The organism is Streptomyces sp. NPDC046203 (assembly GCF_040646255.1).
In the GTDB taxonomy this organism is placed as follows: domain Bacteria; phylum Actinomycetota; class Actinomycetes; order Streptomycetales; family Streptomycetaceae; genus Streptomyces.
In genome coordinates this window covers 1-55,914 of the sequence record NZ_JBEYZX010000041.1, presented here as the reverse complement: position 1 = coordinate 55,914, position 55,914 = coordinate 1, and the positions used below count along the sequence as shown (strand labels likewise).

Below are 55,914 nucleotides of genomic sequence, written 5' to 3'. Positions count from 1 at the left end.
CGCTGATGGCGGTGGCGTGGATGCCGGCGGGCAGGTTCACCGGGCCCGGGACGCTGCGGTTGGTGGTGGTGCCGTCGCCCAGCTGTCCCGAACTGTTGTCGCCCGAGGTGTAGATGACGCCGGTGGACGCCAGCCACATGCTGTGGTGGGCGCCCGCGGCGACGGCGGTGACCCGGGTGCCCGCGGGCAGGTCCGGCTCGATCGGCGTGGCGCGGCTGGCGGTGGTGGTGCCGTCGCCGAGCTGTCCGGACGAGTCGGCGCCCCAGCCCAGGGCGTGGCCGTCGGAGGTGACCGCCAGACTGTGGTTGCCGCTGGTCGCCGCGTCGATGGCGGTGACCCGGGTGCCCGCGGGCAGAAGCGTCTCGACCGGGGTGGGGGTGGGGAAGAAGTTGTACATGCCGTCCCCCAGCTGGCCGTTGTAGTCGGCGCCCCAGGCCAGGACGCGGCCGTCCGAGGTCAGCGCCAGGCTGTGGCTGTCACCGGCGGCGACGGCGGTGGCCTCGGTCCCGGCGGGCAGGTCCGTCTCGACCGGGGTGGGGTTGGGATCGACGCCGGTGGTGCCGTTGCCGAGCTGCCCCCAGTAGTTGTAGCCCCAGGCGAAGACACGGCCGTCGGAGGTCACCGCCAGGCTGTGGTACCGGCCCGCGGCGATGGCGGTGGCCTGGACACCGGCCGGAAGGAGCGCTTCGGCCGGCGTCGGGTGGGGGTCGTTGTCGGCGGTGCCGATCCCCAGTTGCCCGGAGTCGTTCCACCCCCAGGCGTAGACATGGCCGTCGGAGGTCACCGCCAGGCTGTGGTTGGTGCCGGCGGAGATGGCGGTGGCGCGGGTGCCGGCGGGCAGGTGGACCTCGACCGGGCTGGTGCGGGTGGTGGTGGTGCCGTCGCCCAGTTGCCCGGACGAGTTGAAGCCCCAGGCGTAGACGTGGCCGTCGGAGGACAGCCCGAGGCTGAACTGGTGGCCGCCGGAGACGTCCGTCAGCTTGACGCCCGCCGGGAGGTCCACGTCGACCGGCGTGGGGTTGGGGTCGTTGCCGCTCTCCGTTCCGTTGCCCAGCTCCCCGGTGTAGTTGCTGCCCCAGGCCAGGGCGGTGTCGGTCGGCGGGGACTGCCGGGCGCTCGCGGGCGGGGCGGCGAGTCCGGTCAGACAGAGGGCGGCGAAGACGGATGCGGCCAGGGTGCGCAGAGCGGTACGCGGCAGAGTCCGCGCCCGTTCCCCGGAACCCGTACGGGATCTCGTCGCGGAGGAGGGAAGTGTCACGGCGTCCCTTATGACCCTTAGGGGTGCTCGCGCCCCGCGCCGGGGCGCGATTCCACCCGGTCGGCGGGTTACGGGGGCCCGGCTTCACTCTCGTGGCCGTGTCCGGCCGGCTTCGGGGATGCGGTCGCTTCAGGGGCGGTGTAGAGAGACGCGTGCCCCGCTCCGAGGGGTACGGAGCGGGGCACGCGAGGAAGAGGAAGGGGACGAGGTCCCGAAGGGTTACGCGCTCTTCGTCGCCTTCTTCCCTCGGCCGTAGCCCGAGCCGTAACCCGAACCCGAACCCGAGCCGGGACCGTAACCGTCGTGGCCGTCGTCCCCGCCCGAGCTCACCCCGATCGTGGCACCGGCGGTGTTGCTGGTGACGTGCGCGCCCAGCGGGTCGGTCGCCGTCGCGTGGGCGGTGTTGGTGACGAGGCAGACCGTGCCGCCGCCCCCGCCACCGTTGCCGCCGCCGTATCCCTCATTCCCGTCCCGGCGCCCGCTCCCCTTGCCCCCGCGCGGCCCGCACGCGGCATCGGCCTCGGTCACGGTGTAGCTGCCCCGGCAGGTCGCGCTCTCCCCGCGCCCGAGGGTGGTGTCGTCGCAGGTGACGGAGTGGACCAGGTTGTCGGTGACCGTCACCCCGTGCAGGGCGGTCTCACCCGTGTTGATGACGGTGTACGTGTAGTGCGCCGTGTCCCCGACCTGGAACGGACCGGTCGACTCCGCCCGCTTCGACAGCGAGAGCCCGGGCACCTCCGGCTGGGTCAGCACGACGATCGCGGCGATCGCATGCGGGCTGGAGTACTCGAAGCCGTCCGGGGCCGTGGCCCGGACCTGCGCCAGGTTGACCACCTCGCAGCCGCCCGCCACCGGCGCGTGGCACGGCCTGATGCTCGCCTCGGTCACGGTGTAGCTGCCCCGGCAGGTCGTGCTCTCGCCGGGCTGGAGCGTGGTGGCGTCACAGGTGACGGTCGGGATCAGGGAGTCCGTGACGGTCACGTCGTGCAGCGTGGTGTTGCCGGAATCCGTGACCGTGTACGTGTAGTGGACGGTGTCCCCTACATGGAACGGCCCGGTGGACGCCACCTGCTTGGTCAGCCTGATCGACGGGGCCGGTGCCTCCTCGATCGTCACCGTGACCGGCTCGGAGACCGAGGGCGGACAGGTGCCGTCGCCCAGGTAGTGGGCGGTGATCGAGTGCGTGCCCACGGCCAGATCGAAGACCCAGGTGTACGCGTAGCCGCTGGCGTTGACGGCGACGGTGTCGATCGGGGTGCTGCCGTCGTAGAAGACGACGTCCCCGGTCGGCGTCCCGGCGTTGCAGGTCACCTGCGAACTGAGGACGACCCGGCGCCCCGGGGTCGACGTGGTCGGGTTGGCGGTGAGGGTGGTCTGGCTCTCGGCCGCCACCTCCTCGGCCAGGGCCAGGGTGAACTCGCCGCCGGCCGCGATGGCCGTGGCCCGGCGGAGGGCGGGCAGGTGCGTCCGGACCGGGGTGAGGGTGAAGGTGGGGGTGGTGCCGATGCCCAGCTGGCCCGCCGTGTTGAACCCCGTGGAGTAGACGCTCCCGTCGGACGTCAGCACCACGCTGTGGTAGCGGGAGGCGGTGATGGCGGTGGCCCGGGTGCCGGGCGGAAGGTGCATCGGGACCGGGGTGAGGCGGTTGGTCGACGTACCGACGCCCAGGTTGCCGAAGCTGCCGTTGCCCCAGACGAGAACGCCGCCGTCGGCGGTCAGCGCCATGCTGTGCTCGCCGCCGGCGGCGATGGCGGCGATGTCGGTGCCGGCCGGCAGGTCCACGTAGCCCGGGGTCGGGTCGCTGTCGGTGGTGCCGTTGCCGAGCTGCCCGTACTCGTTGCTGCCCCAGGCGAGCAGCCGGTTGTCATCGGTCAGCGCCAGGCCGTGGATGCCGCCGTAGGAGATGGCGGTGGCGCGTGTGCCCGCGGGGAGGTGGACCTCCTCCGGGAGAGTGTGACGGATGAAGTCGACCGTACCGATGCCCAGTTGACCGTAGTTGTTGCTGCCCCAGGTGAAGACACGGCCGTCGGAGGCCAGCGCCATGCTCTCCGAACCGTTCTCGGAGGCGGCGATGGCGGTGACCTCGACGCCGTCGGGCAGGTGCACCTCGACCGGCGAGTTGCGCTGGGTGGTGGTGCCGTCCCCGAGCTCTCCCTGGGAGTTGAACCCCCAGGCGAAGAGCCGGCCGTCGTCGAGCAGGGCCAGACTGTGCGCGAATCCGGCGGCGATGGCGGTCACCCGGCTGCCGGCGGGCAGATGCGCCTCGACCGGGGTGCCGCTGTTGGTGATGGTGCCGACGCCGAGCTGTCCGCGGACGTTCCAACCCCAGGTGAGGAGACGGCCGTTGGAGGTCACTCCCATGCCGTGGAAGTAGCCGGCGGTGATGTCGGTGAGCCGGGTACCGGCGGGCAGGTCCACGGGGCCCGGCAGATAGCTCCGTTCGGTGGTGCCGTTGCCGAGCTGCCCGTAGTTGTTGTCCCCCCAGGACAGGGCGATGTCGGTCGGCGGGACCGGTGAGGGGACCGCCGCGCTCGCGGGCGGTGCGGCGAACCCGGCCAGACAGAGTGCGGTGGCCAGGGTGGCGATCAGGGTACGCAGCAGGGCGGCGAGCAGGGTACGTGGCAGGGTCCGCGCCCGGCCCTCGCCGCCCGCACCACCCTCGCCGCGGGTACGGGGTCGCATCACGTATACGGGAAGTGTCACGGCGTCCCTCATTTCCCGCCCCGCCCCGCACGCCCCGCGCCGGGGCGGGATTCCACCCGGTCGGCGGGTTAGGTGGGCCGCGCTTCACTCCGTCGGCCGTGTCCGGCGCGGCGGTCGTCCCGGGGGAGGTGTAGAGAGACGGGTGCCCCGCCCCGGGGTGCCGGGAGCGGGGCACGGGAGGGGTTACGCGGTCTTCGCGCCCTCCTTCCGGCCTCGGCCGTGGTCGTAGCCGGAGCCGTAGCCACCGGAGCCGTAACCGTCGTGGCCGCCGTCCCCGCCGGAGGTCACCCGGATGGTGGCGGTGGCGGTGTTGCTGGTGACCGTGTCGCCCTGCGGGTCGGTCGCGGTGGCGTGCGCGGTGTTGGTGACGGGGCAGGTGGTGCCGTGGCCGCCGTAACCACCGTCGCCGCCACCACGCGTGCAAGTGGCGTCGTCCTCGGTGACGGTGTACGTCCCGTGGCAGGTGGTGCTCGCCCCGGGCGCGAGGGTGGTGGCCTCGCAGTCGACGTCCGTCACCAGGTTGTCGGTGACGGTCACCGAACTGAGCGCCGAATCACCGGTGTTGGTGACGGTGTACGCGTACTCCACCGTGTCCCCGACCTCGAACGGCCCGCTGAACGTGGCCTGCTTCGTCAGGTGCAGCGCACCGGCCTGCGCCTCCTCGACGGTCACCGTGACCGGCTCGGAGACCGAGGCGGGGCAGGTGCCGTCGCCTTCGTAGTGCGCGGTGATCGTACGGGTGCCGAGCGGCAGCGTCGAGGTCGTGACGGTGGCGTTGCCGCTCGCGTCCAGCGTTCCCGTACCGATCGGGGTGGTGCCGTCGTAGAAGACGACGTTCCCGGTCGGGGGCGCCGTGTCGCAGGTGACGTGCGCGGTCAGGGTGACCGGCGCCCCGAGGGTGGCGGTGGTCGGGTGGGCGGTGAGGGTGGTGTGGCTCGTCGCCCGCACGACCGGCGCCAGGCTGTGCGCGGCGCCGGCGGCGATGGCGGTGGCCCGGTCACCGGCCGGGAGGTGCGTGTAGACCGGGGTGGTGCGGTTGGTGGTGGTGCCGTCCCCCAACTCGCCGTAATAGTTGCCGCCCCAGGCGAGGATGCGGCCGTCGGAGGTCAGCGCCAGCCCTTGCGGGCCGCCCGCGGCGAGGGCGGTGATCTGGATGTCGGCGGGCAGGAGTGTCTGGACCGGGGTGGTGCGGTCGGTGGTGGTGCCGTCCCCCAGCTGTCCTGCGGAGTTCTGCCCCCAGGCGAGGACGTGGTCGTCGGACGTCAGCGCCAGGCTCTGGTAGTCGCCTGCGGCGAGGGCGGTGATCTGGGTGTCGGCGGGCAGGAGCGTGTACACCGGGGTGTTGCGCTGGGTGGTGGTGCCGTCCCCCAGCTGACCGAGGTAGTTGGAGCCCCAGGCGAGGACACGGCCGTCGGAGGTCAGCGCCAGACTGTGCGAGCCGCCCGCGGCGATGGCGGTGGCCTGGGTGCCGGCGGGAAGGTGCGCCTCGATCGGTGTGGGGTTGGGGTCGATGCCGGTGGAGGTACCGTTCCCCAGCTGCCCGAGGATGTTGATGCCCCAGGCCAGGACGCGGCCGTCGGACGTCAGCGCCAGACTGAAATAGCCGGTGTGACTGGCGGAGACGGCGGTGATCTCGGCGCCGGCGGGCAGGTCCACCTCGACCGGCGTGGTGCGGTTGGTGGTGGTGCCGTCCCCCAACTGACCGTAATCGTTCCAGCCCCAGGCGAGGACACGGCCGTCGGACGTCAGGCCCAGGCTGTGCCCGTATCCGGCGGCGATGGCGGTGATCTGGGTGCCGGCGGGGAGGGACACCTCGACCGGCGTGGTGCTGTCGGTGGTGGTGCCGTTCCCCAACTGCCCGAAGACGTTGTACCCCCAGGCCAGGACATGGCCGTCGGAGGTCAGGCCCAGGCTGTGCCCGTATCCCGCGGCGACGGCGGTGAGCCGGGTGCCGGCGGGCAGGTCCACCCCGACCGGCGTGGTGCGATTCGTGGTGGTGCCATCCCCCAGCTGGCCGAACTCGTTGAGTCCCCAGGACAGGGCGATGCCGGTCGGCGGGGGCTGCTGCGCGTGCGCGGGTGGCGCGGCGAGCCCGGTCAGACACAGGACCGCGACGGCGAAGGTGGCCACCACTGCCGTCAGAGCGGCGCGCGCACGACTGCCCGCGCGTGCCGCCGGTGAAAACGGAGATGATCTCATGGCATGTGTCTACGGACACCCGGCGAGACCGTCCGGGCAACACCCCGGCCCGCTGCCCGAAACCCCCCGGTCGGCGTCGGCCGTGTGACGCTCGCGAGGAGCGGATTGGCACCCGGGGCAAGGTCCGGCCCGGCGGTTCGGGGAAGCCGACCCCTCCGCGTGGCAACGTGCTCAGGGTGAGTGGGCAATTCGGCCGACCGCCGACCGCCGACCGCCGGCCTGCCTGGCACGGTTACGGGGGTGGGGGCAGCCCCCGCCCGTTCACGCCCTCACGCGGAGGAGGGCGACCCGGCGGCCCCGGCGGACCCGGCGGACCCGCCGGACCGGCGTCCCGTCGCGGAGGCGAAGCCGAGCCAGGTGTGCCGGTTGCCCGCCCAACACCAGCCGACCTTGGGGGCGTTGCGGCGCTCGCGGCCGTCGCGGCCGGTGCCGTTGCTGATCCAGAGGGCCGGGGTACGGGCGTCCAGGGCGCCGTTGGGTTTGCGGAGCCGGGAACCGATGGTCATGAAGCAGTGGTTGCGGTCCAGGGCGGCGGGCTGGTGCAGGAGCCAGTGGATGCCCTCGGTGAGCAGCAGCGGGGTGCGGTCTTCCCTGGTGAGGGCGGGCAGCGCTTCGTCCGGGCTCCAGTTGGCCAGGTGGTCGCCCCGGTCGAGACCGGTGAGGAGGTAGAGCGGGGTGTCGGGCAGGGCGATGGTGTCGAGCGGGGAGAAGAGGTCGACGTCGGTCATGTCGGTGACGACGAACCCGGGCTTGTCGTCCCGGCGCAGCAGCGGCGCCAGGGCGGAGGCGGGGGCGAGGTCCGGGTGGACGGCGAGCAGGGCGTCGGCGCGGCCGGTGGTGGTGGCGGCTGCGGCGAAGGCGCGGAGTGCGGCGGCGGACAGCCCCGCGGACGCGTGCACCCCCAGCTCGATCAGGCGCTCGGCCTGCGCGCCGAGGGTGGGCAGGGCCGGAAGGGCGGGCAGGGCGGCGGAGGCAGGGGCGGAGTGGGTGGCGTGGGTGGCGGGGGTTGCTTCGGACACGTTGCTCCCGGAGGTTGCGGCGTGGACGGGCCCCCGGCCAACGAAGCGGGCCGCCGGGTGGTTCCCCTGTCACGGGGAAGGCGGCGCGTGCAGCGCACGGCGGCCAAGAGCGGAGGCCGTTTCCGAAGTCTGCCCGTGATTGGCCAGAACACGATGACTAAAGAGTCTCGTTCCCGTCTGTATGCATCCCTGCACTGAGCGTAGTTTTTTATTCGTCTTCACATTCTCTCCACCTCACCTCCCCTCGGGGTGCCCATGCGGAGTGCGCGTGCGGGATGAAGGTTCAACATTTGACATGTTCGCGCCAGGAAATTTTCTGGCCGGACAGCGCCGGAAGGGCAAGATCTACCGCCCTTCCACGCATGTCATGAAGCCAGCCGAGGAAGAAGGTCGATAGTCGCAATGTTCCTGAGAAAGAATCCCAAGCCGCGTGAGGTGGCTCCCGTCTCGAAGATGCGACGCCTGGGTGCCGCCGCCATGGGCCTCGCCGTCGCGGCCCTGGGGCTGGTCGTCTCGCCCCTGGCCACCGGCCCGGCGTCCGCAGCACTTGCCTGCAACACGGACGGGAATTACTGCGGAGCCCTGGAGGTCGTCAGGGGTGACGGCAGGGATTGGGCCGATGTCGCGGCGACCGGCGGAGTCGGCAGCGCCGTGCAGCTGTCGTACGATCTCGGCCGCGCGAACCACTGGATGTTCGTTCCCGCCCCCAGTGGAAACGGCACTTTCACCATTCGCCAGGCCTCCAGCGGGCTGTGCCTCGACGTCTCCGGTTCCAGTGATGCCATGCTCATGGCGACCTGTGCGGGTCAGAGTTCTCAGAACTGGTACGCCCAGCCGCTGCAGTCGATGTGGCAGGACTACGCCCAGTTCCGTATCCGGCACGTCGATGGCGACAAGTGCATGAACGCGTGGGGCGGAAGCACGTCGCCGGGCACCACGGTGGGGCTCTACCCCTGCCAGGGTTCGAGCGGCTGGAACGACCACATCACGGTCTTCAAGTACTCGGACGCCTGGAACAGCCGGGAGGTCGCGCCTCAGCTGGTCGACCAGCTGAAGTCCTGGGCCACGATGTACGCGTTGACCCAGTTCAACAACAAGTCCAGCGTCATCCCGACCGCCACCTTCGATGTGGGCACCCCGGCCCCGGCCCGGTCCGGCCCGGCCGAGGTGGTGGGCCCGCCGTCCTTCGCGGGTGCCACCGGATCGACCTACCAGTACGGCTGGTCGCAGAGCACGGGCTACACCTTCAGCAACGGCGGTTCGGTCACGGTCACCGGAACGGTCGGAACCAGCTCCACGAATCTCTCGCCCGTGGCGGCCTCGCTCTCGGTGGCCATCCAGGGGTACTGGGGAAGCCAGTGGAACACCACCACGACCCAGTCGGGTCAGGTCACGTTCAACATCCCGCCCGGCCAGGTGGGTTGGGTGGCCCGAGCTCAGCTGCTCAAGTCGATGACCGGCACCTGGAAGATCACCAACGACAAGGGTGACACCTGGCAGGGCACGGGTACCGCGACCATTCCGGCGGTCGACGGCACCGACTCCCCGAACAACTCCAGTGTGCGCTACCAGTGCACGACCAACCCGGACAATCTGACGTGGGCCGAGGCCTGCTACAAGACGGTCCCCAACGGCTACTACTACCCGCCGACTCGCCCGGCGTGATGTAGCCAAACGGGCGCGGCTTCCGCCGAGTTCTTCAGCTGTCCACGCTGAAGGCTCGTCGCGGGAGCCGCGCCTTACCTTTATGGCCGGGCTCGCTGCTCGATCAGTTCTTCTTCACGAGCTGGTCAGCGCCGTCGTATACCTGGCCGTTGATGGCATCGACCCGCCACAGGTCCGTCGTTCCGCTCGACTGGGCGTCGATGACTGGGAGTTGATCGCCTTGAGAGACGTTGACGAGCCATGTGGGACGCCACTCGCCCTCCTGCTGCACAGCCTTGAGCGTGAATGCCTTGATCGTCAGTCCGCCCGGGGTGGTGCGCCCGCGATCAGCGAACTGTTTGGCGATCCCTTCCCGAACCAGTGACTCTGCTTTCCGTGCGTCCAACTGAGGCTTGTCGAGATCCAACCGCTCTGGCCCGAGGGTCACATCCACCTGCGAGACGGTACCGACGCGGCTCACCTGAACATCCAGCATCTTGGGCATGAGAACACCGGCATCCACCCACCGCCAGCTGGTGATCCACCCAAGCAGTGCCTTCTCGCCCACCGGATACGTCTTGTGAACGGTGGCGCCCGCGCCCCACGGGTAGTGCTTGCGCATGTACGCCTGAGCAACCTCGTAGGCCGCCTCTTCTGTGGTCGGCGCCTTCGTGCCGGCGACCGGATAGCCCATCACGCTCGGCTGGTCGCTGTCCTGGAGCAGCACGTTGAAACGGTCCTTGGCCGGCCACGAAAGGGAGCCGTTCGCGAACTGCTCCGGATGGTCCTTGTCCCGGCTCAGCAGCGTGAAGGCGACATTCCGACACTGCCCTCCAGCGCAGGGCTGGTCGTATACCTGCCCCAGTCTGTAGTGGTTGCCGAAGGCCTCCTTCACCACCTGTTCCACGGCCTGCCGTTGGCTGCCATCCGCCTGCGACAGTCCCGTGCCGTCGATGTTGGTGAAGGTCATGGCCGGGTAGGCGACGCCGGCTCCGAGAAGCCCGATGCCGAGCGAGGCGAACAGAGATGCCTTGGCCGCGCCCTTCCACTTGACCGTTCCGAGCTTGAGCAGCGCGAGCAGCGCGGCGGCGATTCCGATCAGGCCGCCGAGGATGTTCATCTGCGCATCGGCACTGTCGCACACCCGGCCCAGGCCGTTCACCTCTGCCTGAACCACTTCGATGGCCAAGGGGAGGGCGACTACTCCGACGAGAGCAGGCAGTGGGCGCCTCAAGGCCATGAGCGCGAAGAAGCCAAGCGGAACCGTCATGGCGAGGTTCCACATTCCCTGGGTGGTCCGGAAGGGCTCGATCAGATCGTGATTGATGACGCATTGGCCGCTGGCCGGGCCACTGCCCATGAAGGTGACGCTGAGGACTCCGGTGACGGTGGCCGCGAGCCAGGCAGCCCATGCGCCATGGGGCATGCGGAAGCGGCGGGCGAGCAGCCAGGCAGCCGCTCCGAGGAAGAGGGCGACCAGAGCGCTTACGGCAAGGTAGCCGTAGTGATCTTGGAAGATGGCGGTAAACATGGGTGGTTCCTTGCCGAAGTCAGGTCAAACAGAGCGGCGCGGGGCCCCGCCTGAACAAAGACGGAGCCCCGCGTGCGACCGGTTCAGCAGTGGGCAGCGGGCGTCTGGTAGGTACCGGCGGAGTACGACAGGAAGCCGGTGCTGTTCAGGCACAGGTTGCTGACACCTGTCGTCCATGACTTCGTCACCGTCTGGCCCTTGCTGATGGTGAAGTAGGACGAGTAAGTGGTGGTGCCGCCACCCAGCGCCCAGCCGAGACGGACGCTCACCGCGTCGCCGCCGGACTTGTAGTAGGTGGTGGAGACCCCGGTTCCGAACGTCGGGTACAGGTCCCGCTTGCCGTGGGACAGGACGCCGTTGGACAGCGAGGTGCAGCGCAGGTTGGGGAAGCCCCCCTCGGTGTAACCCGAGGAGCTGCAGTACGAGTTGGCCGAAGCGGCTGGAGCGCTGACCAGGATAGAGCCGGCGGCGAGGGCCGCAGCGATAAGAGCAGCGTTCGTCTTGGAGCGCACACTGGTTCCTTTGCTTGAGACATGCCAAGCACCTCCTGGAGCGCGGTGGAGGTCGGATCGCGGAAGGACCCCACTTGGCGGGCCCCCTGAGGAGGACCTGCGAGAGATCGAACACTTGCCCTGCGGGGGCCATCCAGCGACACTTGCCGTAATGGCCGAAAGTGATCAATTCGCGACTTGGAGTAGTCTAAAAAATCATCAGGACCTGACGAACTAACAGGTGAGCGGCGTGAAGAGGGCGTGACGAAGCGGCCTAGCCTTCACGAGGGTGGCAGTCGTGGCAGGGGTCCGGGTGCGGCGTACGGAAGGTGTGTTTGCCGCCGTCATCGCGTGGGGTCGAAGGTCTCTCCTGTGATCGCGTCCACGTACTCGTCCGTCAAGAGGTTGGGCAGCGTCTGTGTGATGTACCAGGCCGGGACCCACCGGCTGCCGTTCTGGGCCGCCAGCAGCACCACCTCGTACGGGTCTTCCATGGTCCCGGCCCTGACCTCGGCCGAGTCCGAGTTCGAATCCGGGCCGAGCACCTTGGTGACAGCGGCATCCCGGGTGATACGCGGCTTCGCCACCTTCACGTCCGGTACGTCGTTCATCGTCAGCTGGGTGACGCGGCCGTTCCGGTCGATCTGGACGTCGAGCCGCATGGGCATGAGGATGCCGTCGGCGCCGGAACGGCGCCAGGAGGTGACCCAGCCGAGTTCGGCCTTCTCACCCACCGGATACGTCGCGGGCCGCGCGCCGTCCTTCAGACCCCAGGCGGCGTGGCGCTCGGCGTACGCGCGGGCGATGCTTCGGGCCTGTTCGGCGTTCCGGGGGCGGGTCGTCACCCCGGGCATCAGGTAGCCGGAGTCCGGCTTTTCGGTGCCCGCGTCCAGGATGACCTGGAACCCCCGGCGGGAAGGCCAGCGGAGCTCCGCCGAGCCGCCGTCGCCGGCGAGCTGGGCCATGATCGTTCCCGTGTCGTCCTCTCCGTAGCCGAAGCTGACATCCGACACGCCGATGTCACCGTCGAATGCCTGACGGACCGCGTCCCGCATCGCGTCCTCCTGCGCGTCACTGGCCCGGCCGATCCCCAGCGTCCGGTCGACGACATCCGGCTCGATGACGAACCCGAAGGCCAGGGCCATCAGGGCGAGGGCGGCCGACGCCGCGTAGGTGCTCCGCGCTTCCCACCGGTGCAGGAAGCTGCCGCGCGGGCGTTCCAGAAGGGTGATCAGCCAGCCGGCGAGGGCGCCGGCGATGCCGCCGAGCGAGTTCATGATCAGGTCGCTCGTGTCGCATCCCCGCCCGAGGAAGGGGAGGACGGCCTGAAGGGTCTCGATGGTGGCCGTCAGCAGCACACCGAACGCCATGACCCCGAGCACTTTGCGGTGGGCGAGTACGCCGAGGAACCCGACGGGGACGAACAAGCCGGCGTTCAGGAGCCCCTGTTCCGTGGTGAACGGCTCGACAAGGTCGCGGTTGATCGTGCAGGTGAGGGAGAGCTCCACCGGTGAACCGGTCGTCCACAGCGTCAGGCTGAGGACGGCGGTGACAGCGGCGGCGAACAGCCCCCTGAACAGGGGTCGTTCAGTCTCCGGCGGAGATTTCCTGAACACCACGAGACCGACGGCGGAGGACAGCAGGGTCGCGAGGACGATGAAGACACCGTGCCCGTCGAAGACGGCGTGCAGCAAAGGACCACTCTCTGTGCGAGGGCTTGGTGGGGAAGCCTGCCCTCATGGGTACGCGGGCAGGTCTTCCGTGGAGATCGTCCACGCGCCGATGGTGACCGGCTCGCCGTAGAAGAAGTTCTTGCGGGTGGCGTAGCGCGGGCCGTCGGGGGTGGGGTGGATGTCGGAGAAGACGGCACCGGACTCGGTACGCGGGTCGAAGACCGCGTAGGTGGGGATGCCGAGGAGCGGGTAGTCGCGCAGCTTGCCGACCCAGTCGTTGTCGGGGTTGGAGCGCGAGACGACCTCGACGGCGGCCACGAGGGTCCGCGGGTCGAACGCGCCGTCCCCTTCCATGTCCGCCCAGGGGATCACCATGATGTCGGGGTGGCGCATGATCCCCTCGGGCACACTTTCGACGTCGGGTTCGCCCGCGTGGGCGAGCAGATCGTCCGGCATGACGCGTTCCAGCCGCCGCCGGATCAGCGCGACGGTCAGTTCGTGGGGACGGCTCGGCGCCATCATGTCGTGGACGATTCCTTCTTTGGTGATCTCGAACCGGCCGGGAACCGTGTCGTCAAGGAGGGCCAGTGCTTCGTGCATGGTCCGGTAGCGCGGAGATGCGGTGGTCATGGCGCTGGCTCCTCGTCTGTGCCCTGGGGGCCGAGTCATCAGCTTCATGCTAGGCGGCCTGACTCTCAGGAGGGCGGCAGTCGCGGCAGTGGCCCGGTTCCGGGGCGCGGAAGGCGCGTTCGCAGCCGTCGCAGGTCTGGAGGGGGAACACGTCCGGGCGGCGGGGGGCCGCCGGGAGCGGGGGTGGCAGGAGGTTCGTGAGGCGGTGGGCGAGTAGGGCCGCCGGGTGGCGGAGGTCGTGCGGGAGGCTCGCCGAGAGGGTGCGGAGGACGGCGTCGGGGTGGGCGCCGCGGTCGAGCCAGGTGGTGAGGCCGGGCGCGAGGCGCTCGATGTCGCGGACGGAGAGCAGGAGCCGGGGGTCGTGGACGCGGAGCCGGACGAGGAGTTCGGCCGCCTGCTGGCAACGGCGGGGGATCGGCTGCTCGACCGGGGCGGCGAGGGCGGCGGGAGCGGCGACGGGCACCGCAGGCGCCTCGGTCGCGGGCACCTCAGGCGTCGGGGCCGGGGCCTCGCACGCGGCCACCGGGGTCGGCTCCTCCTCCGCTACGGGCTCCAGCTCGGGCTCCGGCTCCGGCTTCGCCTCGAACTCCGGCTCCGGCACGGGCTCTGCCCCGAACTCGGGCTCCAGCTCCAGCTCGCGCCGCGCGGCGGCCTCGGCCGCTTCCTCCGCCTCCGCTTCACCCTTCGGGCGGTTGTACGAGATCGCGCGCGAAATGAACGTGCCGTTCGGCAGGCGCTCGCGGAACCGCTCCAGGTAGCCGTACTTCTCCAGCTCGCGCATCGCCCTGGCGACGCGCAGCTCGCTCTCCGGGAACTTCGCGGCGATGGCCTTGATTCCGACCAACGCGCCGGCGGGCAGCGACTGGAGGTGGACCGCGAGGCCGATGGCCATCAGCGAGAGCCCCTCGTGCTGGGCGAGGCGGTTGCAGATGATGGTGAACCGCTGCCGCAGCCGGATATCGCGGTGAGCGAGCCCGATGGCGTGCGCGGGCACGCTAATCTTCCGGTTAGCCACGGGAAGTTGAAGCCTTCCTCGATGGTCAGGCCCCCGGCCGGGATTCGTGGTCCCGCCGGGGGTCGACGCATGTCTGGGGGTTGTCGCGGCGAGCATATGTCGCACAACAGGACCAAAATCCAGTCGAGTTGCCATAAGTCACCCTGTTGGGCGAATGGGAGTCGACGGGAGGCGGGAGGGGTGGGGAACGGTTCTCGCCCAGGTCCTTTAGCTCTTACGTCGAGGGGAGCCGCGTCGCGGAAATCCGCGACGCGGGCTATCACGTCGACGCCTGTCCCTGCGGCGCCAGATCCACCTCCGCCCACACCGTCTTGCGGGGCGTCGGCCCCTGCCGGACCCCCCACTGCCGCGCGAGCGCGTCGACCAGGAGCAGCCCCCGCCCGGACTCCGCCACCCCGCCGGGCAGGCACATGCGCGGGATCCGGTCCCCCCGGGTGTCCGTGACCTCGATCCGCAGGACGTCCGACAGCGCGAACATCTCCACCTGGAAGTCCCGTCCGGACACCTGGCCGTGCGTGGCCGCGTTGTTCGCCAACTCGGCGACGATCTGCGCCACCGGCTCCACCACGGCGTGCAGCCCCCACGTCCGCAACTGCTCGACCGCCAGCAGCCGCGCCAGCCGCGCCCCGCGCGGCGTAGCGGAAAGCTGAATTCCGAATTGGCGTACGGATGCCAAGAGTTGGCTTACTTCATCGTTCATGGCACCCAGAGTGGCGGCGTGTGCCTACGCTGACCATCGAACAGGCCCTCACGTACGGTAATTGTCTCGCGACTGTCCTGTCGTGTCCCGACTGTCTCGCGTGCTGATCGGGGTAGTGCCTGCCGCACAAGGAGGTGCGTCCATGACTGTGGACAGCGTGAACGACTCGGAAGACACGAACACCGAGGAAGAAGAGGGTTGGCGCGTCGAACCCGGGGACGAATCGGGGGCGGCGGTGGCCCTCACCGTCGGCCGTCAGCTCAAGTTCTGGCGGGAGTCCAAGGGGGTGAGGGCGCAGGACCTCGGCACTCAGCTCGGTTACGGAGCGGATCTGGTCCGCAAGATCGAGCGCGGTGAACGCATCCCGCGCCCGGAGTACCTGGACGGCGCCGACGAGGTGCTGGGGGCGTTCGGGGCCATCAAGGTGCTGAAGAAGGACCTGGAGGAGGTCCGCTACCCCAAGAGGGTGCGCGGACTGGCGAAGCTGGAAGCGCGGGCCGTCGAGTTCTGCATGTACAGCAACTACACGATCCACGGTCTGCTCCAGACCGAGGAGTCCTCGCGGGCGCTACTGCGAACGTCCCGCCCGGTCTACGAGCCGGAGGAACTGGAGCGTTTCGTGAGGGCGCGTGTGGCGCGCCGGGCAGTGCTGGAGAAGACCCCGTCCCCCGAGTTCAGTTTCGTCCTGGAAGAGGTGACGCTGCGGCGGCCCTTCGGGGGCAAAATGGTGCTGCGTCGCCAGCTCGAACACTTGCTGGAGGTGAGCGAGTTGCCCCACGTCGGGATCCAGGTGATGCCGACCGAACGCGCCGACCACCCCGGAACGGGCGGGCGGATCGCGCTGCTGAAGTTCGGTGATGGGACCGGTGCCGGGCGTACGGACGGGGACTTCAGCGGCCAGCCGGTCTCCGACCTGCGGCGGCTCCGGATCTTGGAGCTGCGCTATGGCATCATCCGCTCAACGGCCCTGACTCCGGCGGAGTCGCGGGACTACATCGAGCAACTGCTGGGAGAAACATGATCGGCAAGACCGAGCTGGCCTGGTTCAAGAGCAGCTACAGCGACAACAGCAACGGCAACGACTGCGTCGAGGTCGCCACGGTTCCCGGCACCGTGCACGTCCGCGACTCGAAGGATGTCGAGCGTACGAACCTCGCGTTCGGCGCCGATGCCTGGAACGGCTTTGTGGAGTACACCGCAGGCGCCTAAGGGAGGGCATATGCCCGAGCTGGACTGGTTCAAGAGCAGCTACAGCAGCAACGCCAACGGCAACGACTGTGTCGAGGTCGCCTCAACCCCCGGCACGGTCCACGTCCGTGACTCCAAGGACACCGCCCGCCCGCACCTCGCGTTCGGGGCCGGTGCCTGGACGGGGTTCGTCCCCGAGCTGGACTGGTTCAAGAGCAGCTACAGCGACAGCAGCGACGGCAACGACTGCGTCGAGATCGCCTCGTCGCGCGGCGCCGTCCATGTGCGTGACTCCAAGGACACCTCGCGACCGCACCTCGCGTTCGGTCAGGGTGCGTGGAACGGTTTCGTCGAGTTCGCCGCAGGCGCGTAAATCTCGAAATCCCGAACCCGAACCCGAACCCGCCGGCCGGTCGGCGCAGCGACCGGCCCCGAGGCCCCGAAGAGGGCGGCCCGGCCACGACGGCCGGGACCGCCCTCTCGTGCGTTTCCCGGGCGTTCGCTCCTGTTCCGCGCCCTGGCGCCGCCCGGCCTGCGATGGCCGGAGCCGGCCGGATCGTCCGAGCGCACGGGCAAGGGCAAGGGCTACTTCAAGCCAAGATCCCTCGCTGCCCCCGGCGGCCTGGCGCCGGGGCGCCGCCCACCCGCTTCGCCCGTCGGCGGACACTTCTGGGTCTTTGTCGCTCTTTTCCGGACGAATTTGATCACCGTCCGTAGCTAAACACGGAAAACGGCCCCTCTTTCGAGGGGTGACGGCGGGGTGTCAGAATTTGGTCAGGATTGTTTTTAGGCAACCTTGACCCGCTCATTACGTCATACAGTCATCGAGGCGCCGGGGAGCTCCTCCGGCGCTGAGTCTTGTCGGGCTCTCGACGGGGCTCTCGATGTTTAGGGGAGGGTTTTCTCCATGCGTAAGCGAGCTGCCGCCATAGGCGCCGTCTTTGCCAGTGCGGCCCTGATGTTCTCGGCCACTCCCGCGTCGGCGGGCGAAGCCGGTGCGCAGGCGCTTTCCTGCAAGACCAGCGCGGGCAACACGGGCGGCTGGGCCGAGTGCACCGGTTCCGGCCAGTGGCGTGCCAAGGCCGTATGCAACTGGGAATCGGACAAGTACTCGGCGCGAGTCGACCAGAAGAGCGGCACCGTCCGGGTCTACGTGCCGGACTGCACGATCAGCATTGAGCGGGTCGTTGTCGAGCTTCTCTGACGGCACCTGAAACAAAAATGCGCTGGGGCGTAGTGAAAGTACGCCCCAGCGCTGTCTCATAGGATCTCACATGTCCCTGCTTGAAGTGAACGCCCTGCATCAGGGGTACCGGCGCAAGCCCGTCATCCGCGGCATCGATCTTGAACTCGGCGCGGGAGCCTTCGGTCTCCTCGGCCCCAACGGCGCCGGGAAGAGCACCCTTCTGAGAACCCTGGCCACGATCGACCGGCCCGGCTCGGGGACGCTCCGCCTGCTCGGCGGGGACGTGTCGACCGCGAAGGAACTCCGCGCGACCCGACGGGAAATCGGATTCCTGCCGCAGAGCTTCTCCTATCCCGCGGACTTCACCGTGCTCGATTTCGTGATGCACTGCGCATGGTTGCGTGAGATCCCGAGGAAACAGATCCCGGCGGCGGCCGCCGAGGCAATCGAACGAGTCGAACTCGGCGATCGGTCCCGCACCACACTGCGAAAGCTCTCCGGCGGAATGCTGCGCCGCGCGGGAATCGCCCAGGCGATTGTCGGGCGCCCCCGTATCATCATTCTGGACGAGCCGACCACCGGTCTCGATCCACACCAGCGGGTGAGATTCCGTGAACTGATCCGGGATCTGGCACAGCAGAGCTGTGTCCTGCTGAGCACGCATCTCGTCGAAGACGTCGCCCACACCTGCTCGCACATCGGTGTCCTTTGCGAAGGCACCCTCGGATTCACCGGTACTCCGTCGGAACTGGAATCCCTGGCCACACCCGAATCGCCCGGAGACACCCCCCTGGAACGCGGTTACGCCGAGGCCCTGAACCGAGCGTCGTCCCAGCCGGCGGGTGCCGCATGAGCGGATTTCTGATCGAATTCCGCCGGACCCCCGTCCGCTGGCTGGCGCTGCCCCTTCTCCTCGCCTCCGCCGCCATGGTCTTCCTCGTGGGCGGTCCCTGGCAGGGATCCTGGCCCGAGACCTCCGCGGCCGCGACCAGGGCGGCTCTCCCTCTGACGGTCGCCGCCGTCGGGATCGCCGCCCACCGCTCCTCCCAACTGCGCCGCAGCGGAACGGACACCCTTCTCGCCGCCCGCCGCCCGTTCCAGGTGGAGCTGGCCAGACTGGCCGCGGACGCCGTATGGCTCTGCGGCGTCTACCTCCTGTGCACCGGCGCGGCCTGGATCGCCACCGCCACCGCCGGAGCGCCGGGCGGGCCGTGGCCCGAATACGTCCTCTTCGGGATCTCCGGGATCGTCTTCGCCCTGGCGCTCGGCCACTTCACGGGCCGTCTCCTGCCCACCCGCTTCACGGGAGCGATCGCGGCCGTCGGAGGGTTCCTGCTCTTCACCCTCGTCTTCGGCTCGCAGTCCTCCCCGCTCGCCACCCTCGTCTTCTACCACTCCATCGACGTCCGGCTCTCCGCCACGCACCTGGCGTGGCGCCTGGTCGCCACCGTGCTCGCCGTCGCCGCCATGGGCACGGTCGGCGGGCTGATCGACCGGGACACCCGGCGGAAGGGGGCGACCGCCGCCGGCGGGTTCTTCTCCGTCGCCACCCTGATCTGCGTCCTCGCCATGCCGGGCAACGGCACCGAGCTGCTGGAACGGCGTCCCGCCGAGCCGGCCGCCTGCGCCCCGGGCGGCGGAAGCACCGTCTGCGTCTGGCCCGAACACGCGGGACGGCTCGACGAGGCCGTCGACACGGCCCGGAAGATCGGCGCGGCGGCCGACGGCGTCCTGCCGCCCCCGGACCGCTACCGCGAGACCGGTCTCGCCCGGGACGGAGCCGGCGGCTTCACCCTCGACCACGGCCGGAAAGACCTCCTGCACACCATGCTCCTGGAACTGACCGACCCCCACAAAACCTGGTGCGAGAGCGGGAGCGAGAGCGGGAGCGAGAGCGAGGACGCGAACCGGCGCCGGATGTACGCGGGACTCCAGGTGGAAGCGTGGCTGGAGGCGCGGGCCACCGGCTCCGGCAAGCTGCCCGACTACACGTACGCGGGGGACACCGGATGGCAGACGGACGTACGCCGCGTACTGGCCCTTCCCGACTCCGGTCCCGACTCCGGCCAAGTGGCCGCGGCCAAGGGCTGGGTACGCGAGATGCGAGCGCCGTGCTGACCGACGACGACCTCGGCGACCGCGATGACCGCGGCGACCGCGGCGACCGCGGCGACCGCGGCGACCGCGGCGACCGCGGCGACCGCGACAACCGCGGCGACCGCAGCGACCGCAGCGATCACAGCAATGGCGGCGGCTACAGCGACCTCGGTGACCAGGGCTTCTCGCCGCTGCGCAGCCACTTCCGAGCGCACCACGGCACGCGGTCGCTCGTCTTCCTGGGCGCCTGCGTCGTCGCGCTGACCGGCTGGGGAGGGCAGGCGGTTCTCTTCCCCAGTCTGAACGGTGAGGACCCGATCCCGGCCTCCGGCGCGGCGTTCATGCCCCTGCTCCTGAGCATCGGCATCGTCATCTCGACCATCGACTCGATGGCCGACTTCTCCACCGCCGCGGCCCGGCCCCGCCGAGTTGTGCTCGCCCGGCATCTGGCCGGGGCCTTCGCACTCGCCGCCGCGGCCTCCTGCCTCGCCCTGCTCGTCTCGGGCGACCCGGAGACGATCCCCCTGGCGCTCAGAAATCTGCTGGGCTTCACCGGCATGGCGGGCGTCTCGGCGGCCCTGCTCGGCTTCCGGCTGGCCTGGATCCTCCCCCTCGCCCAGACCGTCCCCACCTTCCTCCTGGGAACGCCGGGTGCGCGGGGCACCGACGCGCAGTGGTGGGAATGGGCCCGGGCGAACGCGGGCAACGGGACGTCGTGGGTGGTGGCGGTGGCGCTGCTGGGGGCGGGTACGGCTCTGGTGATGCTGCGGGCCGACCGCAGAACGTAAGTCCGCGAAGAGGGCGGTCCCGGCCGGGGATGGCCGGGACCGCCCTCTCGGCGTGTCCGGCCCCGCCGCGCGGGGGCGACCCGCGCGACGGGACCGGACGTCAGGCGGGAACCCTGCCGCTCACCCGCCGGGCAGGAATTCGGCCGAGGCGTTGGACTCGGTGTAAGACCACGCTCCGGGGGAGGAGATCGTGCCCGTGGCCGTCGCGTCGAGGGGGAAGTCGCTGGAGAAGCCGCCGCCGCCGACAACGACGTTGCTGAAGGTGACGGACCACGCCTGGAGGGTGTTGTCGCAGGTGGTGATGGGGACCGAACCGTACCCGGCGGCCGGCTGGTTCTGGGTGGAGACCTGCTGCGCGTTGACGAACACGGTGCCGGGGGTGGGCACGTCGGGGGAGCAGATGTAGTAGCCGCTCAGGCTGACGTAGCCGACGCCGTTGTAGGTCGCGCTGGGGTCGATGTGCACGTACAGGGCGTCGCTGACGGTGCGGGCGGTGCTGGTGACGGTGGCGACGCCGTCGCTCAGGATGGCGGTCACGGTGATCTCTTTGAGGGTGGTGAAGCCGAGCGCGACGGCGCTCACCCGCTGGGTCGCGTTGATGCGGCTGGGACCGCAGGGGACGGAGACCTCGTTACTGGCCTCGGTGAGACCCTGCCTGAACTCCAGGCGCAGTTGGGCGCGCCCGTCGGGCTCGTTCGACTTGGTGCACGCGTAGGTGGCGACGGCGGAGATGCTGCCGATGGCCGGGGTCACGCTGTTGGGGTTGACGCTGACGTCCATGTCGGCGGTGGCCGTGGCCGTGGCCGTGGTGGCGGCGACGGTGGCGGCGGGGATGGTGATGGCGGGGGCGGCGGCGGGGGCGGCGGTCGCCGCGCGGGCGGGTTCCGCGTGGTCCACCGCGTACGTCCACCATCCGGAGACGAGCAGGACGACGGCGGTCAGGGCGGCGAGGATGCGCTTCTGGCCGCCCGCCCGTCGGGGCGGCAGGGCGGCGGGGCCGGGGGCGGGGGTACGGCGGAGAACACCTCTCATCGACGTTCACCTTCCAGGAGAGAGGCAGTGCCCCACCACGACACACCCACCCAAATCGAACGCGCAAGAGGCATATACCGGCGGGACAGCGGACTCCCGCAAGCCGTCGCAGAGCCCCGAGACTCCCGCGCTCCCTGCGCGCTCCCGCGCCTCAAGTGACCCGAAAGCCTCCCCTGTCCGGGTCCCGCCTGGACGCCGGTCCGGTCAGTCCGCCCAGGGAAAGGCGCCGATCGGCCAGCCGCCGAGCCAGAAGGCACCGGCCGACGGTTCCCCCTCTTGCGCTGCGCACTCCCAGGGGTGAGGCTCGTGGACATCAGCGACCGACTCGCTGGGAGAGTGCCCAATGGCGCTGCATTTCCTGGGGATTTGGCCCAACACTCCCGATGACGGCCCGCCCACGATCTGGCTGGACGATACGACCGGAGACCTGATCATCCAGTCGTGGAAGGCGGATCAGGAGACGATCCGGCAGGCCCAGGAGGTCGGCTCGGTGCCGGGCCACTCGACGGACGTTCCGGAGCACGAGACCATGATCCGGCTTCCCGCGAACATGCTCCAGTTCATCCCCCGTCCGGACAGTGAGGACCACGGTGGCAACAGCGGTACGTGAATGTCTCGCCAAGGCGCAGCGCTCGGCGATGCACCTGGAGATGCGGGACAGCTACATGCGGGATGACCCGGAGTTCATCCGCCGGCAGGAAGGGCACCGGTACGACCCGGCCGACCGCGCGTCGTGGTGGCGGTCGTGGCTGGACGTGGTGGTCGAGACGACCGGCCGAGGGGTCCACATGCGGCGGCTGCGCGTCGTCTCCGAACCGTTGAGCGACTACGTGCGGTACGAGTACGACGGCACCTTCACGAACGTCGCAGCGGGCGAGGAAGTGCGTTGGCTGCCCCGGTCGCGGGCGCGTGACCTGCTCCTCCCCGCGCTGGACGGGTGGGTCATGGACGAGGACACCGTGATCCTCCACCACTTCAGTGGTGAGGGTCAGTGGACCGGTCCGCGGATGGAGGTCGTGCATGAGCCGGCCTTGGCCGCGCAGTACGCGAGCGCGTATGAAGCGGCGTGGGAACGGGCGATTCCGCACGCGGAGTACCGGCCCGCCTGATCACGCACCCCATGGCTGTCTCCGCCTCTTCCAGCGCCCAGCGGGCCCGGCAGGCTCTCGCGGAACGTCTCGCGGAACTCTGCCGGGACGCCGGCCTGTCCGGGCTCGACCTGGCCGAGCGCTGCGGGTGGAGCCGGTCGAAGTCGTCCCGGATCATGAACGCCAGGACGCCGCCGTCCGCCGAGGACATTCGAGCGTGGTGCCGAGCGTGCGGGGCCGAGGGCCAGGCCGAGGATCTGATCGCCTCGCTGCGGACCGCCGAAGGCATGTGGGTCGACTGGCGGCGCATGGAGCGGGCCGGGCTCAAACAGGCGCAGGAGGCACGGCTGCCGCTGTACCAGCGGACCCGCCGTTTCCGGTCCTACTCGTCGTGGCTCGTGCCCGGTCTGATCCAGACCCGGCCCTACACCGCGGCGGCACTCCAGTCGATCCAGCGGCGGCGCGGCCTGGTGGACGACGTGGCCGAGGCGGTAGCCGCACGCATGGAACGTCAGCGGGTGCTGTACGAAGGCGACCGCCGGTTCGCCTTCCTTGTCGAAGAGTCCGTGTTGCGGGCCGGAATCGGCGGCGCCGAGGTCATGTCCGGTCAGCTCGGGCATCTGATCTCCATCGCCTCACTTCCCCACGTCAGCTTGGGAGTCGTGCCGATGAAGCCGGATCGGGAGCGCTGGCCGACCGAGGGGTTCTGGATCTACGACACGGCCCAGGTCAACGTCGAGTTGGTCTCCGGGTACCTCACCCTGACGCAACCCACCGAGGTCGGCATGTACGCCGGGACGTTCGCCGAACTGGCGGCGCAGGCCCTCTACGGGGCCGCCGCTCGCACGCTGATCACATCGGCGCTGGACGCCCTCGCCTAGTTCGCGTGCAATCCGGTGCAACCGACTGCGTGTTGACGCCCTGATGTCCCTAGCCTGGTCGTCGTCGGACCACGCGAGGGGGAGGGAGGCGATGGCGAGACCGAGGAGCGAGACCGGCTCCTCCCCCCCCCGGCCCTGCCGCACGCAGCTCGAATTCGAGTATCCCCGCCCTTGATTCGGAATCCCCGGCAGGGGCGGGCCCTGGAGCCCGGGGCGTAACCAGTACCCCACGGCGCGGGTTGAGTCGTCGTCGCAAGCGCCGGACGCGCTTGCCCTGTTGAAAGGGTGCGTATGAAGCGAATTGTCGCCCGCGTGTGGAAACTCATTCGCGGTCCCCTGCAATGGCGCGTGCTGTGGTTCGCGCACGCCAAGTTCATGGTCGGTGTGACAGGTGTGGTGCGCAATGAGGCGGGGGACGTGCTCCTGCTCAAGCACCGTATGTGGCCTGCCGATCGGCCGTGGGGCCTTCCCACCGGCTATGCGATCAAGGGTGAGGAATTCCCGAAGACCATCGTTCGAGAGGTCCGGGAGGAAACCGGCCTTGACGTTGAACCGGGGCGCCTGGTTCAGGTGACCAGCGGCTACAAACTCCGCGTGGAGATCGCCTACGAGGCGTTCCACGTGGGGGGAACTCTCAAGCTCGACGGCTTCGAGATTCTGGAGGCGAAGTGGTTCAGCCCGGATGCACTCCCGGAGGGGATCCAGGAGTCTCACATTCAGCTCATCAAGGCGGGCGCGCCGCGTTAGCGGCGCTGGCCCCGAACGAGACGGTGACCGGCGCCCGGGCCCTGGCGGCGCTGGAAGCCATGCGTGCCGACGCCTCTCCGATCACCGACAGGCACCCGGACCACGTGTTCTTCCGCCTGGGTGAACTCCTCCGCATCTGGGAGGAGTTGGGTGTCGAAACCGCTCCCTTCCGTGCCGGCGTCGAGCTGGCCGGCCGTCGGTACGCGGGGTACGGGCTGACGCGCATGCTGCCGCTCGACCGCGTGTTGGTCGGCTGTGACTCCTCGCGTGCGGGCGCCTTCGGCGGCTTCCATCATCCGGATCAGGGCTACCGGCACTTTCAGATGGTGGCTGTCATCACGATGTACGGGCCCATGGGGAGTCGTGTCCCCGAGACTCCGTCGCTGGCCCTTCTCGACCTGCTGCGCGCCTACGCGCACGACTGCCTTCACTACGGATCGCGTCGGCGCTAGGTGGACGTGGCGGGCCTGCCCGTTCGCACGCAGTACGGGATCAACTTCCGCCGCCCCAATGGGCGGTCGTACTCGCCGGCCGACAAGCGGGGAAGTCGGCACACGCGAAATCTCGGGATCGTCATGGAGGGCGCGTGTGACAGGGAGGCGCGATTCATCGCCAGGCAGACAGCGGAGCGCTTCGGTGTGACGGAACCCCCGGACGTTCTCGGCGGGCTGGCATTCCGGGACGTGACGGGCACGCTGTCGGACGGTGACGCGCGCGAAGCGGGTGATCCGGAGGGCGAGGAGCAGGCGAGCTACGCGGCGGCCCTCAGAGGCTACGAGCGGGGCGTGAACCGCCGATACGAGCACTTCCTGGAGGAGTTCGCCCCTGGGGAGGAGAGCGAGTGTCACACCCTGTTCCTCGGAGCCATGATCAGCGGTGACGTGAGCACGCTCGGGTCGTGGCTGGATGAGCGGCACGGCCCCGGGACGTTCACGGGTCTGTTCCGCACCCCGGGGTATTTCGATCCCGGCTTGACCGCGTAAGCGGCGATCACCTGAACCGCCCCCCGCCTGTTCCCTGGTCATTCCGGGGGCGGGCGGGGCCTCGCGTTTCCATTTCCGCTGGTCAGACGTCCGTCTCTGTCCGGCCTCAAGGCGCGGTGGTCCGGCGCCCCCGGCGTGGCACCCCGAACGCGGTGGTCGGACCTCGCGTCCGGGCAGGGTGCCGGAACGTGCTCGTCGCGTTCGCCGCAGGCGCGTATCTCCGTCTCCAGCGCCGTGTCCGAATGTCGCCAGCGTCGGGGGTGCGGCCTCGCGACGCTGGACGCATGAGCACCCAGACCCAGAGCGAGAGCCAGACGAAGACCCAGATCCAGAGTCAGACGAAGGCCCAGTCGAAGACCCAGGGCGCCGCCTACGCCGCCCGGCCCGTCCCGCCCGCCGTCCTCGACGAGCTGCGGAAGGTCGACGACGCCGGGCGCCCCTGCGTCCCGTACACCGAGACCGCGAACGAGGCCGGGAATCCGCTGCGCTGCTGCCTGCGCCGGACCGAGGCGGGGGAGCGGATCGCGCTCGTCTCGTACGCCCCGTTGCGGCGGTGGGCCGAGGCGGCCGGGGTCGACCCCGGCGCGTACGACGAGCAGGGGCCCGTCTTCATCCACACCGAGCCCTGCGACGGGCCGGGCGACGGCCCCGACGCGTACCCCTTCGGCCGGCCGGGCGTCCTGCGGACGGTGCGCCGCTACGACGCGCGCGGGCGGATCGCCGGCGGGCGGCTCCTTGAGGTCCCCGAGGACGTGGCGGGCGGCTTCGACCAGGCGTTCGCGGAGGCGTTCGCGGACCCGGAGGTCGCGTTCGTGCACGTACGGGCCGTGGAGTACGGCTGCTTCCTCTTCGAGGTCCGGCGCCCGGTCTGAAGGGTTCGACCGGGGCGTGGGGGAGCGGGGCCCGGGGGAGAGAAGCGGCGAGGGCCGGGGGCGCGGGTGCGCTCCCGGCCCTCGCCGGTACGGCCTTGCGGGGTGATCAGCTCAGGTTGAGCGTGACCGTGTGGTTGCCGGTCTCGACCAGCCAGCTGTCGTTCTCGGTCTCGCTGCCGGTCGCGTCGTAGTAGCCGCCGGACTTGTAGGTGTCGGTGAACTGCACCTTGTACGCCCCGGCCGGGAGCTGCTGGGCGGGGCCGTGGTTCTCCAGGTGGCCGGTGGAGTTGATGGCGAGCTTCTGGCCCGAGGAGTAGACCTCGGTGCCGGCCGCGTCGAAGATCTGCATGTTCTTCGTCTGGAGCGAGGGCGAGCGGTCCTCGTAACCCCAGCGCTTGCCGTTGTCGGTGTACCAGAAGCCGAGCCACCAGTAGAAGACGTCGGCGCTGACGTAGGGCTCCACCGTGCGGGTGCCGTCCTCGCCGGTCGTGACGCGGACGCAGAAGCGAGCGTTGATCTTCGAGTAGCCGTCCTTGCTCTTGTACTCGGTGGTCGAGTTGTTGGCCTTGTCGCATACGTCGTAGGGGGCGGGCGCCGCCGGAAGGGCGGCGGTCTCCGCCGCCTGGGCGAGGGGAGCGGCCGACACCACGGCGAGGGTGACGAGGGCAGCGAGGGAGCTGGTGCGCGTAAGCACGATGCTTTTCCTTTCATATGAAGAATGATGCTGACGTTCGTAAACGACCCTCGTGGGGCGGGAGTTACGCCTGTTTCGAGCCGAAGGCGTTCGAAGGCGTGGCGGAAACATGTCCCTCGCACGCATATGCCGTTCCGATCGTCATCCTGCGAGCCCACTGACCACGGCCGGGTGAATCGGGCGGCGAGCCCGGGCGGGGCGCGTTCGGGGTGCGGTATCTCTTCGGGTGATCAAGCGGGGGCGCAGGATCGTCATACGCGTGTGTCGGCTGTCTGCCGCCGCGCGGTGCCTGTGGACCCGCGTACCTTCCTTTCGCAGTCGAGGAGCAATCCATGAAGACTCGCCTTTCCGGCCGTTCGGTACGCGTGGCCACCAGCGTCCTGGCCGTCGTCGGTCTCGCCCTGGGCGCGAGCACCGTCACCGCCCAGGCACAGACCGACGGGCAGACCGAGGGGCAGGCCGCGGGGCAGGCCGGGGGACGGACCCAGGCGGCGCAGACCCAGGCGGCGCAGGGGTCCGTCAGCATCAAGACGTTCGCGGACAAGTGCCTCGACGTCGAGAACGGCAGCACGGGGAACGACGTCCGCATCGTCCAGTACACCTGCGGCAGCCAGGTCAACCAGAAGTTCAGCGTCGAGCAGCTCAGCGGCGGCGAGGTGCGCATCCGCACCTTCGCCAACAAGTGCCTCGACGTCCGGAACGGCAGCTCCGCCGACAACGTCCAGATCATCCAGTACACCTGCGTCAACTCGTACAACCAGCGCTTCCGCCTCACGTCCCTGAGCAACGGCTCGTACGAGATCGACACCTTCGCGGACAAGTGCCTGGACGTGCGCGACGGCAGCACGGCGAACAACGCGCCGATCATCCAGTACAGCTGCACGGGCGGCTTCAACCAGCGTTTCCTCATCGGCTGATCCGGCGGGCTCCACGAATTCCGCGGGTTCCGACGTATGTGCCGATTCAGTTGTGGTTCCGGCCGTCGCGCGCTGTGGCGGCCGGACCGGCGAGAAGGACGACGCTGCGGGCGGCGCACACGCCGGCCCGAGCGCTGCCGGTACCGGGCCTATCGGTGGTGGTGAGGCGCGGGTGAGGGGGAGGGCGAGGGTGGGGGAGGGTGGCGGCGGGCGCGGACACGTACGCGGGTGGCGGTGGCCGGCGGGGAGCGCTCGACTCCCTTGACCTCAAGCGTGGTTGAGGCTCAAGGATCGCCCGTATGGACACCGACACCACGGCGCACACCGCCGACCTCGCCGCCATCGAGCGGCTCGTCGCCGCCGTCGAGCACTCCCAGCAGCGCAAGGACCCCGACGCCTTCCTCGCCCTCTTCCACCCCGACGCGATCTGGACGACCGCCCACGGCAAGGTCCTCCTCGGTCTCGACGCGATCGCCGAGTTCACCCGCGCGGTGCTCCCGGCGGCCGACTGGGACGGCCAGGTCACCTACGAGGTGGGCCATGTGCTCTTCATCCGCCCCGACGTCGCGGCGGTCAAGGTGCGGCAGCGCTATCTCTCCCCGGGCGAGGAGAGCGAAGGCGCTCCGCTGTATGTGATGAGCAAGCAGGACGACGGCCGCTGGCTGCTCACCGCGTGCCAGAACACGGCGGTCGTCAACAGCTCGTCCTGAAAGCCCACTTCGAATGCATGGGCTGTATGCCGTGTGCCGGACAGGAGGAGGGGCGGAATCGCCCAAACCCTCTTGTCCCGCCCGTCACGGCGGTGTGACGATGGCGATCGTGACCGACGACGGGGAAGACCGTACGGAAGACGCGAACAAGCCGAGATCCCGCCTGTCCGACTTCGTGGGCACGATCGCCCCTCTGTCGCAGCCCGGCGCTCAGCTTGCCGTGCGGCCCGCCGCACAGGATCCGGTACGGGATCCGGGGGCGGGGCCGGGGTCGGGCGCGGGGTCGGTGCCGGGGCCGGGTGCGGGGCCTGAGGTCGTGCCGGGGGCGGTGTCGGAGCCCGAGCCCGATCCCGAGTCTGATCCCGATCCCGATCCTGAGGGCGAGGATCCTCAAGTAGCGGCAGCCAGGCTGCGGTTCGCGGAGCTACTGGAGGAGTTCCGGCAGACACCCGTTCTCGTCCCACTGGGCGAGGGCGACGGGCCGGACAGTGAACGCGGGCTGCTCACCGCCGACTTCAACGGGCTGCGCTTCATCCTCGCCTTCTCCGACCCGCCCGCGCTGGCCCGATACGCCCAGGCGCGCGGCGAGTTCCGCAGGGAATGGCGCTACCAGCGGATCCTCGGCGCGCGGCTCCTCGACGTGGCGGTCCCGGCCGCCGGAGTGCCCTGCGGGGTCGCCCTCGACTGCGCGGACGGGCCGGACGGCATGGTCTTCCCGCCGGTACGGGGCGTCGTCCCCGACGAGGCGGCGGTGGACGCCAAGCCGGGTGCGGGCGCGGACGGGGGCGCAGGCGTGGGCGCGGGCGGGGACTTCGGGCCTGCCGGGGATCTCGCGACGGGTACGGACTTCTCGGCGAGGGGCGGGGCATGACCGACGGCACGGGCAAGGACCTGAAGACGGAAGGGCTCGCCCTGATCGCGAAGGGACTCACCGAAGCCCTGGGCGAGTTGAAGGAACTCGGCATGGCGGGTACGGCCGGCGCCGGCCGCGGCTTCGGTGACATCGCGCTCTCCGGCCTCGAACTCGGCCACGAGGGACTGACCGACGGCTTCAACGAGTTCTGCGAACGCTGGGAATGGGGTGTCCGGTCCCTGATCAACGAGGGCAACGGCTTCGCGCGGAAGACGGGCCTCGCGGCGGGCACGCTCTACGAGACCGACCAGTACGTGAAGGGCAGCCTCAAGGTCGTCGTCAACTCCGCCATCGGCAATCCGTACGCCTCCGAGGAGGAGGTGGAGAAGATGGGCTGGGGGGACATCGCCACCTCCGGCATCTACGGCGGGAACGTCGACTACAGCCGGGAGTCCTTCGAGCAGGCGCTGGACAACAGCGGACAGGCGTGGAAGGACGCCGGCCGCGACGTGATGACCTCCCACACGATCGGCCTCGGCCCGCCTGGCTTCAACCCCGCCAATCTGCATGGGGCGTTGGGCGTCTCGGACGAGGCGTACGACCAGTACCTCGACGACACCTTCGGCCCCTCGCCCGAGGCCCGCGCCAAGGCGGCCGAGCAGCAGCAGGCCGCCGGGCAGCAGGCGGCCGGGCCGCACGGGGCCGAGGGCTGATGGGACTCGGGAGCCTCGCCAACTCGTTCCTGGGCGGCGTCGAGGACGTCTACGACGCAGGGAAGAAGAAGCTCGGCGAAGGCGTCGACTGGACCACGGACCGGATCGGCGAGGGGCTCGACAAGGTCGGCGCGCACGACTGGGCCGACGCCGTCGAGGACTGGGGCGACGAGGTCGCCTCCGATCTCGGCGCCACCCCCGGCGAACAGCAGCTCGGCCAGACCGAGGAAGCCGACGAACTCGTCCACGGCAACCCGGACAAGATCCGCGAGAGCGCGAAGCACCTGAAGGACTTCCACGGCGCCTTCGACAAGGTCAGCGCCGGTCTGAAGAAGATCGATTCGACAGGCTGGCAGGGCGAGGGCGGCGACGCCTTCCGGAAGGCATTCGGCGTCCACCCCGCCAAATGGGTCCACGCCGCCGAGGCGTGCGACACGGCCGCCGGCGCGCTCACGGCGTACGCGAGCACCGTGAAATGGGCCCAGGGGCAGGCCAAGGAAGCCGTCGCGCTCTACAAGAAGGGCGTGCAGGCGTCCAAGGACGCGACCGACGCGTACAACAAGAAGGTCGACGCCTACAACGCCAAGATCAAGGCGAACGAGGACCCGGGCCCCCGGCCCGAACCCTTCAAGGACCCCGGCAAGGCCGACGTCAAAGCCGCCGTCGAGAAACTCGCCGAGGCCCGGCGGCAGCGCAACACCGCCGCCGCCGAAGCCCAGGGCAAGGTGAAGGCCGCCCTCGCGCACGCCCCCGCCGAACCGCCGCCCCTCGACCGCCTCGGCCACGACCTCGAAGACGGCTTCAAGGCCGTCGACACCGAACTGACCCACGTCGTCGGAGGCGTGCTCAAGGGCACGGGCGGACTGCTCAACTTCGTCCGGGGCCTCAACCCCACCGACCCGTACAACCTCACCCACCCCGCCGCCTACGTCCAGAACGTCAACACGGTGCTGGCCGGCCTGGTCTCCACCGCCGCCCACCCCGAACGGATCGTCCAGGCCACCGTCGACGGCTTCACCAAGGACCCCTCCGAGTTCATCGGCCGGCTCATCCCCGAACTCGTCGGCACCAAGGGCGCCGGCCTCGCGCGCGGCGGGCTGCGCCTCGCCACCCGGGAGGGGATGGAGGGCCTGGAGGTGGCGGCGCGCCGCGGTGCCCGGCAGGGCATCGAACGCGAGGCCGCGCGCGGCGTCGGCGACCCCATGCCGGAGCGCGCCGACGTCATGCAGGCGCTGCGCGAGTCCAACCCGCAGATCGTGAACAAGAAGTACGCGGACACGGACGGCCACTACTACGCGGACCGCGTGCTGGAGGGCGGCCGCCCCGACGGGGAGAAGGTGCTCGCCGGGCACGGGTACGTCGAGCGCGGCGCCGGAGAGATCACCGTCCCGGAGGGCACCAACATCACCTTCTACGTGGAGCACGGCGACAAGCTGCCCGGGCTCAACGGTCTGACCGTCGAGCGGGGCGTGTATCCCGGCGGCTATTCGCAGACGTTCAAACCCGGCGACGTCCTTCCCGACTACACGCTGGGGCCGCCCGCTTCCTCGGGCGGGGGCGGATTCAGTGTGTTCGAGAATTCGACGACCGTGGGGCAGAAGACGCGGTTGGGAGAGTTGCTGGAGCCCGGCATGGGCAATGTCCACTGGGCGGCCTGCCGTGAGATCCTCTAGCCCGGTCGGCCGGTTGGCTGAATTGGACCGGAAGGCAGGGAAATGGCGAGCGTGGGTGGAGTGCGGGTGAGCAGCGTGGATGAGAACGAAAAGCGCCACTGGGTCCAGACGACGGTGTCGCTCGTCGTCACGGCGCCCGATCTCCGCCCCGAGGAGGTCACGGACCTCCTCGGCGTCGTCCCCACCAGCACCCGCGAGCCGGGACCGGGCGCGTGGCGGGAGCCGGACGACGTCGACGGCTACTGGGGGATCGACTGCGACACCGCCCCCGGCCAGGACTTCCACGACCAGCTCGGCCGCATTCTCGAACTCGCGGAAAGCCGGCGGGGTGAACTCACGGGATTGGCGAAGCAGGGGCAGCGGGTTTCCGTGGAAATCTATGGATTCGCCGGGAACGACTGCACGCTGGCTCTGCGGCCCCAGGAAGTCCGGCGGATCGCGGACCTGGGATTTCCCCTCAGGGTCGCGGCCAATATGAATGAGCGCTGAGGATTTCTGTATGAGGGAAATAAGACGGGAAGAAGAGGGATGCAGCGGGACCGGGATCGGGATCGGGATCGGGAGAATGCTGAGGGTCCGGTGGTGAAGACGAAGCCGTGGGGCGGGCTGATCACGTCCCTGGTCGTCGTGTCGGGCCGGCAGGGGGAACCCGCGTCCCTCCTCGCCGGGCTGGGCCTCGCCGACCTGGAGGAGTTCGTTTCGGCCGACGGCATCGACGTCTACTCCGGCCCCGGCTGGGCCACCCTCACCATCGACGAGCGGCACTCCCCGGACCCGGCCGAGCAGGCCGCGACGCTCATCGGATTCCTCCGCCCGCACGCGGCGGTGGTCGACGCGCTGCGGCAGGCGGGGGAGTCGGTGAAGGTCGACATCGCGGGCGTCGCCGCGTCCCGGACCGCGCTCGTCCTCCCGCCGGACGTCCTCGCGGGCCTCGCCGACCTCGACGTACCCCTGACCTTCACGACGCTCACGGAGACGGGCGAGGACGAGGAGGACCCGCTGGCCTTCCTCGGGTTGAACTGACGGGCTGGACCGGTGGGTTGGGCCGACGGGCTGGGCTGAGGGGACCGGCCGCCGCCGGCTGGGCGACCGGCCTCCCCTCCCCCCTGCCCTTCTTCGCCCTCTACAAGGCGTGGGCGAGTTCCCCGATCCGGTCGGCCAGGTGCTGTTCGGGGTGCAGGACGCGGCTGTAGCCCGACTCCTCGACGGCGTCGACCTTGAGGCTCCGTACCGCCGCACGCAGCGCCTCGTGCCGGGCCGGCGAGGCGTCCGGCCGGGCGTCCGACCCGCTGCCCGGCCCGTTCTCCGGGCGGGCGGGGGCGCGGAAGACGGAGGTGCGCGGGCCGACGGGGTCGTCGCCGGTGACCGCCTGCAGCGCCCACTGGTCGGCGTCGCGCAGCTCGCCACGCGCCTGGTGGTAGAGGAACAGGCACTGGGCGGCGGTGGCGTTGCCCGCGCCGGCCGCGAACCCCCACCAGAACCGGGCCCCTTCGCGCTCGTCGACGAGGAAGAGCAGGCAGCCGAAGCGCAGCGCCCCGTCGTCGTCGAGGCCCTCGTGGGCGAGCTGGGCGACGTGCTCGGCGGCGTCGCGGTGGCGCAGGAGGTGGCCGGAGAGGGTGGTGAGCTGCCGGGCGGCCTCGTCGTGCAGGGTGGGGAAGTGACCGACCGGGGCCGGCGAGGAGCCGAACATCAGGGTCGACGTCACGTCGCGGACGATCTCCTGTCTGAGGCCGGCGAGGTCCTCGTCGGTGAACGGGTCGGGGTACCCGGCACCGCCCAGGACGTCGTGGATGCTGCGCACGGTGTTACTCCTTCTCTTTCTCGGTCGTGTGCTCGGGCGCGGGCCCGTTCTCGATGCCGATGCCGATGCCGATGTCGTTCTCGATGGCGAGGTCGAGGTCGAGGTCGAGGTCGAGGTCGGGGGCGATGTCGGTGTCGGCGGTGGCGGCCGGTTCCAGGGACAGACCGAGCTTGATGGCGATGCGCTCGCGGGCCAGACGCCGGTGCGCGCGGACGGTGTCGGGCTTGATGCCCATGATGCGGGCGACCTTGGCCGAGGGGTAGCCGAGGACGTAGTGCATGACGATGACGTCGTACTGCCGTTCGGGCAGCCCCGCTATGACGGTGTAGAGGCCGAGCGCCGACTCCATCACCGCGAACTGGCTGCGCATCATTTCCAGGGTGACGCGGGCGGCCTGCTCGAAGGCGGCCGTCTGCACCATCTGCGGGGACTGGTTCGCCAGCCGCAGATGCGTCTCCACACGCTGCTTGAGCAGCTTCCACGCGTACGCCTCGGGGCTCTCCTCCTTGAGCACCATCACCCAGTTCAGGGCGAGGTGGGAGTAGCAGCGGCGTACGACCGCCTTGGCGGCCTCCTTGTCGCCCAGCATGGTGTGGGCGTAGCGCAGGTGGGCGCGGGCGTAGAGGTCGTAGAACGCCTCCTGGTCCGGTGTCATCCGGTACTCGATGCCCTCGATGTGCTGGATCCTCTCCAGGAAATGACCCTCTTCCCTGAGCCCGGTCCCGGGCGGAGCGTCGTCGCTCCGCCCGTCCGGCTCCTCGGGTCGCGGCACACTGTTCATGGATTCACCCCTCCTCGCGGCGGGGACGCGGGCGGCAGGACCGCCGTGGCGGGAACGGGGGGTTCTTGCGCCTCCGAGAGGAGCTCGGTGGCGCCGATCCGTACTCCGGCGCGCAGCAGACGCCGTGTCAGGGCGCGCGCGTCGGGAGCGAAGACGCGCAGGGCGGTCAGAACGACCAGCGCGAGTGGAAGATCGTGAACGGTCACAGGTCCTTTTCCCTTGGGATCACATGACGCGGCGCCCCTCCCCTTCCAGGGGAACCGGAGGGCTCGGTGCCCTCAACCGCAGCTTTTCGAATCGGCACGGGCAAACGCGCATCGAGAAACGCATTTCTTTCGACCGATAGTGATCATGTGATTACGCAAAGGTATAGACCCTTGTGGGCCGTGATCGCTTGATCGTCAAGGGTCGGGTTCCCTCACCTGGGGAAATGGGGGTGGAGGTGGCGAGGGGTGAGTGATCGGGGTGCGCCGGATCGGTCGATCGCGGGTGGGCGGGGTGACGCACGTCACATGGCGGGGTGGGGTGGCTGTGTGCGGCGGCGGGCCCCGGCGCGCCACTCGCTACTCCTGGACCTCGCGACCCGGGGCCCCTGTCTCGCGCTCGTCGGCGGAGGGTGCCGCCGAGGGGCTGTCATGGCGTACGAACACGCTCAACTGGCGGTAGTCCGGCGTGACCAGGCGTCCGCAGTGTCGGTCGATACGTATGTCCTCGACGTTCAACTGTGGTTCGGCAGACAGGAATTGGGTGAGGCGGGCCCGCCACTCCACCTCGTCGGAGGCCCCGAAGCGCACCTCCCAGCGGCCCGCCTCGGGCCCGAACCGCGCGTCGAACCGCTCGGCGGCCCGCCGCGCCCCGGCCTGCTGCCGCTGCCTGCGCTTCCGCTGTCCCGGCATCCCGTCACCATCCTCAGGGTTTCCCGTACTGGCCAGGGCGGAGCCGGCGGGGTCAGTGCACGCAGAATTCGTTGTTTTCGGGATCCGCCATGATCGCCCACGAGCCGCCCGCCTGCGTGACCTCCTGGAGCAGGGTGGCGCCCAGCGCTTCCAGACGCGCGATCTCCGCCTTGCGGGTGCCGGGGGCCGGATGGAGATCGAGGTGGAGCCGGTTCTTGCCGTCCTGCTTCGGCTCCGGCACGCGCTGGAAGAGAATGCGACGGCCGAGCCCCGTGTCCGAGGCCGGATCGAAGGGCTCGTCCGGGTGCCGGACGGCGGCCAGGTCCCGCCACGCGGGCCGCCCGTCGACCGTGATCGTGGCGGAGACGGGAGCGGCGCCCGCCTCCAGGAGTCGGGTGACGAGAGCGCTGTGGTCCTCGCGGTGATAGTCGAGAGCGGCGGCCCAGAAAGCGGCCTGCGCGTGCGGGTCGGCGGCGTCGATGACGAGCTTCCAGTGCAGTGCGGTCATGCCTCTTTATATCCACGAACAGGCAGGGGTGGGCCGGTCGTTGACCCTGATCTCCCCCTGGGCGCCCCCTGATCCGACCCTGATCCACTCCCGCACTGGTCGACCCCGGTTCGGGTCCGGCGGGGAAGTGAATTCCTGGCCGGCGCAGTCGATTTCGCTGTCACCGCCGCCGGTGGCTGGTACTTCCTAGGGTGCAACCCGAACGGTCAATGGGCGATGGCAGCCCGAGGAGACCACGGCTGCCATCGCCCATGCTCTGACCGACCAGCTGGAGAAAGGCCCCGACGCATGAGCACATCGGCTCAGCTCCGCGACGCCCTGACGGACAGGCTCACCGAGGACGGCACCTTGGCGGACCCCGCGTGGCGGGCCGCCGCCAGGGCGGTCCCCCGGGAGCTGTTCACGGGGGCCTATTTCAGGGTGGTGGAGGGCAGCGTACCGACCGCCTGCCGGGTCGTTCGGGAGGGCGAGCCCGGATGGCTGGAGGGGGTCTACTCTGACGAGACGCTGATCACCCAACTGGACGGCCGGGTAAGGCCCGACGACGTGACCGAGGGGACCGTGACCGGCTCATTCTCGTCGTCGTCCACCCTGCCGTCACTGGTACTGCGCATGTGGCAGCAGCTCGGTGCCGAGACCGGGCACCGGGTGCTGGAGATCGGCACCGGCACCGGGTACTCGACCGCCCTCGGCGCGCACCGCCTCGGGGACGCGAACCTGACCAGCATCGAGTACGACCCCGTGGTCGGCGGGGCCGCTGCCGAAGCGCTCAAGGCGGTCGGCTTCGCGCCCCGGCTGATCATCGGTGACGGGCTGCGCGGCGACCCGGACGGGGGCCCGTACGACCGGCTGATCGCCACCTGCTCGGTCCGCTACCTCCCCCTGCCGTGGCTGCATCAGGTGAAGCCGGGCGGAAAGATCCTGGTCACCCTCTCGGGCTGGAGCTACGCCAGTGCCCTCGCCCTGCTGGAGGTGACCGGCCCGGGGGAGGCCACCGGCCGCTTCCTGCCCGGCTACACCAGCTTCATGATCGCCCGGCCGCACGACCACCCGCCCCGCCCCGCGCTCGCCCTGCTGCCCGGGGACGAGCGGCCGAGCCGGATCGATCCCACGAAGCTCGACGACTGGACCGGCCGCTGGGTCGCGCAGCTCGCGGCGCCCTCGGCCGAACGCATGGGCGTAGGGGCGGAGCAGATCCTCTGGGACGTGTCCACCGGTTCACAGGCCCGGACGGCCCCCGATGGAAAGGGCGGGTGGACCGTCGTGCAGCGCGGGCCCGTCCGCCTGTGGGACCGGGTCGAGCAGGCCGTGCGGGACTGGCAGGCCGCCGGCGAACCGCACCAGGAGCGGTTCGGCATCACGGTCTCGGCCGCCGGGCAGCGGGTGTGGCTCGGCGACGAGGACGGCCCTGGATGGGACCTGCCGATCTGACCGGGTGAGCTGGGGCGGGTGCGGCGGCCGGTACCGCGTGCCACGTCGACGCGCACCGCTGGAAGCGGAAGGCCCCCGCTCGGCGAAGTGCCGGGCGGGGGCCGTCTGTTGGGGTCTGCGTTGGAGACGGGTCGAGAGTGCCGGAACCGCCAACGGGTGGAACGGGGGCGGTGGTTCGCTCCGGCTTCCCGGCTCGGATTCCGTCAGCAGCAGGAGGACGCCGGAGGTGTCGGCGCCGTGCCGAGCTGGAGCGTCCGAGGGGCGGACGAGGGGGTCGGGGTGCGGCAGCCGCCGTCCTCCGCCTCCTGTTCGGCGGCGGGCTGGGCCTCCGCCGGTGTCTGCGTGCAGCAACCGCCCTCGGTGGTGACGGTGTCGGCGGCGGGTTCGATCGTCACCGGTGCCGTCGTGCGGCAGCCGCCCTCGATCGCCGCCGGCGTCGGTGCGCAGCAGCCGTCTCCCTCCGGCTCCTGCTCCGCGGCAGGCTCGGCCTCCGCCGGCGCCGTCGTGCAGCAACCGCCGCCCTCCGCCTGCTGGTCGGCGTTCGGCTGGTCGAAGAGGCCCGCGCCGCCGCAGACTCCCGTTTCGGGCAGGGTGAGTTCGACGCGTGCGGCGGCCTCGTGGTCGCCCGCGAGGGCGGCGGCGACCGAGCGGACCTGCTCGTAGCCGGTCAGGGCGAGGAAGGTCGGCGCGCGGCCGTACGACTTCATGCCGACCAGGTAGACCCCGGGCTCCGGGTGGGCGAGCTCCTGGGCGCCGTGCGGGTAGACCGTGCCGCAGGAGTGCTGGTTGGGGTCGATGAGCGGGGCGAGGCCGGTGGGTGCCTGGAGGCGGTCGTCGAGGCCGAGGCGCAGCTCGCCGAGGAACGACAGGTCGGGGCGCAGGCCGGTGAGGACGACGACCTCGTCGACCGGGTCCAGCCGGCGGCCGTCCTCGGCCGCCAGGATCAGCCGGCCGTCACCGTCGTCGGCGCGTTCGATCGCCTGGGTGCGGAAGCCGGTGACGGCGTCCGCGTGCCCCTCGTCGACGGCGGCCTTGGCGGCGAGGCCGAGTGCCCCGCGCGCGGGAAGCTGGTCGGCGGAGCCGCCGCCGAAGGTCGAGCCGGACAGGCCGCGCCGCAGGATCCAGGTCGCGTGGGTGCCGGTGCCGTCCGGCGCCTTCGCGAGGGAGGCCAGGGCGGCGAGCGCCGTGAAGGCGGAGGCGCCGGAGCCGATGACAGCGGTGCGGCGGCCCGCGTAGCGGGCCCGTACGGCCGGGTCGGCGAGGTCCGGTACGCGGTACGTGATCCGGTCGGCCGCACCACGCTCGCCGAGGGCGGGCAGGCCGTCGGCGCCCGCCGGGCTCGGCAGGGTCCAGGTGCCCGACGCGTCCACAACGGCGCGGGCGAGGATCCGCTCCTCGCGCCCGTCGGCGTACGCGACGTGCACGGTGAACGGCTGCTCCGCGCGGTCGGCGTCCACGACCCGGTCCCGGCCGGCCCGGGAGATTCCGGTGACGGTCGCGCCGTAACGGACGCGGTCGCCGAGGGCGTCCGCGAGCGGCTGCAGGTACCGCTCCGCCCATTCGCCGCCCGTCGGGTACGTCGTGACGTCGGGCCTCACCCAGCCGGTCGGCGCCAGGAGCTTCTCGGCGGCGGGGTCGGTGATCTCGTTCCAGGTGGAGAAGAGACGGACGTGCGCCCACCCGCGTACCGCCGTGCCCGCGCGCTCGCCGGCCTCCAGAACCAGGGGCTCCAGCTCCCGCTCGGCGAGGCGGACGGCGGCGGCCAGGCCGACGGGCCCGGCTCCGACGACCACGACGGGCAGACGATCGACGGAGGCCGCGGCGGCGGGGGTGGTGGCGGGGGTGGTGGCGGCGCTGGTGGGGTGGGTCATGACGGCTCGGCTCCCTTGTTGCTTCGATATCCGTCTCTCTCTCGCTTGCCAGCGTGGCGCCTGATTCGATGGACGTCAACATAGACGTATGTCAATATTGAAGGCATGGCGATGTCGACTCCTCCGTACCCGCTGCTGCCGCTGATCCAGGCCGAGGAAGCCGAAGCGGCGGAGGAGCCGTGCTGCCCGCCGCTGAACGAGCGCCCGTTGACGGCCGAGGAGGCCGAGCGGACCGCGAAGATGTTCAAGGCCCTCGGCGACCCGGTCCGGCTGCGGCTCTTCTCGGCGATCGCCTCGCACGAGGGCGGCGAGGCGTGCGTGTGCGACATCTCCGATGTCGGTGTCTCCCAGCCGACCGTCTCCCACCACCTGAAGAAGCTGAAGGAAGCCGGGCTCCTGTCCTCCGAACGGCGCGGCACCTGGGTCTACTACCGCGTCGAGCCGGCCGTGCTCGCCGCCATGAGCCTGGTGCTCACCCGGGCCGCGACCGCCTGACGGCCGCCTGACCCGGACCCTTGCCCCCGCGCGAAAGTTCGAGGGCCCTCCCCTCTCTTCAGGGACCGCCGTGACTCCTCCGCTCGCCTCCGTCCTCTTTGTCTGCGTCCACAACGCGGGCCGCTCGCAGATGGCCGCCGGTTTTCTGCGGCACCTGGCCGGCGACCGGGTGGAGGTCCGTTCCGCCGGATCGCTCCCCGGCGACCGGGTCAACCCGGCCGCCGTCTCGGCCATGGCCGAGACCGGCATCGACATCGCCGGTCAGCAGCCCAAGGTCCTCACCACCGAGGCCGTCCAGGCGTCGGACTACGTCATCACGATGGGCTGCGGCGACGCCTGCCCCGTCTTCCCCGGCAAGCACTACCTGGACTGGGCGCTCGACGACCCGGCAGGTCAGGGCGTCGAAGCGGTCCGCCCGATCCGGGACGCGATCCGGGCGCGCGTCGAAGCCCTGATCGCCGAGATCGACGGACGGGGGTAGGCGGTACGGACGGGGCGGGCGGGCGGGCCGGCCGGGTCGGCCGGGCCGGCGGGTGTGCGAGGAAGCTCACGGCCGAACTGGCCCGTACCGCACCTAATGTGGAGGGATGAACGATTCGCCCGACTGTCCCCTGGTCGGGGTCGTCGCCACCTACATGCCCCGGCTCTCGGAGTTCTCCTTCGAACCGGGGCTCGTGGCCGCCGTCGACCAGCACGCGGCGGCCGTGTGCGACGCCCTCGTCCCCGCCCAGCGCGGCCCGGGGGACCATGACCGGGTTCCGGGTCCGCCCGCCGGCCGGACCGTACAGCGCGAGGAACTCTCCGACTACGTGCTCGGCTTCACCGACTACCTCTCCGAGGTCGACTGGGTGGAGCCGGTCGGGCACGACTTCGCCACGCTGCGGCTGACCGCCGTCTGCTGGCTGATCAGGGAACACGACCTGCTGGTCTAGGGGCGGTCGGTGGGTCCCGGGTGGGGCGGGGCTTCCGTGCCGGGGCCGGCGCGGGTCGGCATATGCCATTCCGCCGGTGTGCGGGATCGGCATATGCCCAACCGTCCGGTGTACGGGTCGGCATATGCGGCGATCCCGCCGAAGGAACCGTCGGCCACCGGCCACCGGCCCTTCGACGGGATCCCGCGCGCGACCCTCGAGGCGCACGAGCTGCTGCGCGAGCTGCGCCGCGAGCGACGGACGTCAGACCCTCGGAGCGTCCCCGCCGCCCCGCTCCCCGCCCGCGTCCCCGGTGCCGCCCTCGCCCCGGTCCCCGTACCGCGTCGTCCGCTCCTGCGCCGACGGCATCGCGCGCTGCGCGTCCCCGCGGCCCTTCTGGTACGCGGAGATCTGCTGCCTCGCCTTGCCCGACTCCGACTCGGCGACCGACAGCCAACGCTCCCAGCGCGACCGCATCGGGGTGATCAGACCACCGCCGACACCGACGATCGCGATACCGGCGATCGTCGCGAGGGCCGCCGTGAGGACCGGCCCGGTGATCGCGGTGGCGATCCCCGCCTGGCCGAGCGCCGCGATCACACCGAGCGCGACGATGAAGGCCCAGGCCGCCGTCCCGAGCACCCTGCCGTACGACAGACCGCCGAGCGCACCCGTCACGATGTCCCGGACGGCGCGGGCGATGGCCGTGGCCACGACCACGATGACGCAGGCCACGAGCGCGCGCGGCAGCCAGGCGACGATGCCGTGGATCATCACGCTGATCGGGTTCGGGCCGAAGACCCCGAAGGCCAGCTGGAGGACGATCAGCAGGATCGCGTAGTAGAAGATCTTGACGATGATGCCGGTGGCGTCGTACTTCGAGCCCTTCAGCGCGTTCGCGATGCCGCTGCGCTCCGACATCCGCTCGAAGCCCACCTTCCGCAGGATGCGGTCGGCGATCCGGGCCAGGATCTTCGCTATGAACCAGCCGATGAGCAGGATGGCCAGGAAGCCGATGAACTTCGGGACGAAGGCGGCGATGGCCGACCAGGCGTTCGTGAATCCCTGACCGAAGTCGACCGAGAGGGCGAGTGGGGAGAGGGAGGCGAGGGGGAGGGGCTGCGGCATGGCGCGTTCACTCTCCTCAGGAGAGGCTTCGGGCCCGCACGGGGAGCGAGCCCCCGGAATCCCTGAGTAGCACCGCTCCCGTCACCCCCGCGCGCGTACGGCCGCCCGGCTCGGCCGAAGGGGTGGAAAGCGGCGCCGAATCCGCCGCTCCACCGGAGTGTCGGCTTGCCGGGACATCGGCCTGCCGGAAGGCCAGAGGACCAGAGGACTGGAGGACCGGCCCACCGGAAACCCGGCTCGCCGGAAGGCCGAAAACCCGGCCCGCCGGAAGATCAGCCCGCCGACGAGGGGGTGGTCGGAGCGGCCGGGCCCGCAGGAGTGGCGGGGCCGGCCGGGGCCGCCGCCTCGGCCGCCCGCGCCACCACCCGTGCTGCCGCGGCCTGGACCTCGGCCTCCGCCGCCTGGGCCTCGGCCTTGGCGACCTGGGTCCGGCTGCGCCGCGCCGTGCGCAGCGCGTCCCAGGTGAGGGTCGACAGCGCGAGCCACACCAGGGCGAAGCCCGCCCACCGCTCCGCCGGCATCGCCTCGTGGAAGTAGAGGATGCCCAGCAGGAACTGGAAGACCGGCGCCAGGTACTGGAGCAGGCCGAGCGTCGACAGCGGTACGCGGATCGCGGCCGCGCCGAAGCAGATCAGCGGCACCGCCGTGATCAGCCCGCTCGACGCGAGCAGCGACGCGTGGCCCACGCCGTGCGCGCCGAAGGACATCGTGCCCTGGGTGGCCAGCCAGATCAGATACGCGAGCGCGGGCAGGAACAGGACGGCGGTCTCGGCGGCGAGCGATTCGAGGCCGCCGAGGTTGAGCTTCTTCTTCACCAGGCCGTACACAGCGAACGAGAACGCCAGGGTCAGCGACACCCACGGCGGGCGCCCCGCGCCCACGGCGAGCACGACCACGGCCGAGAAGCCGACGCCGACCGCCACCCATTGCGCCGGGCGCAGCCGCTCCTTGAGGACGAGGACGCCGAGGGCGATGGTGACGAGCGGGTTGATGAAGTAGCCGAGGGACGCCTCGACGACCCGGCCGTTGTTGACGGCCCAGATGTACAGACCCCAGTTCACGCTGATGACGGCCGCGGCGACGGTGATCATCGCCAGCTTGCGCGGGCTGCTCACCAGCTCCCGTATCCAGGCCCAGCGGCGCAGCGCGAGCAGGGCGATCACGACGACGGCGAGCGACCAGACCATCCGGTGGGCCAGGATCTCGACCGCGCCGGCCGGCTTGACCAGCGGCCAGAAGAGCGGGACCAGTCCCCACATGCTGTAGGCGCCGATCCCGTAGAGCAGTCCTGACCGTGTCTCGCTGGTTTCCTTCACCGGACCTCCCGCCCCTGACGGCCCTGTGCCGCGCGTGTCGTTTGTCCGATGAAGGTAGCGCCGCGCCGGGCCGGATGTCATGTCCGTATCGCCATACGGTCATGACCATGGGAGGGGCTCGCGGGACGGGAGCGGGCTGAGGTGAGGAAGGGAGAGGCATGTGGCGCGGGATACCCCTAGGGGTATTTGACGCGTGTGGGGGTGACCGTTTAACGTCGTATTCATACCCAGGGGGGTATCCCGGAAGGTGGTCGTCATGGCTCGTGAAGTGGACCTGGAAGCTTTCGCCGCGGCGTGGACGGACGGAGCCTTCGTGCTCGACGTACGCCAGCCCGGCGAATACCGGGACGGACACGTCCCCGGCGCGCTCCTCGCCCCGCTCCCGAGCCTGGGCGTCACGCCGCCGAAGCTGCCCGCCGGGCAGCCGGTGTACGTGATCTGCGCCAGCGGCAACCGCAGCAAGGCGGCCGCCGACCTGCTGGCCGCGGTCCATGCCCGCGGCGGCAACGGCGGCAACGGTGGCGGTGGCGCGGAGATCTACTCCGTCGCCGGCGGCACCCGGGGCTGGATCCGCATGGGCCGCCCCGTCGTGACCGGCACCGAACCCGGCTCCGCCTGAGCCGTCCGGCCCGCCCGGCCGGCCCCTCGGGCCCGAGACCGCTCCCGGCGCTCCGGACCCGCCTTCTCCGTACTCGGACCCGTACTCGGACCCGTACCCCTTCTATACCCCTCTGGGTATAGGCACCCCTGATCGTGGAGGTTGTTCCCGTGTTCTTCGCCCAGTACTACCTCGACTGCCTTTCGCAGGCGTCGTACATGATCGCCGATGAGTCGACGGGTCAGGCCGTGGTGGTCGATCCTCGTCGTGATGTGTCGGAGTACCTCGCGGATGCCGAGGCGCGTGGGTTCACGGTGGTGGGTGTGATCAACACGCACTTCCACGCGGATTTCGTGGCCGGTCACCTGGAGATGGCGGCCCGTACGGGTGCCTGGATCGGGTACGGGCAGCGCGCGGAGACGGAGTACGCGATCCGCAAGCTCGCCGATGGTGAGCGGATCGTGCTGGGGGATGTGGTCCTGGAGATCATGGAGACCCCGGGTCACACGCCGGAGTCGGTGAGTGTGCTGGTCTACGAGCACGCTACGGACGCGGTTGCGTACGGGGTGATGACGGGTGACGCGCTGTTCATCGGTGACGTCGGCCGGCCCGATCTGCTGGCTTCGGCCGGGGTGACGGCGCAGGAGCTGGGCGGGATGCTCTACGACAGTGTCCAGAACAAGCTGATGGGCCTGGCCGACGAGGTCCGCGTCTTCCCCGCGCACGGCGCCGGCTCGGCGTGTGGCAAGAACCTGTCGACGGAGAAGCAGTCGACGATCGGGCAGCAGCGGGCGACGAACTACGCGTGCGCGCCGATGAGCAAGGAAGAGTTCGTCGCGATCGTGGCGGCCGGTCAGCCGGCCGCGCCGGGGTACTTCGCCTACGACGCCGATCTGAACCGGCGTGAGCGTGGCCTGTTCGATCCGGCGGCGGCGCCGAAGCCGTTGACGGTGGAGGAGTTCACCGCGCGGCGTGCGGCGGGTGCGGTGGTGGTCGACGCGCGTGATCCGCACGAGTTCGCGGCGGGGCATCTGCGGGGTGCGGTCAATGTGCCGGCCGACGGCCGGTTCGCCGAACAGGCGGGCACGGTGCTGGCGCCGAAGGACGAGCTGCTGGTTCTCGCGCCGCAGAACCGTGAGGAGGAGATCGTCACGCGTCTGGCGCGGATCGGTTTCGACCGGGTGACCGGCTACCTCCGCTCCCCCGAGGACGCGCTGGTCGCCCTGGCCGGCGAGGTCGCTCCGGCGAGCCGGCTGACGGCCGCGCAGCTGCGTGAGGAACTGGCCGGGGACACCCCGCCGCTGGTTGTGGACGTCCGTAACTGTGGTGAGCGGGGCAGTGTCGGGTTCATCGATTCGGCTCTGCACATTTCGCTGGGCGAGCTGCCGACGCGTCTGGAGGAGATTCCTCGGGACCGGCCGCTGGTCCTGCACTGTGCGGGCGGCCACCGGTCCTCGATCGCGGCCAGCTACCTGCGCCACCAGGGCTTTACGGATGTGTCCGATGTTCTGGGCGGGTACGCGGCCTGGGCCCTGCTCGAAGCGTCGGAGACCACCGAGACCGCTCAGGTCTGAGCCGCTGCCGGACCCCTACCCGGCACCGCCGGACCCCACCCGGCGCACCAACCCGGCGTTCCCGTGAGAGCGCCCCGCCGGCCCTGACAGGGGCCTCTCGCGGGAACGCCGTCCCCTCCCCCCCCTGCATAGGCCGAGGGAGCGGACCCCACTCCGCATCCCCCCACCCCACCAGCGGGAGCACCCCCACCTCCCGCTCGGCGGGAGCGTCATCCCCCTTCGCTCCCGCCCGGCTCCGGCCCCGCCTCCCCGCGCCGCCTCCGCCACCCTCGTAGCCTCCATCGCCACGCCCCTCGGCCTCTCCCCCCACGGAGCCCCCCATGCCGACGACCGCAACCCCCCACGCCCTCCACGCCCCCCACGTCCTCCACGCGCCCCCCGCCCGCCCCATCCCCTCGGCGGGCCTCTCATGATCACGTTCGTACTCGCCGCGTCCGTCCTCATCGGCGTCAGCCTCGGCATCCTCGGCGGCGGCGGATCCATCCTGACCGTCCCGATCCTGGTCTACCTGGCCGGACAGGACAGCAAAGAAGCCATCGCGACCTCGCTGTTCGTGGTCGGCGTCACCAGCCTCGTCGGGCTCGTCACCCACGCGCGGGCGGGCCGGGTGCGCTGGCGCACCGGTCTGATCTTCGGCAGCGTCAGCATGGTCGGCGCGTACGGCGGCGGCCGGCTCGCCGAGTACATCCCGGGCACGGTCCTGCTGATCGCGTTCGCGCTGATGATGCTCGCGACCGCCGTGGCGATGCTCCGCAAGTCGCGCAAGGAACGCCCGGCCAAGCCGGCCCACGCCGAACTCCCCGTGGCCCACATGGTCGTCGAGGGCCTGCTCGTCGGCGCGGTCACCGGACTGGTGGGCTCGGGCGGCGGATTCCTCGTCGTCCCGGCGCTCGCGCTGCTCGGCGGACTGCCGATGAGCGTGGCGGTCGGTACGTCGCTGCTGGTCATCTCGATGAAGTCGTTCTCCGGCCTGGCCGGTCACCTCGCGGGCGTACAGATCGACTGGAACCTCGCGCTGGCCGTCACGGGCGCCGCGATCGTCGGCAGCCTGATCGGCAGCCGCTTCGCGGGCCGGATCCCGCAGGAGACGCTGAGGAAGGCGTTCGGCTGGTTCGTGGTCGTCATGGGCGTGTTCGTGCTCAGCCAGCAGCTCCCGCACGGCGTCTGGGCCAGCCCGCTGACCTGGGCGGGTGCCGGGGTCGTCGGGTCGGCGGCCGTGGTGTGGGGCGCGGTACGGGCCCGCCGCCCGGCCCGTACGGCACCGGACGCGCCGCCACCCGCGGTGGACGCGCCCGAACCGACCGCGCGGGTCTGAGGGCGGGGGCGGGGTCTGCTTGCCGGGCCGCGTCCCCACCACCCCGACCGTCCACGCCCTGATCGTCCACCCCGATCGCCCCGGCTCACGGCGATCGGGGTGGTGGCGCGTTCGGTCACCCCGTACGTACCAAGGAGGTCCGGCCGGACCCCCTCACCCGCTCAACCCGCCACCGTCCACGTGTCCTTCCCCGCGAGCAGCTGCCCCAGGTCGCCCTTCCCCTGCTGCTCGACCGCCTTGTCCAACTGCTCGGCCATCAGCGTGTCGTAGACCGGCCGTTCGACCGACCGGAGGACTCCGATGGGCGTGCGGTGCAGCGTGTCGGGGTCGGCGAGGCGCGACAGCGCGAACGCGGTCGTCGGCGAGGCCGCGTGGGCGTCGTGGACGAGGATGCGGTGCTCGTTCTCGGGGGTCACCGTGACGACCTCCAGGTCGCCGGTGGCCGGGTCGCGGACCACGCCCTTGTCGTTCTCGGCGCCGAAGCGGATCGGCTGCCCGTGTTCGAGGCGGATCACCGCCTCCTGGGCCTGCTCGCGGTCCTTGAGGACCTCGAAGGCGCCGTCGTTGAAGATGTTGCAGTTCTGGTAGATCTCCACCAGCGCCGTGCCGTTGTGCTCGGCGGCCTGCCGCAGCACCTCCGTCAGGTGCTTGCGGTCGGAGTCCACCGTCCGGGCGACGAACGACGCCTCCGCGCCCAGCGCAAGCGACACCGGGTTGAAGGGCGCGTCGAGCGAGCCCATCGGGGTCGACTTCGTGATCTTGCCGACTTCGGACGTGGGGGAGTACTGGCCCTTGGTGAGGCCGTAGATCCGGTTGTTGAACAGCAGGATCTTGAGGTTGACGTTCCGCCGCAGCGCGTGGATCAGATGGTTGCCGCCGATGGACAGCGCGTCGCCGTCACCCGTGACCACCCACACCGACAGATCGCGCCGCGAGGTCGCAAGCCCGGTGGCGATGGCCGGGGCGCGGCCGTGGATGGAGTGCATCCCGTAGGTGTTCATGTAGTACGGGAAGCGGGAGGAGCAGCCGATGCCGGAGACGAAGACGATGTTCTCCTTCGCCAGCCCCAGCGAGGGCATGAAGCCCTGGACGGCGGCCAGGACGGCGTAGTCGCCGCACCCCGGGCACCAGCGCACCTCCTGGTCGGACTTGAAGTCCTTCATCGACTGCACGGCCTCGGCCTTGGGCACGAGGTCGAGGAGCGGCTCAGGCATCGATGACCTCCTGGAGGGCGGCGGCGAGCTGCTCGGCCTTGAACGGCATGCCGTTGACCTGGTTGTGGCTGCGGGCGTCGACGAGGTACCGCGCCCGGACGAGGGTGGCGAGCTGGCCGAGGTTCATCTCGGGGACCACGACCTTGTCGTAACGCCGCAGCACCTCCCCGAGGTTGGCCGGGAAGGGGTTGAGGTGGCGCAGATGGGCCTGGGCGACCGGCTTGCCGGCCGCGCGCAGTCGGCGTACGGCCGCGGTGATCGGTCCGTACGTCGAACCCCAGCCCAGGACAAGGACGTTCGCGCCGTCCGGGTCGTCCACGTCCAGGTCGGGGACGGTGATGCCGTCGATCTTCGCCTGGCGGGTGCGGACCATGAAGTCGTGGTTGGCCGGGTCGTACGAGATGTTGCCCGTGCCGTCCTGCTTCTCGATTCCGCCGATCCGGTGTTCGAGGCCCGGCGTGCCCGGGATCGCCCATGGCCGGGCGAGGGTCTCCGGATCGCGCTTGTACGGCCAGAACACCTCGGTGCCGTCGGCCAGTTCGTGGTTCGGGCCCTGCGCGAACCGCGTGGTGAGGTCCGGGAGTTCGGTGGTCTCCGGGATGCGCCAGGGCTCGGAGCCGTTGGCGAGATAGCCGTCCGACAGGAGCATCACCGGGGTGCGGTACGTGAGTGCGATGCGCGCCGCGTCCAGTGCCGCGTCGAAACAGTCGGCGGGCGTCCTCGGCGCCACGATCGGCACCGGCGCCTCACCGTTGCGCCCGAACATCGCCTGGAGCAGATCGGCCTGCTCGGTCTTGGTCGGCAGGCCGGTGGAGGGGCCGCCGCGCTGGATGTCCACGATCAGCAAAGGGAGTTCGAGTGAGACGGCGAGTCCGATGGTCTCGGACTTCAGCGCCACACCGGGCCCGGAGGTGGTGGTGACCGCGAGCGAGCCGCCGAAGGCCGCGCCGAGCGCCGCCCCGATCCCCGCGATCTCGTCCTCCGCCTGGAACGTGCGCACGCCGAAGTTCTTGTGCCGGCTCAGCTCGTGCAGGATGTCGGACGCCGGAGTGATCGGGTACGAGCCGAGGTAGAGCGGCAGATCGGCCTGGCGCGAGGCCGCGATCAGACCGTAGGCGAGGGCCAGGTTCCCGGAGATGTTGCGGTACGTGCCGGTCGGGAACGCCGACGTCGCCGGGGCCACCTCGTACGAGACGGCGAAGTCCTCCGTCGTCTCCCCGAAGTTCCAACCCGCCCTGAACGCCGCCACGTTGGCCTCGGCGATCTCGGGCTTCTTCGCGAACTTCGTCCGCAGGAAGCTCTCCGTGCCCTCCGTCGGCCGGTGGTACATCCACGACAGCAGCCCGAGCGCGAACATGTTCTTGCTGCGCTCGGCCTCCTTCCGCGACAGACCGAAGTCCTTCAGCGCCTCCACCGTCAGCGTCGTCAGCGGCACCGGATGGACCCGGTAGGCGTCGAGCGAACCGTCCTCCAGCGGCGAGGCCGCGTACCCCACCTTCTGCATCGCGCGCTTGGCGAACTCGTCGGTGTTGACGATGATTTCGCCGCCGTGCGGCACATCGGCGATGTTCGCCTTCAAGGCGGCCGGGTTCATCGCGACCAGCACGTCCGGCGCGTCACCCGGGGTCAGGATGTCGTGGTCGGCGAAGTGCAGCTGGAACGACGAGACACCCGGCAGGGTGCCGGCGGGCGCGCGGATCTCGGCAGGGAAGTTCGGCAGCGTGGACAGGTCGTTCCCGAAGGACGCCGTCTCCGAGGTGAACCGGTCACCCGTGAGCTGCATGCCGTCGCCGGAGTCACCCGCGAAACGGATGATCACCCGGTCGAGCCGGCGTACTTCCTTCGCGGAACCGGGGTCGGCCGTCGCCGGGGCGCTGCGCTGCTCCCCGACCAGGGCCTCGCCGGCCTCGCTGCTGACCTGGCTGGTCACTGGACTGGACCTCCCTGGCGGCAAGGGTTGTCTCCACGGGCACGCCTCGACGCACCCGCGGAGAAGGCTCGGGAGACGACCGGCCTGCCGGGCGTCCCGGAGATCAGCGTACGTCCGGGAGGGCGTCCTGCCGGGGACTTCCCGCATCATGGACCTTGTTTTGAGACGTCCGTCTTGCGCCTTTTGTTCGATCGGCGCGGCGTGCGGCGCGCCCCGCCGGATCCGGGGGCCGGCCCGATCCCGTACCCCCGCCCCTGCCGTGCCGGGAGTCGGCGGCGGGGCGGGATTCCCGCCCCGCCCCAGGTCCAGCGGGGTGTGGATGACGAGACGTCAGGGGTGGGACGGGGTGAGCGGGAGTGGCGCGGTGGCCGGAAAGCTCCGGGAGTCCGGAGCTCCCGGGCCGGGAACGCGCGGGATCAGCCGGAAGTGTCGCGTCTGGGCGGGATCGAGGGATCTCGGCGGATCTCGTCAGGAGTTCAAGTACGTCAACACGGCGAGGACCCGACGGTGATCCCCGTCACTCGGCGACAGGCCCAGCTTCAGGAAGATGTTGCCGATGTGCTTCTCCACCGCGCCGTCGCTCACCACCAGCTGCTTCGCGATGGCCGAGTTCGTACGGCCCTCCGCCATCAGCCCCAGCACCTCCCGCTCGCGCGGGGTCAGCACGGCCAGGACGTCCTGCCGGCGGCTGCGGCCGAGCAACTGCGCCACGACCTCCGGGTCGAGCGCCGTCCCGCCCCGCGCCACCCGCACCACGGCGTCGACGAACTCGCGGACCTCGGCGACCCGGTCCTTCAGCAGATAACCGACGCCCGTGCTGGATCCGGCCAGCAGCTCGGTCGCGTACCGCTCCTCCACGTACTGCGACAGGACGAGCACCCCGATCCCCGGGTGGTCCTGGCGCAGCCGCACCGCGGCCCGCACCCCCTCGTCGGTGTGGGTCGGCGGCATTCGTACGTCGGCCACGACGACATCCGGCAGCTCGCCCCGCTCCGCGAGCGCGGCCACCGTCTTCAGCAGCTCCTCGGCGTCGCCGACCCCCGCGACCACCTCGTGGCCCAGGTCGGTGAGCAGGCGGGTCAGGCCCTCCCGGAGCAGCACCGAGTCCTCGGCGATGACGACGCGCACGCTGTCCCCGCCGCCCGTGCCGCCGCTCGCTCCTCGCGCCCGATCCGGTCCCATCGGCCCCATGACGTCCGTCCCCTCCGGTCTGTACCACTGCGTGCTGAGCGGGTCCAGCATCGCAGGGGGAGGGACGCGGCGGGGACGGGGGCGGTTCTCCGGTGGTGGTGTCGGCTCCCCCTATAGGGACTCCCTATATAGGTGCTCCCTCTATGGGGCGGCCCGCCATAGGGGGGTGTCCTATGGCGGGCTTTCACATGAGGGGGCGTGTGTCGGGGGCCGGGCCGGGCCGGGGTCGGGGCCGGGGGAGGGGGAGGGGGCGAGGGCTTCGCGGGCGAGCGCGGTGGGGCCCGCGCGGGAGCGGTCGGTCAGTCGCGCCAGGGAAGCTCGGCGGTGATCGTGGTCGGGCCGCCCGCCGGCGAGTCGACGACGAGGACGCCGTCCACCGCGTCGAGCCGGTCCATCAGCCGCGCCAGCTCGTGACCGGCCACCGGGGCCGCGCCGCCGACCCCGTCGTCCCGGACCTGGAGCATCAGCCGGTCGTCTGTCCGCCACACGTCCACCCACGCCTGGCGGGCGCGCGCGTGCTTCGAGACGTTCTGGAGCAGTTCCGAGACCGTGAAGTAGGCGATGCCCTCGATCGCGGGCGCCGGCCGGGCCGGCAGATCCACGTCCACCTGTACGGGGACGGCGCACCGCGCGGCGACCGCCGACAGCGCCGCGTCGAGTCCGCGGTCGGTCAGGACCGCCGGGTGGATGCCCCGGGCCAGGTCCCGCAGTTCCTGAAGCGCCAGCTTCACCTCGCCGTGCGCCTCGTCCACCATCGCGGCGGCGGTCAGCGGGTCGTCCGCGATCCGGTCCTTCGCCAGACCCAGATCCATGGCGAGGGTGGTGAGCCGGGCCTGCGCACCGTCGTGCAGCTCGCGCTCGATCCGCCGCAGATCGGCGGCGGCGGTGTCCACGACCACACCCCGGTCCGACTCCAGCTCCGTCACCCGCGAGGCCAGCAGCGACGGGCCGAGCAGCACGGACACCATCGCCCGGTCGACCGCGACCATGCCCCGCAGCACCCACGGCGCGAGGAACACGAGACAGAAGCCCAGGACCGACGTCGCTCCGACCTCGAACGGCGTGTCGACGTAGGAGCCGTGCGTCCCGTCCCCGTACAGCTGGATCCCGTCCTGCCCCACATAGGCCGGGAACACCCACTTCCACAGCGGATATGTGGCCAGGGCCCAGGACACCGACCACAGCGTCACCGTCACCACAAAGGTGAACAGCGCCCACGGAAAGTGCAGCAGGCAGTAGAGCATGTGCCGCCACGACGCCCCGCTCTTCAGCGTGGCGATCATCCACCCCAGCGGCGAACCGGTCCGGCCCCGGGCCGGCTCCGGCGCCCGTACGTCCACCCCGAGCAGCGCCCGCGCCCGCGCGCGCTCCACCGCGCCGATGCCCCGGCACAGGGCCAGCCCGGCGGCGAGCACCGGAATGCCGAGGAAGGTGATGAGCAGCACGGAGCCGGTCGACAGGAAGGTGATGGCCAGACAGAAGGCGGCGACGCTCAGCGGGAAACCGGTCAGGACATAGCCGACCGCGCGCCACGTACGCCTCTCGAACGGGGCGCTGAGGCCGGCGGGGACGGTGGGGGAGGCGGCCATCGGGGATCCGTTTCTCTCGCTGCGGGAGGGTGACTCCACCATCCCTGGGAGGAGGGGGTCGGGACCATGAGGCGGGTGGGCGTCTCGGGTGGGGGGTTATCCCCACCTGGGGACGGCCCGCGTGCGGGTTCGCGCCGCGGGCTCGCTCAGGGAACGGCGAGGCCCCGCCCGGAAGACCGAGCGGGGCCGTACCGACAGGGGGTGGGGACGAGGGCGTCCGTATGCCAGGGCGCCAGGGTCCTCGTACGTCAGCGGCCTCGTACGTCAGGATCCTCGTACGCCTGGGTCCTCGTACGTCAGGTGCCAGGGTGTCCGTACGTCAGGCGCGCGGGCGGTCGCGCCAGGGGAGTTCGGCGGTCACCGTCGTCCCCTCGCCCACCGCCGAGTTCACGGTGAACACCCCGTCGACCGCGTCCAGCCGCTCCGCCAGCCCCGCCATCCCCGTACCGCCGTCGAGCCGCGCGCCGCCGACCCCGTCGTCCCGGACCTGGAGCATCAGCCGGTCGTCCGTTCGCCACACGTCCACCCACGCCTGGCGGGCGCGCGCGTGCTTCGAGACGTTCTGGAGCAGTTCCGAGACCGTGAAGTAGGCGATGCCCTCGATCGCGTCGGCCGGCCGGCCCGGCAGATCCACGTCCACCTTCACCGGGACGACGCACCGTGCGGACACCGCCGACAGCGCCGCGTCGAGTCCTCGGTCGGTCAGGACCGCCGGGTGGATGCCCCGGGCGAGGTCGCGCAGTTCCTGAAGCGCCAGCTTCACCTCGCCGTGCGCCTCGTCCACCATCACGGCCGCGGCCTGCGGATCGTCGAGCAGCTTCTCCTTCGCGAGCCCGAGCCCCATCGCGAGCGCCACGAGCCGGGCCTGCGCGCCGTCGTGCAGATCGCGCTCGATGCGCCGCAGATCGGCGGCGGCGGTGTCCACGACCACACCCCGGTCCGACTCCAGCTCGGCGATCCGCCGCTCCAGCTCGTCGGACGGCGACAGCAGCCCCCGCACCATCGAACGGTCGATGTTCGCCATCCCGCGCGCCAGGAACGGCAGCAGCGGCCACAACGCCACCAGCGATACCAGCGTCACCGCGAAGGTCAGGATGCCCCACGGCAGCCGGATGAACAGGAACAGCTGACTGCGCCACGCCACCGGATCCGCCAGCTGCGCCCACACCCGCCCGTACACGCCCTTCCGGCGCGGCAGCCGGCTCGGTTCGGCCACCCGCACACCGAGCAGCCCCCGCGCCCGCGCCCGCTCCGCGCGGCCGAGCAGCCGCGCCCCGGCGAGGCTGAGCGTGATCAGCGGCACGCCGACGATGGTCACCGCCATGGCGGCGCCGACCGAGAGCGTCGCGACGGCGTACACGAACCCGACCAGCGCGTACGGGAGATTGCCAAGGAGGTACACGACCTCCTTCCAGGTGTGCCGGCCGTAAGCGAGGCGCACAGGGGGCGGGGTGGTGTCGGTGTGCTCGGTCATAAGACCCAAGCCTGCCTGGTGCCCCGGCCGTCCCACCATGGGGGAGGTGGCCAACGGAGAGGGGGGATAACCCCACCAGAACCCCTAGGGCCTTTCGTTGGGGCCATGCCGGGCTCGCAGGCCCCGGCATGCACGCTCGCCGCGTTGTCGTCGGTCGCCAACGCTCCGCGTTGTCTCCCTCCTCCGCCTTGCGATCGCACGCACCGGACCCCGCTCCCTGATCCGGCCTGGCCCCAACGAAAGGCCCTAGACTCGCGTGGGTAGAAAAAGGGCGAGACACCGAGATCGAGGGGTGGACGCGGACGTGTCAGGACCGACCGTCGCCGCGGCGGGCTACTTTCAGACGTACTCCGTCGTCGGACTGCTGGCCGTGGTCGGCGTGCTGTTCGTCGCGATCGCGTTCGGCGCCAACCGCCTTCTGCGGCCCGTCGTACCGACCCCCGAAAAGCTGCTCACCTACGAGTGCGGCGTCGACCCGGTGGGGGAGGGGTGGGCCCACACGCAGGTCCGCTACTACGTGTACGCCTTCCTCTACGTGATCTTCGCCGTCGATTCGATCTTCCTCTTCCCCTGGGCGACGGTCTTCGCCGCGCCCGGATACGGGGCGACGACCCTGGTGGAGATGTTCGTGTTCCTCGGCTTCCTCGCCGTCGGACTGCTCTACGCGTACAAGAAGGGCGTCCTGACATGGACGTGACCCCGGACAACACGGCTGCGGACAACACGGCTCCGGACAACATGGGGCAGGGCGACATGGCTCCGGACGACATGGGGCGGGACAACATGGGTCCGGAACACACCTCCGTCCTGCCGGTGGTGTCGAAGCTCGGGCCGCTCGCCCGCCTCGCCCCCGAGCCGATGAAGGTGGTCCTGAACTGGGGCCGCCGCTACAGCCTCTGGGTCTTCAACTTCGGCCTCGCCTGCTGCGCGATCGAGTTCATCGCCGCCTCGATGGCCCGTCACGACTTCATCCGCCTCGGGGTGATCCCCTTCGCGCCGGGCCCGCGCCAGGCCGACCTGATGATCGTCTCCGGCACGGTGACGGACAAGATGGCCCCGGCGGTGAAGCGGCTGTACGAGCAGATGCCGGAGCCCAAGTACGTCATCTCCTTCGGCGCCTGCTCGAACTGCGGCGGCCCGTACTGGGACTCGTACTCCGTCACGAAGGGCGTCGACCAGATCATCCCGGTCGACGTGTACGTGCCGGGCTGCCCGCCGCGCCCCGAAGCGCTGCTCCAGGGCATTCTCAAACTCCAGGAGAAGATCGCGCGGGAGAGCCTCGCCGCGCGGTACGGCGAGGGCGCGGGCGCCGCGTCCGTCGCCCAGCTGACCAGCCCCCGGGTGGACCCGCCGGTGCCGGGCGGCACCCCGCCGACGCCGGGAGGCAGCGCGTGAACGGCTACGACGAGAACGCCTTCGACGCCCTCCCCGACTCGGTCACCGAGCTCTTCGGGGAAGAGGCGATCGCCGAGCGCGGGTACGACCTGCTGACCGTCGACGTGCCGACCGCCTCGTGGATCGCGGCCCTCGAAATCGCCCGCGACAAGCTCGGGCTCACCTTCTTCGACTGGCTGAGCGCCGTCGACGAACCGGGCACCGGCTTCCGCGTCTGCGCGCACGTCGCCTCGGTGGGACCGGGCGGCGTCCGGCGGCTGCTGCTGCGGACGACCGTGCCGCACGGGGCGGCGTCGCTGCCGTCGGCGGTCGAGGTCTACGCGGGTGCGGCCTGGCACGAGCGCGAGACGTACGAGATGTTCGGCGTGACCTTCACCGACCACCCGCACCTCGTCCACCTGCTTCTCCCCGACACCTTCGAGGGCCATCCGCTGCGCAAGGACTTCGTCCTGGCCGCACGCGTCGCCAAGGCGTGGCCCGGCGCGAAGGAGCCCGGCGAGGCCCACGACCCGAACGCCCCGAAGCGCCGCCAGATGCTTCCGCCGGGCGTCCCCGACCCCAACGAGTGGGGTCCGCTGAAGGGCCAGCTCCCGCCCGCCCCGGCCCGCGCGGCGCGTGGTGCGCGGGCCGCTGCCGGTGCTGCCGCCGCCGGGGCCGCCGGTGTCGCCGGGGAACGGCCGGTCCGTCGTACCCGTACCGCGAGCGCCGGATCAGCGAGCCAGCAGGGCGCGGGCGCGGAGGCCGCGGAGGCCGCCGCTCCGGTGACTCCGGCGGCACCGCGCCGGGCGCGCAGCGCGAGCGCCGGATCGGCGAGTCAGCGGACGGAGGCTGCCGGGGCTCCTGGGACCACCGAGACGCCTGGGGCCACTGGGACTCCCGCAACTCCTGCGACCCCTGAGGCCGCACCCGCCCCCGCACCTGCCCCCGCGGCCGGTCCGCGCCGGGCGCGCAGCGCGAGCAGTGGTTCGGCGAGTCAGCGGACGGAGGCCGCCGACGCGGCCCGGCCGTCGGAGCAGCCCGCCCCCGAACCCAGCCCCGCGCCGCCCGCCGGTCCGCGCCGCAACCGCAGCGCGAGCAGTGGCTCGGCGAGCCAGCGGACGGAGCCTTCCGAGGCGGTGGCCAGGGCGGCGAAGGCGAGGGCTGCTGGGATACGGACGCGCATGCGTCTCCTTCGGGGTGAGGGGCCGCCGGACGCGGCCGCCTGTCCCATC

Annotated in this window: 57 protein-coding genes and 1 pseudogene (1 of these 58 only partly in view); 33 read left to right on the top strand and 25 right to left on the bottom strand. The window is 70.8% G+C overall.

Annotation, left to right across the window (positions count from 1 at the left end):
* The 4 genes from ABZ990_RS24685 to ABZ990_RS24670 all read right to left on the bottom strand — a co-directional run.
* A protein-coding gene (locus tag ABZ990_RS24685) for an Ig-like domain repeat protein (RefSeq protein ID WP_361235493.1) crosses the window boundary here: on the bottom strand, positions 1-1,258 show its 5' portion. 821 nt of this gene lie to the left of the window's left edge; 1,258 of the gene's 2,079 nt are visible here — the first part of the coding sequence; its start codon is at positions 1,256-1,258; the stop codon falls past the left edge of the window.
* Positions 1,259-1,477: 219 nt separating this feature from the next.
* On the bottom strand, positions 1,478-3,961 hold the full coding sequence (locus ABZ990_RS24680; protein ID WP_361235490.1) for an Ig-like domain repeat protein: 2,484 nt from the start codon (positions 3,959-3,961) through the stop codon (positions 1,478-1,480).
* Between the two features lie 183 nt (positions 3,962-4,144).
* On the bottom strand, positions 4,145-6,091 hold the full coding sequence (locus tag ABZ990_RS24675) for an Ig-like domain repeat protein (protein WP_361235487.1): 1,947 nt from the start codon (positions 6,089-6,091) through the stop codon (positions 4,145-4,147).
* A gap of 338 nt (positions 6,092-6,429) precedes the next feature.
* A complete protein-coding gene (locus ABZ990_RS24670) occupies positions 6,430-7,122 on the bottom strand; it encodes a DUF5701 family protein (RefSeq protein ID WP_361235520.1) in 693 nt (230 codons plus the stop codon).
* Positions 7,123-7,632: 510 nt separating this feature from the next.
* Here ABZ990_RS24670 and ABZ990_RS24665 point away from each other — a divergent pair.
* Positions 7,633-8,844: an RICIN domain-containing protein gene (locus ABZ990_RS24665; protein WP_361235484.1), complete on the top strand. Its 1,212-nt coding sequence runs from the start codon at positions 7,633-7,635 to the stop codon at positions 8,842-8,844.
* 103 nt (positions 8,845-8,947) lie between these two features.
* Here the strand turns inward: ABZ990_RS24665 and ABZ990_RS24660 are convergent, their stop codons facing one another.
* From ABZ990_RS24660 to ABZ990_RS24635, 6 genes are all read right to left on the bottom strand, one after another.
* Positions 8,948-10,354: a VanZ family protein gene (locus ABZ990_RS24660; RefSeq protein WP_361235481.1), complete on the bottom strand. Its 1,407-nt coding sequence runs from the start codon at positions 10,352-10,354 to the stop codon at positions 8,948-8,950.
* An 83-nt stretch (positions 10,355-10,437) separates the two neighbouring features.
* On the bottom strand, positions 10,438-10,866 hold the full coding sequence (locus tag ABZ990_RS24655) for a hypothetical protein (RefSeq protein ID WP_361235479.1): 429 nt from the start codon (positions 10,864-10,866) through the stop codon (positions 10,438-10,440).
* 323 nt (positions 10,867-11,189) lie between these two features.
* Positions 11,190-12,539, bottom strand: coding sequence for a VanZ family protein (locus ABZ990_RS24650; RefSeq protein WP_361235477.1), 1,350 nt, complete (start codon positions 12,537-12,539; stop codon positions 11,190-11,192).
* A gap of 42 nt (positions 12,540-12,581) precedes the next feature.
* Entirely contained in the window at positions 12,582-13,148 is a 567-nt protein-coding gene (locus ABZ990_RS24645; RefSeq protein ID WP_361235474.1) for a Uma2 family endonuclease, read from the bottom strand.
* Positions 13,149-13,197: 49 nt separating this feature from the next.
* Complete coding sequence (locus ABZ990_RS24640; RefSeq protein WP_361235471.1) at positions 13,198-14,163, bottom strand: helix-turn-helix domain-containing protein; 966 nt, start codon at positions 14,161-14,163, stop codon at positions 13,198-13,200.
* A 259-nt stretch (positions 14,164-14,422) separates the two neighbouring features.
* Entirely contained in the window at positions 14,423-14,863 is a 441-nt protein-coding gene (locus ABZ990_RS24635) for an ATP-binding protein (RefSeq protein ID WP_361235468.1), read from the bottom strand.
* A 142-nt stretch (positions 14,864-15,005) separates the two neighbouring features.
* On the opposite strand from ABZ990_RS24635, the gene ABZ990_RS24630 reads away from it, so the two are divergent.
* The 8 genes and pseudogenes from ABZ990_RS24630 (at position 15,006) to ABZ990_RS24595 (ending at position 20,122) form a co-directional block, all read left to right on the top strand.
* Positions 15,006-15,884 (top strand): helix-turn-helix transcriptional regulator, encoded by an 879-nt coding sequence (locus tag ABZ990_RS24630; protein WP_361235465.1) that lies wholly within the window; start codon positions 15,006-15,008, stop codon positions 15,882-15,884.
* Positions 15,881-16,072: a DUF397 domain-containing protein gene (locus ABZ990_RS24625; protein WP_361235462.1), complete on the top strand. Its 192-nt coding sequence runs from the start codon at positions 15,881-15,883 to the stop codon at positions 16,070-16,072. The genes ABZ990_RS24630 and ABZ990_RS24625 overlap by 4 nt, the downstream gene beginning before the upstream one ends.
* Before the next feature lie 10 nt (positions 16,073-16,082).
* Positions 16,083-16,244 (top strand): annotated as a pseudogene (locus ABZ990_RS24620) (DUF397 domain-containing protein); the annotation flags it as partial.
* 6 nt (positions 16,245-16,250) lie between these two features.
* On the top strand, positions 16,251-16,424 hold the full coding sequence (locus tag ABZ990_RS24615; RefSeq protein WP_361235517.1) for a DUF397 domain-containing protein: 174 nt from the start codon (positions 16,251-16,253) through the stop codon (positions 16,422-16,424).
* 534 nt (positions 16,425-16,958) lie between these two features.
* On the top strand, positions 16,959-17,255 hold the full coding sequence (locus tag ABZ990_RS24610) for a hypothetical protein (RefSeq protein WP_361235459.1): 297 nt from the start codon (positions 16,959-16,961) through the stop codon (positions 17,253-17,255).
* Positions 17,256-17,325: 70 nt separating this feature from the next.
* Positions 17,326-18,090 (top strand): ATP-binding cassette domain-containing protein, encoded by a 765-nt coding sequence (locus ABZ990_RS24605; RefSeq protein ID WP_361235456.1) that lies wholly within the window; start codon positions 17,326-17,328, stop codon positions 18,088-18,090.
* Positions 18,087-19,355: a hypothetical protein gene (locus tag ABZ990_RS24600; RefSeq protein ID WP_361235453.1), complete on the top strand. Its 1,269-nt coding sequence runs from the start codon at positions 18,087-18,089 to the stop codon at positions 19,353-19,355. Before ABZ990_RS24605 ends, ABZ990_RS24600 begins: the two co-directional genes overlap by 4 nt.
* A complete protein-coding gene (locus ABZ990_RS24595) occupies positions 19,349-20,122 on the top strand; it encodes a hypothetical protein (RefSeq protein WP_361235450.1) in 774 nt (257 codons plus the stop codon). The genes ABZ990_RS24600 and ABZ990_RS24595 overlap by 7 nt, the downstream gene beginning before the upstream one ends.
* A 120-nt stretch (positions 20,123-20,242) precedes the next feature.
* On the opposite strand, the gene ABZ990_RS24590 is transcribed toward ABZ990_RS24595, so the two are convergent.
* Entirely contained in the window at positions 20,243-21,154 is a 912-nt protein-coding gene (locus ABZ990_RS24590) for a hypothetical protein (protein WP_361235447.1), read from the bottom strand.
* Between the two features lie 343 nt (positions 21,155-21,497).
* Between ABZ990_RS24590 and ABZ990_RS24585 the strand changes: the two genes are divergently transcribed.
* The 7 genes from ABZ990_RS24585 (at position 21,498) to ABZ990_RS24555 (ending at position 25,725) form a co-directional block, all read left to right on the top strand.
* The gene (locus tag ABZ990_RS24585; RefSeq protein ID WP_361235444.1) at positions 21,498-21,764 is read left to right on the top strand and encodes a hypothetical protein; all 267 of its coding nucleotides are present in this window, start codon (positions 21,498-21,500) and stop codon (positions 21,762-21,764) included.
* The gene (locus ABZ990_RS24580; protein ID WP_361235441.1) at positions 21,745-22,263 is read left to right on the top strand and encodes a DUF6879 family protein; all 519 of its coding nucleotides are present in this window, start codon (positions 21,745-21,747) and stop codon (positions 22,261-22,263) included. The genes ABZ990_RS24585 and ABZ990_RS24580 overlap by 20 nt, the downstream gene beginning before the upstream one ends.
* 11 nt (positions 22,264-22,274) lie before the next feature.
* Positions 22,275-23,123 (top strand): helix-turn-helix transcriptional regulator, encoded by an 849-nt coding sequence (locus ABZ990_RS24575; protein ID WP_361235438.1) that lies wholly within the window; start codon positions 22,275-22,277, stop codon positions 23,121-23,123.
* Positions 23,124-23,414: 291 nt separating this feature from the next.
* The gene (locus ABZ990_RS24570; RefSeq protein WP_361235435.1) at positions 23,415-23,870 is read left to right on the top strand and encodes an NUDIX domain-containing protein; all 456 of its coding nucleotides are present in this window, start codon (positions 23,415-23,417) and stop codon (positions 23,868-23,870) included.
* 23 nt (positions 23,871-23,893) lie between these two features.
* Positions 23,894-24,322, top strand: coding sequence for a hypothetical protein (locus ABZ990_RS24565; protein WP_361235432.1), 429 nt, complete (start codon positions 23,894-23,896; stop codon positions 24,320-24,322).
* Positions 24,323-24,853 (top strand): hypothetical protein, encoded by a 531-nt coding sequence (locus ABZ990_RS24560; RefSeq protein ID WP_361235430.1) that lies wholly within the window; start codon positions 24,323-24,325, stop codon positions 24,851-24,853.
* A gap of 284 nt (positions 24,854-25,137) precedes the next feature.
* On the top strand, positions 25,138-25,725 hold the full coding sequence (locus tag ABZ990_RS24555; RefSeq protein ID WP_361235427.1) for a DUF1203 domain-containing protein: 588 nt from the start codon (positions 25,138-25,140) through the stop codon (positions 25,723-25,725).
* Positions 25,726-25,831: 106 nt separating this feature from the next.
* On the opposite strand, the gene ABZ990_RS24550 is transcribed toward ABZ990_RS24555, so the two are convergent.
* On the bottom strand, positions 25,832-26,419 hold the full coding sequence (locus ABZ990_RS24550) for a hypothetical protein (RefSeq protein WP_361235425.1): 588 nt from the start codon (positions 26,417-26,419) through the stop codon (positions 25,832-25,834).
* Positions 26,420-26,751: 332 nt separating this feature from the next.
* Here ABZ990_RS24550 and ABZ990_RS24545 point away from each other — a divergent pair, with 332 nt between their 5' ends.
* From ABZ990_RS24545 to ABZ990_RS24515, 7 genes are all read left to right on the top strand, one after another.
* Positions 26,752-27,336, top strand: a complete 585-nt coding sequence (locus tag ABZ990_RS24545; protein WP_361235422.1) for an RICIN domain-containing protein — start codon at positions 26,752-26,754, stop codon at positions 27,334-27,336.
* Positions 27,337-27,635: 299 nt separating this feature from the next.
* Positions 27,636-28,046 carry an SgcJ/EcaC family oxidoreductase gene (locus ABZ990_RS24540; RefSeq protein WP_361235419.1) on the top strand — a complete coding sequence of 137 codons (411 nt, stop codon included), beginning with the start codon at positions 27,636-27,638 and terminating at the stop codon, positions 28,044-28,046.
* A gap of 109 nt (positions 28,047-28,155) precedes the next feature.
* On the top strand, positions 28,156-28,917 hold the full coding sequence (locus ABZ990_RS24535; protein WP_361235416.1) for a hypothetical protein: 762 nt from the start codon (positions 28,156-28,158) through the stop codon (positions 28,915-28,917).
* Positions 28,914-29,612 (top strand): hypothetical protein, encoded by a 699-nt coding sequence (locus ABZ990_RS24530; protein ID WP_361235413.1) that lies wholly within the window; start codon positions 28,914-28,916, stop codon positions 29,610-29,612. Before ABZ990_RS24535 ends, ABZ990_RS24530 begins: the two co-directional genes overlap by 4 nt.
* A complete protein-coding gene (locus ABZ990_RS24525; RefSeq protein WP_361235410.1) occupies positions 29,612-31,285 on the top strand; it encodes a putative T7SS-secreted protein in 1,674 nt (557 codons plus the stop codon). Before ABZ990_RS24530 ends, ABZ990_RS24525 begins: the two co-directional genes overlap by 1 nt.
* Before the next feature lie 75 nt (positions 31,286-31,360).
* A complete protein-coding gene (locus ABZ990_RS24520) occupies positions 31,361-31,774 on the top strand; it encodes a DUF4279 domain-containing protein (RefSeq protein ID WP_361235407.1) in 414 nt (137 codons plus the stop codon).
* Positions 31,775-31,867: 93 nt separating this feature from the next.
* On the top strand, positions 31,868-32,308 hold the full coding sequence (locus ABZ990_RS24515) for a hypothetical protein (RefSeq protein ID WP_361235404.1): 441 nt from the start codon (positions 31,868-31,870) through the stop codon (positions 32,306-32,308).
* A gap of 100 nt (positions 32,309-32,408) precedes the next feature.
* Here ABZ990_RS24515 and ABZ990_RS24510 read toward each other — a convergent pair whose 3' ends face one another.
* The 5 genes from ABZ990_RS24510 to ABZ990_RS24490 all read right to left on the bottom strand — a co-directional run bounded on the left by ABZ990_RS24510 (position 32,409) and on the right by ABZ990_RS24490 (position 35,271).
* Positions 32,409-33,086 (bottom strand): hypothetical protein, encoded by a 678-nt coding sequence (locus ABZ990_RS24510; RefSeq protein ID WP_361235401.1) that lies wholly within the window; start codon positions 33,084-33,086, stop codon positions 32,409-32,411.
* Between the two features lie 4 nt (positions 33,087-33,090).
* On the bottom strand, positions 33,091-33,867 hold the full coding sequence (locus ABZ990_RS24505; protein WP_361235398.1) for a sigma-70 family RNA polymerase sigma factor: 777 nt from the start codon (positions 33,865-33,867) through the stop codon (positions 33,091-33,093).
* Complete coding sequence (locus ABZ990_RS24500) at positions 33,864-34,073, bottom strand: hypothetical protein (protein WP_361235395.1); 210 nt, start codon at positions 34,071-34,073, stop codon at positions 33,864-33,866. The genes ABZ990_RS24505 and ABZ990_RS24500 overlap by 4 nt, the downstream gene beginning before the upstream one ends.
* A gap of 357 nt (positions 34,074-34,430) precedes the next feature.
* Complete coding sequence (locus tag ABZ990_RS24495) at positions 34,431-34,763, bottom strand: hypothetical protein (RefSeq protein ID WP_361235392.1); 333 nt, start codon at positions 34,761-34,763, stop codon at positions 34,431-34,433.
* A 52-nt stretch (positions 34,764-34,815) separates the two neighbouring features.
* Positions 34,816-35,271, bottom strand: coding sequence for a VOC family protein (locus ABZ990_RS24490; RefSeq protein WP_361235389.1), 456 nt, complete (start codon positions 35,269-35,271; stop codon positions 34,816-34,818).
* 288 nt (positions 35,272-35,559) lie between these two features.
* On the opposite strand from ABZ990_RS24490, the gene tgmC reads away from it, so the two are divergent.
* Complete coding sequence (tgmC, locus tag ABZ990_RS24485) at positions 35,560-36,702, top strand: ATP-grasp peptide maturase system methyltransferase (protein WP_361235386.1); 1,143 nt, start codon at positions 35,560-35,562, stop codon at positions 36,700-36,702.
* Between the two features lie 203 nt (positions 36,703-36,905).
* Here tgmC and ABZ990_RS24480 read toward each other — a convergent pair whose 3' ends face one another.
* The gene (locus tag ABZ990_RS24480) at positions 36,906-38,573 is read right to left on the bottom strand and encodes an NAD(P)-binding domain-containing protein (protein ID WP_361235383.1); all 1,668 of its coding nucleotides are present in this window, start codon (positions 38,571-38,573) and stop codon (positions 36,906-36,908) included.
* A 111-nt stretch (positions 38,574-38,684) separates the two neighbouring features.
* Between ABZ990_RS24480 and ABZ990_RS24475 the strand changes: the two genes are divergently transcribed.
* The 3 genes from ABZ990_RS24475 (at position 38,685) to ABZ990_RS24465 (ending at position 40,000) form a co-directional block, all read left to right on the top strand.
* The gene (locus tag ABZ990_RS24475; protein ID WP_361235514.1) at positions 38,685-39,068 is read left to right on the top strand and encodes a metalloregulator ArsR/SmtB family transcription factor; all 384 of its coding nucleotides are present in this window, start codon (positions 38,685-38,687) and stop codon (positions 39,066-39,068) included.
* Positions 39,069-39,198: 130 nt separating this feature from the next.
* Positions 39,199-39,549, top strand: a complete 351-nt coding sequence (locus ABZ990_RS24470) for an arsenate reductase ArsC (RefSeq protein WP_361235511.1) — start codon at positions 39,199-39,201, stop codon at positions 39,547-39,549.
* A gap of 106 nt (positions 39,550-39,655) precedes the next feature.
* Positions 39,656-40,000 (top strand): DUF6401 family natural product biosynthesis protein, encoded by a 345-nt coding sequence (locus tag ABZ990_RS24465; protein ID WP_361235380.1) that lies wholly within the window; start codon positions 39,656-39,658, stop codon positions 39,998-40,000.
* Between the two features lie 243 nt (positions 40,001-40,243).
* Here the strand turns inward: ABZ990_RS24465 and ABZ990_RS24460 are convergent, their stop codons facing one another.
* Both ABZ990_RS24460 and rarD read right to left on the bottom strand, forming a co-directional pair.
* Positions 40,244-41,107 carry a hypothetical protein gene (locus ABZ990_RS24460; RefSeq protein ID WP_361235377.1) on the bottom strand — a complete coding sequence of 288 codons (864 nt, stop codon included), beginning with the start codon at positions 41,105-41,107 and terminating at the stop codon, positions 40,244-40,246.
* Positions 41,108-41,379: 272 nt separating this feature from the next.
* The gene (gene rarD / locus ABZ990_RS24455; RefSeq protein WP_361235374.1) at positions 41,380-42,423 is read right to left on the bottom strand and encodes an EamA family transporter RarD; all 1,044 of its coding nucleotides are present in this window, start codon (positions 42,421-42,423) and stop codon (positions 41,380-41,382) included.
* Positions 42,424-42,679: 256 nt separating this feature from the next.
* Here rarD and ABZ990_RS24450 point away from each other — a divergent pair, with 256 nt between their 5' ends.
* From ABZ990_RS24450 to ABZ990_RS24440, 3 genes are all read left to right on the top strand, one after another.
* On the top strand, positions 42,680-43,042 hold the full coding sequence (locus tag ABZ990_RS24450) for a rhodanese-like domain-containing protein (RefSeq protein WP_361235371.1): 363 nt from the start codon (positions 42,680-42,682) through the stop codon (positions 43,040-43,042).
* A gap of 149 nt (positions 43,043-43,191) precedes the next feature.
* On the top strand, positions 43,192-44,595 hold the full coding sequence (locus ABZ990_RS24445; protein ID WP_361235368.1) for a rhodanese-like domain-containing protein: 1,404 nt from the start codon (positions 43,192-43,194) through the stop codon (positions 44,593-44,595).
* Positions 44,596-45,004: 409 nt separating this feature from the next.
* On the top strand, positions 45,005-45,910 hold the full coding sequence (locus ABZ990_RS24440) for a sulfite exporter TauE/SafE family protein (RefSeq protein ID WP_361235365.1): 906 nt from the start codon (positions 45,005-45,007) through the stop codon (positions 45,908-45,910).
* 161 nt (positions 45,911-46,071) lie between these two features.
* On the opposite strand, the gene ABZ990_RS24435 is transcribed toward ABZ990_RS24440, so the two are convergent.
* The 5 genes from ABZ990_RS24435 to ABZ990_RS24415 all read right to left on the bottom strand — a co-directional run bounded on the left by ABZ990_RS24435 (position 46,072) and on the right by ABZ990_RS24415 (position 53,308).
* The gene (locus ABZ990_RS24435; protein ID WP_361235362.1) at positions 46,072-47,124 is read right to left on the bottom strand and encodes a 2-oxoacid:ferredoxin oxidoreductase subunit beta; all 1,053 of its coding nucleotides are present in this window, start codon (positions 47,122-47,124) and stop codon (positions 46,072-46,074) included.
* Positions 47,117-49,054: a 2-oxoacid:acceptor oxidoreductase subunit alpha gene (locus ABZ990_RS24430; RefSeq protein ID WP_361235359.1), complete on the bottom strand. Its 1,938-nt coding sequence runs from the start codon at positions 49,052-49,054 to the stop codon at positions 47,117-47,119. Before ABZ990_RS24430 ends, ABZ990_RS24435 begins: the two co-directional genes overlap by 8 nt.
* 468 nt (positions 49,055-49,522) lie before the next feature.
* Positions 49,523-50,182, bottom strand: coding sequence for a response regulator transcription factor (locus ABZ990_RS24425; RefSeq protein ID WP_361235508.1), 660 nt, complete (start codon positions 50,180-50,182; stop codon positions 49,523-49,525).
* Positions 50,183-50,544: 362 nt separating this feature from the next.
* Complete coding sequence (locus ABZ990_RS24420) at positions 50,545-51,834, bottom strand: sensor domain-containing protein (protein WP_361235357.1); 1,290 nt, start codon at positions 51,832-51,834, stop codon at positions 50,545-50,547.
* A gap of 319 nt (positions 51,835-52,153) precedes the next feature.
* Positions 52,154-53,308 (bottom strand): sensor domain-containing protein, encoded by a 1,155-nt coding sequence (locus ABZ990_RS24415; RefSeq protein ID WP_361235354.1) that lies wholly within the window; start codon positions 53,306-53,308, stop codon positions 52,154-52,156.
* 304 nt (positions 53,309-53,612) lie between these two features.
* Here ABZ990_RS24415 and ABZ990_RS24410 point away from each other — a divergent pair, with 304 nt between their 5' ends.
* The 3 genes from ABZ990_RS24410 to ABZ990_RS24400 form a co-directional block, all read left to right on the top strand.
* Positions 53,613-54,005, top strand: coding sequence for an NADH-quinone oxidoreductase subunit A (locus tag ABZ990_RS24410; protein WP_361235351.1), 393 nt, complete (start codon positions 53,613-53,615; stop codon positions 54,003-54,005).
* A gap of 71 nt (positions 54,006-54,076) precedes the next feature.
* Positions 54,077-54,703: an NADH-quinone oxidoreductase subunit B family protein gene (locus tag ABZ990_RS24405; protein WP_361235505.1), complete on the top strand. Its 627-nt coding sequence runs from the start codon at positions 54,077-54,079 to the stop codon at positions 54,701-54,703.
* On the top strand, positions 54,700-55,914 hold a 1,215-nt coding region (locus ABZ990_RS24400; protein WP_361235348.1), incomplete at its 3' end, for an NADH-quinone oxidoreductase subunit C. The genes ABZ990_RS24405 and ABZ990_RS24400, both read left to right, overlap by 4 nt.

Bases quoted from the DNA above. Each gene is read 5' to 3' on its own strand.
- ABZ990_RS24590 (WP_361235447.1), bottom strand. From the start codon at position 21,154: ATGAGAGGTGTTCTCCGCCGTACCCCCGCCCCCGGCCCCGCCGCCCTG.
- ABZ990_RS24450 (WP_361235371.1), top strand. From the start codon at position 42,680: ATGGCTCGTGAAGTGGACCTGGAAGCTTTCGCCGCGGCGTGGACGGAC.
- ABZ990_RS24630 (WP_361235465.1), top strand. From the start codon at position 15,006: ATGACTGTGGACAGCGTGAACGACTCGGAAGACACGAACACCGAGGAA.
- ABZ990_RS24625 (WP_361235462.1), top strand. From the start codon at position 15,881: ATGATCGGCAAGACCGAGCTGGCCTGGTTCAAGAGCAGCTACAGCGAC.
- ABZ990_RS24645 (WP_361235474.1), bottom strand. From the start codon at position 13,148: ATGACCACCGCATCTCCGCGCTACCGGACCATGCACGAAGCACTGGCC.
- ABZ990_RS24545 (WP_361235422.1), top strand. From the start codon at position 26,752: ATGAAGACTCGCCTTTCCGGCCGTTCGGTACGCGTGGCCACCAGCGTC.
- ABZ990_RS24570 (WP_361235435.1), top strand. From the start codon at position 23,415: ATGAAGCGAATTGTCGCCCGCGTGTGGAAACTCATTCGCGGTCCCCTG.
- ABZ990_RS24415 (WP_361235354.1), bottom strand. From the start codon at position 53,308: ATGACCGAGCACACCGACACCACCCCGCCCCCTGTGCGCCTCGCTTAC.
- ABZ990_RS24405 (WP_361235505.1), top strand. From the start codon at position 54,077: ATGGGGCGGGACAACATGGGTCCGGAACACACCTCCGTCCTGCCGGTG.
- ABZ990_RS24555 (WP_361235427.1), top strand. From the start codon at position 25,138: ATGAGCACCCAGACCCAGAGCGAGAGCCAGACGAAGACCCAGATCCAG.
- ABZ990_RS24460 (WP_361235377.1), bottom strand. From the start codon at position 41,107: ATGCCGCAGCCCCTCCCCCTCGCCTCCCTCTCCCCACTCGCCCTCTCG.
- ABZ990_RS24605 (WP_361235456.1), top strand. From the start codon at position 17,326: ATGTCCCTGCTTGAAGTGAACGCCCTGCATCAGGGGTACCGGCGCAAG.
- tgmC (WP_361235386.1), top strand. From the start codon at position 35,560: ATGAGCACATCGGCTCAGCTCCGCGACGCCCTGACGGACAGGCTCACC.
- ABZ990_RS24635 (WP_361235468.1), bottom strand. From the start codon at position 14,863: ATGAACGATGAAGTAAGCCAACTCTTGGCATCCGTACGCCAATTCGGA.
- ABZ990_RS24470 (WP_361235511.1), top strand. From the start codon at position 39,199: ATGGCCGCCGGTTTTCTGCGGCACCTGGCCGGCGACCGGGTGGAGGTC.
- ABZ990_RS24420 (WP_361235357.1), bottom strand. From the start codon at position 51,834: ATGGCCGCCTCCCCCACCGTCCCCGCCGGCCTCAGCGCCCCGTTCGAG.
- ABZ990_RS24490 (WP_361235389.1), bottom strand. From the start codon at position 35,271: ATGACCGCACTGCACTGGAAGCTCGTCATCGACGCCGCCGACCCGCAC.
- ABZ990_RS24585 (WP_361235444.1), top strand. From the start codon at position 21,498: ATGGCGCTGCATTTCCTGGGGATTTGGCCCAACACTCCCGATGACGGC.
- ABZ990_RS24540 (WP_361235419.1), top strand. From the start codon at position 27,636: ATGGACACCGACACCACGGCGCACACCGCCGACCTCGCCGCCATCGAG.
- ABZ990_RS24480 (WP_361235383.1), bottom strand. From the start codon at position 38,573: ATGACCCACCCCACCAGCGCCGCCACCACCCCCGCCACCACCCCCGCC.
- ABZ990_RS24600 (WP_361235453.1), top strand. From the start codon at position 18,087: ATGAGCGGATTTCTGATCGAATTCCGCCGGACCCCCGTCCGCTGGCTG.
- ABZ990_RS24660 (WP_361235481.1), bottom strand. From the start codon at position 10,354: ATGTTTACCGCCATCTTCCAAGATCACTACGGCTACCTTGCCGTAAGC.
- ABZ990_RS24525 (WP_361235410.1), top strand. From the start codon at position 29,612: ATGGGACTCGGGAGCCTCGCCAACTCGTTCCTGGGCGGCGTCGAGGAC.
- ABZ990_RS24465 (WP_361235380.1), top strand. From the start codon at position 39,656: ATGAACGATTCGCCCGACTGTCCCCTGGTCGGGGTCGTCGCCACCTAC.
- ABZ990_RS24435 (WP_361235362.1), bottom strand. From the start codon at position 47,124: ATGCCTGAGCCGCTCCTCGACCTCGTGCCCAAGGCCGAGGCCGTGCAG.
- ABZ990_RS24440 (WP_361235365.1), top strand. From the start codon at position 45,005: ATGATCACGTTCGTACTCGCCGCGTCCGTCCTCATCGGCGTCAGCCTC.
- ABZ990_RS24475 (WP_361235514.1), top strand. From the start codon at position 38,685: ATGTCGACTCCTCCGTACCCGCTGCTGCCGCTGATCCAGGCCGAGGAA.
- ABZ990_RS24575 (WP_361235438.1), top strand. From the start codon at position 22,275: ATGGCTGTCTCCGCCTCTTCCAGCGCCCAGCGGGCCCGGCAGGCTCTC.
- ABZ990_RS24610 (WP_361235459.1), top strand. From the start codon at position 16,959: ATGCGTAAGCGAGCTGCCGCCATAGGCGCCGTCTTTGCCAGTGCGGCC.
- ABZ990_RS24665 (WP_361235484.1), top strand. From the start codon at position 7,633: ATGCGACGCCTGGGTGCCGCCGCCATGGGCCTCGCCGTCGCGGCCCTG.
- ABZ990_RS24530 (WP_361235413.1), top strand. From the start codon at position 28,914: ATGACCGACGGCACGGGCAAGGACCTGAAGACGGAAGGGCTCGCCCTG.
- ABZ990_RS24495 (WP_361235392.1), bottom strand. From the start codon at position 34,763: ATGCCGGGACAGCGGAAGCGCAGGCAGCGGCAGCAGGCCGGGGCGCGG.
- ABZ990_RS24505 (WP_361235398.1), bottom strand. From the start codon at position 33,867: ATGAACAGTGTGCCGCGACCCGAGGAGCCGGACGGGCGGAGCGACGAC.